Annotated in this window: 61 protein-coding genes, 1 tRNA gene and 1 riboswitch (2 of these 63 cut by a window edge); of the genes, 46 read left to right on the top strand and 16 right to left on the bottom strand. The window is 69.2% G+C overall.

Annotated elements, in window-relative coordinates:
* On the top strand, positions 1-468 hold the 3' portion of the coding sequence (locus tag QFZ21_RS20045) for a Ku protein (RefSeq protein ID WP_307381027.1). It extends 375 nt beyond the left edge of the window; 468 of the gene's 843 nt are visible here — the last part of the coding sequence; the start codon falls outside the window, past its left edge; the stop codon is at positions 466-468.
* A 21-nt stretch (positions 469-489) separates the two neighbouring features.
* On the opposite strand, the gene QFZ21_RS20050 is transcribed toward QFZ21_RS20045, so the two are convergent.
* The 6 genes from QFZ21_RS20050 to QFZ21_RS20075 all read right to left on the bottom strand — a co-directional run bounded on the left by QFZ21_RS20050 (position 490) and on the right by QFZ21_RS20075 (position 4,031).
* Complete coding sequence (locus tag QFZ21_RS20050; RefSeq protein WP_307381029.1) at positions 490-1,269, bottom strand: DedA family protein; 780 nt, start codon at positions 1,267-1,269, stop codon at positions 490-492.
* 77 nt (positions 1,270-1,346) lie between these two features.
* Positions 1,347-1,428, bottom strand: a tRNA-Leu gene (locus QFZ21_RS20055).
* A gap of 153 nt (positions 1,429-1,581) precedes the next feature.
* The gene (locus tag QFZ21_RS20060; RefSeq protein WP_307381031.1) at positions 1,582-1,713 is read right to left on the bottom strand and encodes a hypothetical protein; all 132 of its coding nucleotides are present in this window, start codon (positions 1,711-1,713) and stop codon (positions 1,582-1,584) included.
* Between the two features lie 109 nt (positions 1,714-1,822).
* On the bottom strand, positions 1,823-2,404 hold the full coding sequence (locus QFZ21_RS20065; protein WP_307381033.1) for a hypothetical protein: 582 nt from the start codon (positions 2,402-2,404) through the stop codon (positions 1,823-1,825).
* Positions 2,401-3,234 carry an endonuclease/exonuclease/phosphatase family protein gene (locus tag QFZ21_RS20070; RefSeq protein WP_307381036.1) on the bottom strand — a complete coding sequence of 278 codons (834 nt, stop codon included), beginning with the start codon at positions 3,232-3,234 and terminating at the stop codon, positions 2,401-2,403. Before QFZ21_RS20070 ends, QFZ21_RS20065 begins: the two co-directional genes overlap by 4 nt.
* Positions 3,231-4,031 carry a glycosyltransferase family A protein gene (locus QFZ21_RS20075; protein WP_307381039.1) on the bottom strand — a complete coding sequence of 267 codons (801 nt, stop codon included), beginning with the start codon at positions 4,029-4,031 and terminating at the stop codon, positions 3,231-3,233. Before QFZ21_RS20075 ends, QFZ21_RS20070 begins: the two co-directional genes overlap by 4 nt.
* 152 nt (positions 4,032-4,183) lie before the next feature.
* On the opposite strand from QFZ21_RS20075, the gene QFZ21_RS20080 reads away from it, so the two are divergent.
* The 7 genes from QFZ21_RS20080 to QFZ21_RS20110 are packed head-to-tail and all read left to right on the top strand — an operon-like array spanning position 4,184 to position 8,667.
* Positions 4,184-5,383: a CpaF family protein gene (locus QFZ21_RS20080; protein ID WP_307381042.1), complete on the top strand. Its 1,200-nt coding sequence runs from the start codon at positions 4,184-4,186 to the stop codon at positions 5,381-5,383.
* Positions 5,380-6,237: a type II secretion system F family protein gene (locus QFZ21_RS20085; protein WP_307381044.1), complete on the top strand. Its 858-nt coding sequence runs from the start codon at positions 5,380-5,382 to the stop codon at positions 6,235-6,237. Before QFZ21_RS20080 ends, QFZ21_RS20085 begins: the two co-directional genes overlap by 4 nt.
* The gene (locus QFZ21_RS20090; protein ID WP_307381046.1) at positions 6,234-7,172 is read left to right on the top strand and encodes a type II secretion system F family protein; all 939 of its coding nucleotides are present in this window, start codon (positions 6,234-6,236) and stop codon (positions 7,170-7,172) included. Before QFZ21_RS20085 ends, QFZ21_RS20090 begins: the two co-directional genes overlap by 4 nt.
* A 21-nt stretch (positions 7,173-7,193) precedes the next feature.
* Positions 7,194-7,400 (top strand): hypothetical protein, encoded by a 207-nt coding sequence (locus QFZ21_RS20095; protein WP_307381049.1) that lies wholly within the window; start codon positions 7,194-7,196, stop codon positions 7,398-7,400.
* 1 nt (position 7,401) lies between these two features.
* Positions 7,402-7,803 carry a TadE/TadG family type IV pilus assembly protein gene (locus QFZ21_RS20100; RefSeq protein WP_307381053.1) on the top strand — a complete coding sequence of 134 codons (402 nt, stop codon included), beginning with the start codon at positions 7,402-7,404 and terminating at the stop codon, positions 7,801-7,803.
* Positions 7,772-8,227, top strand: coding sequence for a TadE family protein (locus tag QFZ21_RS20105; protein ID WP_307381056.1), 456 nt, complete (start codon positions 7,772-7,774; stop codon positions 8,225-8,227). The genes QFZ21_RS20100 and QFZ21_RS20105 overlap by 32 nt, the downstream gene beginning before the upstream one ends.
* 56 nt (positions 8,228-8,283) lie before the next feature.
* The gene (locus tag QFZ21_RS20110; RefSeq protein ID WP_307381378.1) at positions 8,284-8,667 is read left to right on the top strand and encodes a hypothetical protein; all 384 of its coding nucleotides are present in this window, start codon (positions 8,284-8,286) and stop codon (positions 8,665-8,667) included.
* A gap of 13 nt (positions 8,668-8,680) precedes the next feature.
* Here the strand turns inward: QFZ21_RS20110 and QFZ21_RS20115 are convergent, their stop codons facing one another.
* Together QFZ21_RS20115 and QFZ21_RS20120 are read right to left on the bottom strand one after the other, a co-directional pair.
* A complete protein-coding gene (locus QFZ21_RS20115) occupies positions 8,681-9,241 on the bottom strand; it encodes an NUDIX hydrolase (protein ID WP_307381057.1) in 561 nt (186 codons plus the stop codon).
* Entirely contained in the window at positions 9,238-10,470 is a 1,233-nt protein-coding gene (locus tag QFZ21_RS20120) for an MFS transporter (RefSeq protein WP_307381381.1), read from the bottom strand. The genes QFZ21_RS20115 and QFZ21_RS20120 overlap by 4 nt, the downstream gene beginning before the upstream one ends.
* Before the next feature lie 120 nt (positions 10,471-10,590).
* Between QFZ21_RS20120 and prfB the strand changes: the two genes are divergently transcribed.
* A protein-coding gene (gene prfB, locus QFZ21_RS20125; RefSeq protein ID WP_307381058.1) for a peptide chain release factor 2 occupies positions 10,591-11,701 on the top strand; the annotation gives its coding sequence in 2 pieces (ribosomal slippage) (positions 10,591-11,331 and positions 11,333-11,701; 1,110 coding nt in all).
* 73 nt (positions 11,702-11,774) lie between these two features.
* Here prfB and QFZ21_RS20130 read toward each other — a convergent pair.
* Positions 11,775-13,205 carry a DUF2510 domain-containing protein gene (locus QFZ21_RS20130; RefSeq protein ID WP_307381060.1) on the bottom strand — a complete coding sequence of 477 codons (1,431 nt, stop codon included), beginning with the start codon at positions 13,203-13,205 and terminating at the stop codon, positions 11,775-11,777.
* 179 nt (positions 13,206-13,384) lie between these two features.
* Here QFZ21_RS20130 and ftsE point away from each other — a divergent pair, with 179 nt between their 5' ends.
* The 3 genes from ftsE (at position 13,385) to smpB (ending at position 15,977) form a co-directional block, all read left to right on the top strand.
* Positions 13,385-14,518, top strand: coding sequence for a cell division ATP-binding protein FtsE (gene ftsE / locus QFZ21_RS20135; protein ID WP_307381063.1), 1,134 nt, complete (start codon positions 13,385-13,387; stop codon positions 14,516-14,518).
* The gene (gene ftsX, locus QFZ21_RS20140) at positions 14,515-15,429 is read left to right on the top strand and encodes a permease-like cell division protein FtsX (protein WP_307381066.1); all 915 of its coding nucleotides are present in this window, start codon (positions 14,515-14,517) and stop codon (positions 15,427-15,429) included. Before ftsE ends, ftsX begins: the two co-directional genes overlap by 4 nt.
* A 71-nt stretch (positions 15,430-15,500) precedes the next feature.
* Complete coding sequence (gene smpB, locus QFZ21_RS20145) at positions 15,501-15,977, top strand: SsrA-binding protein SmpB (protein ID WP_307381069.1); 477 nt, start codon at positions 15,501-15,503, stop codon at positions 15,975-15,977.
* A gap of 7 nt (positions 15,978-15,984) precedes the next feature.
* Here the strand turns inward: smpB and QFZ21_RS20150 are convergent, their stop codons facing one another.
* Complete coding sequence (locus QFZ21_RS20150) at positions 15,985-17,850, bottom strand: prolyl oligopeptidase family serine peptidase (RefSeq protein ID WP_307381072.1); 1,866 nt, start codon at positions 17,848-17,850, stop codon at positions 15,985-15,987.
* A 61-nt stretch (positions 17,851-17,911) separates the two neighbouring features.
* Positions 17,912-18,598: a transcriptional repressor LexA gene (gene lexA / locus QFZ21_RS20155; protein ID WP_307381073.1), complete on the bottom strand. Its 687-nt coding sequence runs from the start codon at positions 18,596-18,598 to the stop codon at positions 17,912-17,914.
* A 289-nt stretch (positions 18,599-18,887) separates the two neighbouring features.
* Here lexA and QFZ21_RS20160 point away from each other — a divergent pair, with 289 nt between their 5' ends.
* From QFZ21_RS20160 to hisH, 4 genes are read left to right on the top strand one after another with little or no spacing between them, the layout of a single operon-like run.
* Positions 18,888-19,256 carry a LysM peptidoglycan-binding domain-containing protein gene (locus QFZ21_RS20160; RefSeq protein ID WP_307381076.1) on the top strand — a complete coding sequence of 123 codons (369 nt, stop codon included), beginning with the start codon at positions 18,888-18,890 and terminating at the stop codon, positions 19,254-19,256.
* 35 nt (positions 19,257-19,291) lie between these two features.
* Positions 19,292-20,377: a histidinol-phosphate transaminase gene (locus tag QFZ21_RS20165; protein ID WP_307381078.1), complete on the top strand. Its 1,086-nt coding sequence runs from the start codon at positions 19,292-19,294 to the stop codon at positions 20,375-20,377.
* A complete protein-coding gene (gene hisB / locus QFZ21_RS20170; RefSeq protein ID WP_307381080.1) occupies positions 20,374-20,991 on the top strand; it encodes an imidazoleglycerol-phosphate dehydratase HisB in 618 nt (205 codons plus the stop codon). Before QFZ21_RS20165 ends, hisB begins: the two co-directional genes overlap by 4 nt.
* Complete coding sequence (gene hisH / locus QFZ21_RS20175; RefSeq protein ID WP_307381083.1) at positions 20,988-21,626, top strand: imidazole glycerol phosphate synthase subunit HisH; 639 nt, start codon at positions 20,988-20,990, stop codon at positions 21,624-21,626. Before hisB ends, hisH begins: the two co-directional genes overlap by 4 nt.
* Before the next feature lie 34 nt (positions 21,627-21,660).
* Here hisH and QFZ21_RS20180 read toward each other — a convergent pair whose 3' ends face one another.
* Positions 21,661-23,271 (bottom strand): AAA family ATPase, encoded by a 1,611-nt coding sequence (locus QFZ21_RS20180; RefSeq protein WP_307381086.1) that lies wholly within the window; start codon positions 23,269-23,271, stop codon positions 21,661-21,663.
* Positions 23,272-23,422: 151 nt separating this feature from the next.
* Between QFZ21_RS20180 and priA the strand changes: the two genes are divergently transcribed.
* Together priA and QFZ21_RS20190 are read left to right on the top strand one after the other, a co-directional pair.
* A complete protein-coding gene (gene priA / locus QFZ21_RS20185; protein WP_307381089.1) occupies positions 23,423-24,169 on the top strand; it encodes a bifunctional 1-(5-phosphoribosyl)-5-((5-phosphoribosylamino)methylideneamino)imidazole-4-carboxamide isomerase/phosphoribosylanthranilate isomerase PriA in 747 nt (248 codons plus the stop codon).
* The gene (locus tag QFZ21_RS20190) at positions 24,153-24,995 is read left to right on the top strand and encodes an SseB family protein (protein ID WP_307381091.1); all 843 of its coding nucleotides are present in this window, start codon (positions 24,153-24,155) and stop codon (positions 24,993-24,995) included. The genes priA and QFZ21_RS20190 overlap by 17 nt, the downstream gene beginning before the upstream one ends.
* On the opposite strand, the gene QFZ21_RS20195 is transcribed toward QFZ21_RS20190, so the two are convergent.
* A complete protein-coding gene (locus QFZ21_RS20195) occupies positions 24,996-25,394 on the bottom strand; it encodes a DUF1844 domain-containing protein (protein WP_307381092.1) in 399 nt (132 codons plus the stop codon).
* Between the two features lie 254 nt (positions 25,395-25,648).
* Here QFZ21_RS20195 and infC point away from each other — a divergent pair, with 254 nt between their 5' ends.
* The 11 genes from infC (at position 25,649) to QFZ21_RS20250 (ending at position 34,506) form a co-directional block, all read left to right on the top strand.
* Positions 25,649-26,275 carry a translation initiation factor IF-3 gene (gene infC, locus QFZ21_RS20200; RefSeq protein ID WP_307381383.1) on the top strand — a complete coding sequence of 209 codons (627 nt, stop codon included), beginning with the start codon at positions 25,649-25,651 and terminating at the stop codon, positions 26,273-26,275.
* Positions 26,276-26,346: 71 nt separating this feature from the next.
* On the top strand, positions 26,347-26,541 hold the full coding sequence (rpmI, locus tag QFZ21_RS20205; RefSeq protein WP_017828564.1) for a 50S ribosomal protein L35: 195 nt from the start codon (positions 26,347-26,349) through the stop codon (positions 26,539-26,541).
* 34 nt (positions 26,542-26,575) lie between these two features.
* Positions 26,576-26,962, top strand: coding sequence for a 50S ribosomal protein L20 (gene rplT / locus QFZ21_RS20210; protein ID WP_307381095.1), 387 nt, complete (start codon positions 26,576-26,578; stop codon positions 26,960-26,962).
* Positions 26,963-27,046: 84 nt separating this feature from the next.
* A complete protein-coding gene (locus QFZ21_RS20215) occupies positions 27,047-27,859 on the top strand; it encodes an RNA methyltransferase (RefSeq protein WP_307381097.1) in 813 nt (270 codons plus the stop codon).
* 38 nt (positions 27,860-27,897) lie between these two features.
* Positions 27,898-28,569 carry a response regulator transcription factor gene (locus QFZ21_RS20220; RefSeq protein WP_307381099.1) on the top strand — a complete coding sequence of 224 codons (672 nt, stop codon included), beginning with the start codon at positions 27,898-27,900 and terminating at the stop codon, positions 28,567-28,569.
* Positions 28,570-28,572: 3 nt separating this feature from the next.
* Entirely contained in the window at positions 28,573-29,949 is a 1,377-nt protein-coding gene (locus QFZ21_RS20225; RefSeq protein ID WP_307381102.1) for a HAMP domain-containing sensor histidine kinase, read from the top strand.
* A complete protein-coding gene (locus QFZ21_RS20230) occupies positions 29,946-30,908 on the top strand; it encodes a TAXI family TRAP transporter solute-binding subunit (protein WP_307381103.1) in 963 nt (320 codons plus the stop codon). The genes QFZ21_RS20225 and QFZ21_RS20230 overlap by 4 nt, the downstream gene beginning before the upstream one ends.
* Before the next feature lie 269 nt (positions 30,909-31,177).
* On the top strand, positions 31,178-31,927 hold the full coding sequence (locus QFZ21_RS20235) for an amino acid ABC transporter ATP-binding protein (RefSeq protein WP_373426033.1): 750 nt from the start codon (positions 31,178-31,180) through the stop codon (positions 31,925-31,927).
* 58 nt (positions 31,928-31,985) lie between these two features.
* On the top strand, positions 31,986-32,888 hold the full coding sequence (locus QFZ21_RS20240; RefSeq protein ID WP_307381104.1) for a glutamate ABC transporter substrate-binding protein: 903 nt from the start codon (positions 31,986-31,988) through the stop codon (positions 32,886-32,888).
* A 73-nt stretch (positions 32,889-32,961) separates the two neighbouring features.
* Entirely contained in the window at positions 32,962-33,609 is a 648-nt protein-coding gene (locus QFZ21_RS20245) for an amino acid ABC transporter permease (protein WP_307381107.1), read from the top strand.
* Between the two features lie 291 nt (positions 33,610-33,900).
* Positions 33,901-34,506, top strand: a complete 606-nt coding sequence (locus QFZ21_RS20250) for an amino acid ABC transporter permease (RefSeq protein WP_307381110.1) — start codon at positions 33,901-33,903, stop codon at positions 34,504-34,506.
* A 64-nt stretch (positions 34,507-34,570) separates the two neighbouring features.
* Here the strand turns inward: QFZ21_RS20250 and QFZ21_RS20255 are convergent, their stop codons facing one another.
* Positions 34,571-34,951 (bottom strand): hypothetical protein, encoded by a 381-nt coding sequence (locus QFZ21_RS20255; RefSeq protein WP_307381113.1) that lies wholly within the window; start codon positions 34,949-34,951, stop codon positions 34,571-34,573.
* 313 nt (positions 34,952-35,264) lie between these two features.
* Between QFZ21_RS20255 and pheS the strand changes: the two genes are divergently transcribed.
* From pheS to argH, 15 genes are all read left to right on the top strand, one after another.
* Positions 35,265-36,305, top strand: a complete 1,041-nt coding sequence (pheS, locus tag QFZ21_RS20260; protein ID WP_307381115.1) for a phenylalanine--tRNA ligase subunit alpha — start codon at positions 35,265-35,267, stop codon at positions 36,303-36,305.
* Positions 36,305-38,809 (top strand): phenylalanine--tRNA ligase subunit beta, encoded by a 2,505-nt coding sequence (gene pheT, locus QFZ21_RS20265; protein ID WP_307381117.1) that lies wholly within the window; start codon positions 36,305-36,307, stop codon positions 38,807-38,809. Before pheS ends, pheT begins: the two co-directional genes overlap by 1 nt.
* A 64-nt stretch (positions 38,810-38,873) precedes the next feature.
* The gene (locus QFZ21_RS20270) at positions 38,874-39,590 is read left to right on the top strand and encodes a DUF402 domain-containing protein (RefSeq protein ID WP_307381119.1); all 717 of its coding nucleotides are present in this window, start codon (positions 38,874-38,876) and stop codon (positions 39,588-39,590) included.
* A gap of 44 nt (positions 39,591-39,634) precedes the next feature.
* Positions 39,635-39,868, top strand: a complete 234-nt coding sequence (locus QFZ21_RS20275) for a hypothetical protein (protein WP_307381122.1) — start codon at positions 39,635-39,637, stop codon at positions 39,866-39,868.
* Positions 39,869-39,870: 2 nt separating this feature from the next.
* The gene (locus tag QFZ21_RS20280) at positions 39,871-40,191 is read left to right on the top strand and encodes a type II toxin-antitoxin system PemK/MazF family toxin (RefSeq protein WP_307381124.1); all 321 of its coding nucleotides are present in this window, start codon (positions 39,871-39,873) and stop codon (positions 40,189-40,191) included.
* 59 nt (positions 40,192-40,250) lie between these two features.
* Positions 40,251-41,228, top strand: a complete 978-nt coding sequence (locus QFZ21_RS20285; protein WP_307381126.1) for an NAD-dependent epimerase/dehydratase family protein — start codon at positions 40,251-40,253, stop codon at positions 41,226-41,228.
* 7 nt (positions 41,229-41,235) lie between these two features.
* Positions 41,236-41,329: riboswitch (TPP riboswitch) on the top strand.
* Entirely contained in the window at positions 41,321-42,169 is an 849-nt protein-coding gene (thiM, locus tag QFZ21_RS20290; protein WP_307381128.1) for a hydroxyethylthiazole kinase, read from the top strand. It overlaps the preceding riboswitch by 9 nt.
* Positions 42,166-43,206 (top strand): thiamine phosphate synthase, encoded by a 1,041-nt coding sequence (thiE, locus tag QFZ21_RS20295; RefSeq protein WP_307381131.1) that lies wholly within the window; start codon positions 42,166-42,168, stop codon positions 43,204-43,206. The genes thiM and thiE overlap by 4 nt, the downstream gene beginning before the upstream one ends.
* A 4-nt stretch (positions 43,207-43,210) precedes the next feature.
* On the top strand, positions 43,211-44,317 hold the full coding sequence (locus tag QFZ21_RS20300; protein ID WP_307381133.1) for a bifunctional hydroxymethylpyrimidine kinase/phosphomethylpyrimidine kinase: 1,107 nt from the start codon (positions 43,211-43,213) through the stop codon (positions 44,315-44,317).
* Positions 44,318-44,556: 239 nt separating this feature from the next.
* Positions 44,557-45,600: an N-acetyl-gamma-glutamyl-phosphate reductase gene (argC, locus tag QFZ21_RS20305; RefSeq protein WP_307381135.1), complete on the top strand. Its 1,044-nt coding sequence runs from the start codon at positions 44,557-44,559 to the stop codon at positions 45,598-45,600.
* A complete protein-coding gene (gene argJ, locus QFZ21_RS20310) occupies positions 45,597-46,754 on the top strand; it encodes a bifunctional glutamate N-acetyltransferase/amino-acid acetyltransferase ArgJ (RefSeq protein WP_307381137.1) in 1,158 nt (385 codons plus the stop codon). The genes argC and argJ overlap by 4 nt, the downstream gene beginning before the upstream one ends.
* Complete coding sequence (gene argB, locus QFZ21_RS20315) at positions 46,751-47,668, top strand: acetylglutamate kinase (RefSeq protein WP_307381139.1); 918 nt, start codon at positions 46,751-46,753, stop codon at positions 47,666-47,668. The genes argJ and argB overlap by 4 nt, the downstream gene beginning before the upstream one ends.
* Positions 47,665-48,870 (top strand): acetylornithine transaminase, encoded by a 1,206-nt coding sequence (locus QFZ21_RS20320; RefSeq protein ID WP_307381141.1) that lies wholly within the window; start codon positions 47,665-47,667, stop codon positions 48,868-48,870. The genes argB and QFZ21_RS20320 overlap by 4 nt, the downstream gene beginning before the upstream one ends.
* Positions 48,867-49,796, top strand: a complete 930-nt coding sequence (gene argF / locus QFZ21_RS20325; RefSeq protein ID WP_307381143.1) for an ornithine carbamoyltransferase — start codon at positions 48,867-48,869, stop codon at positions 49,794-49,796. The genes QFZ21_RS20320 and argF overlap by 4 nt, the downstream gene beginning before the upstream one ends.
* The gene (argH, locus tag QFZ21_RS20330) at positions 49,796-51,226 is read left to right on the top strand and encodes an argininosuccinate lyase (RefSeq protein WP_307381145.1); all 1,431 of its coding nucleotides are present in this window, start codon (positions 49,796-49,798) and stop codon (positions 51,224-51,226) included. The genes argF and argH overlap by 1 nt, the downstream gene beginning before the upstream one ends.
* 135 nt (positions 51,227-51,361) lie before the next feature.
* Here argH and QFZ21_RS20335 read toward each other — a convergent pair whose 3' ends face one another.
* The gene (locus tag QFZ21_RS20335; protein ID WP_307381146.1) at positions 51,362-52,198 is read right to left on the bottom strand and encodes an endonuclease domain-containing protein; all 837 of its coding nucleotides are present in this window, start codon (positions 52,196-52,198) and stop codon (positions 51,362-51,364) included.
* Positions 52,199-52,414: 216 nt separating this feature from the next.
* On the bottom strand, positions 52,415-52,999 hold the full coding sequence (locus tag QFZ21_RS20340; RefSeq protein WP_307381148.1) for a DUF1349 domain-containing protein: 585 nt from the start codon (positions 52,997-52,999) through the stop codon (positions 52,415-52,417).
* Positions 53,000-53,058: 59 nt separating this feature from the next.
* On the opposite strand from QFZ21_RS20340, the gene QFZ21_RS20345 reads away from it, so the two are divergent.
* Together QFZ21_RS20345 and QFZ21_RS20350 are read left to right on the top strand one after the other, a co-directional pair.
* Positions 53,059-53,703 carry a SatD family protein gene (locus QFZ21_RS20345; protein ID WP_307381150.1) on the top strand — a complete coding sequence of 215 codons (645 nt, stop codon included), beginning with the start codon at positions 53,059-53,061 and terminating at the stop codon, positions 53,701-53,703.
* Positions 53,700-54,268 carry the 5' portion of a hypothetical protein gene (locus QFZ21_RS20350; RefSeq protein ID WP_307381152.1) on the top strand. The gene runs 265 nt beyond the window's last position, so the window shows 569 of its 834 coding nt (coding positions 1-569); its start codon is at positions 53,700-53,702; its stop codon lies off the right edge, out of view. The genes QFZ21_RS20345 and QFZ21_RS20350 overlap by 4 nt, the downstream gene beginning before the upstream one ends.

The raw sequence follows: 54,268 nt of genomic DNA on the forward strand, positions 1-54,268 counted from the left end.
AAGACGCTCGAGCAGACGGATCGGACCGCGATCGTCCGGTTCACGCTGCGCCAGAAGACCCGGCTCGCGGCGCTCCGCGTGCGCGGGAAGGTGCTCGTGCTGCAGACATTGCTCTGGGCCGACGAGGTGCGCGAGGCGGAGTTCCCCGCGCTCGACGAGGACGTGCGGATCTCGAAGAAGGAGCTCGAGATGTCGGCATCCCTCGTCGACAGCTACTCCACCGACTTCGATCCCGAGGCCTTCGTCGACGAGTACCAGAAGGAGCTGCGCACGCTCATCGACGCGAAGATCGAGGCCGGCGAGGGCTTCGAGATCTCGGATGCCTTCGGGGAAGCGGATGCCGACACCAAGGGTGGCGAGGTCATCGACCTCATGGAGGCCCTGCGCGAGAGCGTCGCCCGGTCGAAGGAGAAGCGCGCGAGCGAGAAGCCGGCCAAGGCCAAGAAGCCGGCGAAGAAGACCGGCTGACCCGGCGGGACCGGCCGGCGGTCAGTGCTTGCCGTCGCCGTCCAGGTCGGGGGCGCGGTCGAACACCTCGGTGTCGAGGACGAGCTCGTCGGCCTCGGTGGGATCCGTGGTGACGTCTGCGCCGGCAGCCCGGGCTTTCTTCGCCTTGTGGCGCTCCGAGAAGTAATGGTAGATCGTGACCAGGGCCGTGCCGCCGACCGCTGCCAGCAGGATCAGGTCGATGTAGTTCTCGACGAACACGGCAACCGGGGGGATGAACCCGATCAGGTAGCCGAACATGGTCAGACCGAAGCCCCAGAGGACCGCGCCGATCAGGTTGTAGAGCGTGTACTTGCGCCACGGCATGTGACCGACGCCGGCGGCGACCGGTGCGAACGTGCGCACGATCGGCACGAAGCGCGCGAGGATCACCGTGATGCCGCCGAATCGCTCGAAGAACGCGTTGGTCCGTTCGACGTTCTTCTTGCTGAAGAGTCCTGATTCCTTGCGTTCGAAGATCGCAGGTCCCCCCTTATGGCCGATGACGTACCCGACCTCCCCGCCGACGAATGCCGAGAGCCCGATTAGCAGGGCGACGAACCAGACGTTGATGCCGAAGACACCATGCTCCGAACCGGCGACCGGGTGCGAGAGCAGGCCCGCGATGACCAGCAGCGTGTCACCGGGAAGCAGGAAGCCGACGAGGAGACCGGTCTCGGCGAAGACGATGAAGCAGACCACGAGGAGCGCCCAGACACCGGCCTTGTCGATGATCATCGCTGGATCGAGCCAGGGGATGAGGGCGTTCGGTGCGTGCAGCATGGTTTCGAGCACAGGGTGTCCCGTCGGTCGTTATTGGTCGGCGGTAGAGCAATGAGGATGCCGGACAGCACCTCTCGTGCGGAAGGTGGGACTTGAACCCACACGCCCTAGAGCACAGGAACCTAAATCCTGCGTGTCTGCCAATTCCACCACTCCCGCGCGGTGCGATCAGTCTACCGATCGCACAAACCGAGAATCTGGGGATCAGCCCGCAGTTCCGGTCGTGTCGCCACGCCTTACGACCAGCGGCATCGGGGGGCACGCGAAGAGGTCGTCTCCCGCAGCTGCGGGAGACGACCTCGGGACGCGGTCTCAGGAGAGGGAGCCGGGGATGAGCGGCTCGGCCGGATTCGGCGCGAGCGGCTCCTCGGGGTTCGGCGCTGTCGGCTCCTGCGGGGTCGGAGCCAACGGCTCGTTGGGCGGGGTGGGGACAGGAAGGGTCATGACTGTTCCTTTCGCTGATGCGGTGGTCAGTTGCGGGCAGTCCATCACCCGGGCGCCGTGTGGTCTGCACTCTTGCGGATCTCCGACGGATGTGCGGTGGCCCCGGCGGTCAGTGCGCGTCGCTCCGCTCGAGGGGGAAGAACGCCAGGATGACGCCGGCGAACACAGCGCCCAGCCCGCCGATCGCCATGTCGCCGATGGTGTCCTCGTAGGTGACGAAGATCTCCGAGGTCACGAACGTGCGGCCGGCCCACTCGATCATCTCCCACAGTGCGCTGACGGCCAGGCCGACCGCCGCGGTGATCACGATCGGGGTGCGCTTGCGGAAGGCGGTATCGCGCTGCGCCGGCACCACGCCGGTGCGAGCGAGGATGAGGTAGCCCGTGGCGGCGATCACGCCCGTGCACACGAAGTGGACGACGAGGTCCCAGCCGGCGACGGAGCGGTAGAGGTCGAACACGTTGCTTCCCGCGGCCACGAGCACGGTCAGCCCGACCGTGATGTCCATCCATGCCCGCATGCCCAGGATTCGGGGGACCATGAGTGCGGGCAGCGCGAGAGCGAGGATGCCGGCATCCGTCGGAGTCGACCAGATCGCTGCGGCGATCACGCTGAGCACGCCGATCACGCGCAGAGCATCGGCGGCATACTCCGCGAATCCGTGGGGCGGGCGGAGGAAGTTCTCCTTCACGGCGTCTCCTTTGCGCGGGGGATGGTCACGAGCGCCTGCACCGGCAGATGATCCGAGGGCCACCCGCCGTGGAATCGATGCGCGTTGATCGCCGCACGACGCACCTGCACGCCCGGGGAGACCAGGATCGCGTCGATCCGCTTGCCTCGTCGCGGCCGTCGGTATCCACCGTAGGTGCCCCATTCGGGGGAGAGGTGCGCCTCGGCCGCGGGCCACGCATCGGTCAGGACGCCGTCGTCGAGCAGTGCACGCCAGGGGGCGGAGGTGGGTCCGGCGTTGAAGTCTCCGAGCAGCATCGTCGGTGTTTCCTGCCCTCCGATCCGGGCGCGCAGCTCGTGCGCTGCCCGCAGGCGGGCCCGCGCCGAGAACACGTCGAGGTGGGTGTTGACGACCGTGAACTCCCGCGATGTCATCCGGTCGCGGAAGCGGGCGAACACGGCGACTCGGGGGATCACGTTTCCCCACGAGATCGACCCGGGTTCGTTCGGGCGGTCGGAGAGCGCGACCTGCCGCCAATCGCGCAACTCGAGCCGCGCGTCGTCGTAGAACACCGGGCATGCCTCACCGCGAGGGCCGGGCTGACGGCCGTGGCCGATGAAGCGGTAGCTCGAGCCGAGAGCGTCACGGATGGCGGCTGCCTGGTCGGGGAGCGCCTCCTGGGCGCCGAGGACGGTCGGATGCTCCTGGCGCAGCAGCGCCTCGAGACGCGGGCGGCGGACACTCCAGCGATCGGACGGCGGCCAGGTGAGAGCGTTCATCCGACGCCGCACGTTGTACGTCATCACGTGCAGGTACGGCGGCGCGGCGGGCCCGAGGACGGCGGAGGTCATCGGGCGACCTGCGCGGGTGTGGGCACGCCGAGGCGGTGGAGGATGCGACGCAGGGCGAGCCGTACCCAGCGCACAGGGGGGAAGTCCTCGGGCCAGTGCGCGATCACGGTGCGGAATCCGCGGGCGATCCGCCGCGTGAAGGCGTGGCCGCTCCGGAAGGGGCGCATCGAGATCCCCATCTCCGTTCGCGGCAGGCGGCGGATGCGGTGGCGCTCGCCGAAATGGAAAGCGAGGTCGAGGTCGTCGTGCCGTTCGGGGTCGTCGCGCTCGACGTCGGCGCGGATGTCGAGCCAGGCGGATCGGCGGAAGGCGAGGTTCGAACCGAACAGCGGAAGGTGGCCGAGTGTCGGCGCGCAGAGCAGGGCGTACGCGCCGAGATACGCGGTCGCCAGTGGGGTGCGCAGAGCGCGGGGCCCGTCGGTGAAGTAGGCGCCGCCGGTGAAGACCGAGACCTGCGGATGCTGCTCGAAGGCCTCGACGACCCCGGCGATCCAGGTGTCGTCCGGCACGCCGTCGGCATCCAGGCGCAGGATCAGATCTCCGGATGCCGCGTCGTATCCGCGCGCGCTCGCGGCCGGGACCCCGGGCTGCGCGCAGGGCACGACCGTGGCGCCGGCGTCTTCGGCGACCTTCGCCGATGCGTCGGTGGAGCCGTTGTCGACCACGATGATCTCATCGGGGGCGTGTGTCTGCCGGGCCAGCGCACGCAGGCAGCGGCGCAGGTGCTCGGCGTCGTCCTTCACCGGGATCACGACCGAGACGATGCGGGATGGTCCTGGGGGTGTGGCGCGCGGCACGGGTTCTCCTCGACGGGTCGTCCTCGCAGGCTAAGCGATCGTGAGACGAGGATCGATGCGGTTGACAGCGGTCGTGAGGGTCGAGTACCGAGGGTCCGCCGCCTTGTGGATAACTTTCGAGGCGGTGGCGCGATTCTTGCGAGGATGCCGGGGTGAGTCATCCGTCTGTCCTCGTCGCCGAACGCGTGCGGTCACGTCTGCGGGCGGAGGGCATCGATCCGTCGGTCGATCCGGATGCGGCGCGACGCATCACGCAGGCCGAGGTCCGGCGCCACGATGACTACGCTCTCGCTCGCGGCGAGGCGCTCATCGACGACGAAGCCGCCTGCGTGCGGGACGTGCTCGCGGCGGTCAGCGGCTTGGGGGTGCTGCAGCCGTTCCTCGACGATGCGGAGATCGAGGAGGTCTGGGTCAACGGCGACGGCCGTGTGCACGTGGCGCGGGGCGGTGCATCGGAGCGCACCTCGCTGCAGTTGACCGACGCGACGGTGCGCGATCTGGTGGAGCGGATGCTGCAGCCCACCGGACGCCGGGTCGACATCAGTCAGCCGTTCGTCGATGCCTCCCTGCCGGACGGCTCTCGACTGCATGTGGCGATCGCCGACGTCGTCCGCGGATCATGGGCCGTGAACATCCGCAAGTTCCTGCCCCGCTTCCGCACGCTCGACGCTTTGACGGCGCAGGGAGCGATGCCGGCGCATGTCAGCGAGATGCTCAGCGACGCGATGCAGGACGGACGCAGCGTGATCGTCTCGGGCGCGACGCATGCCGGGAAGACCACGCTGCTGGGTGCCCTGCTCGCCGCCTGCGCGGACTCGCAGCGCGTCATCACGGTCGAGGAGACGTTCGAGCTCGCGGTCGAGGGGCCCGATATCGTCGCGCTGCAGGGACGCCAGGCGGGGCTCGAGGGGACGGGTGAGATCACGCTGCGGCGGCTGGTGAAGGAGGCCCTGCGGATGCGACCCGATCGACTCGTCGTCGGCGAGGTGCGCGACGCCGAGGCACTCGATCTGGTCCTGGCCCTCAACACCGGCGTCCCGGGTGCCGGGACCGTGCACGCCAACTCCGCCACCGAGGCGCTCGAGAAACTGAGCATCCTGCCCCTCCTCGCGGGCCGCAACATCGATCGGGCGTTCATCGCGCCGGCGCTCGCCGCGGCGATCGATCTCGTCGTGCACTGCACGCGGGACAGCAGTGGGCAGCGACACGTGCAGGAGATCATCGCGCCGACGGGAGAGGTGGTCGACGGTCGCGTCCTGGCGACCACGATCTACCAGGCTGCGCCGATGCGCCGCATGACGGCACGCTCTGCTTTCTCCGAAGGATCGCAGCCCGTCGGGGTCGCGTCGTGACGGTGCTGATCGGCGCCGTGCTCGCCGCCGGCTTCCTGCTGTGCCTGTCGCCCTGGATGTGGCCTCCTCGCGAGCAGGAGGCGTCGACGGCGAGGCCGGGGCGCCTCGCCCGACTGATCGAAGAGGCCGGGGTCAACTCTGTCTCGCCGCGGACGGTGACGGTCGTGATGCTCGCGGCCGGTCTCGTCGCTGCATCCGCCGTGTGGCTTGTGGCGGGTATCGCCGTGCTGGCTGCGCTGGCCGGTCTGGCGGCGTCGACGGCCCCGGTGATGTTCCTGCGCGGGCGGAGGATGCGCCTGCGGCGCTTGCGTCGACAGCTCTGGCCGGACGTGTGCGACCTGCTCATCGCGTCGATCAGAGTGGGCCTGTCGCTGCCCGATGCGGTGGCGAGCCTGGCGGAGTCGTCGCCGCCCATGCTGCGGCCAGCATTCGCCGTGTTCGCACGAGACCTTCGTGCCACGGGGCGGTTCGAAACCAGCCTCGACAGGTTGAAGGCGTCGCTGGCCGATCCGATCGGCGATCGGATCGCCGAAACCCTGCGCATGGCGCGTCAGGTGGGTGGCACCGAGCTGATCAGCGTCCTTCGGGCGCTGTCGTCCTCCGTGCGTGCGGATGCCGCGCTGCGCGGTGAGGTGGAGGCGCGGCAGTCCTGGATCCGCGGAGCGGCGGTTCTCGGTGCGGTCGCCCCGTGGGTGGTGCTCGGGTTGCTGGTGATGCGACCAGAGGGAGCCTCGGCGTACGGCACGCCCGAAGGCATCGCCGTGATCTGCATCGGCGCTGCGGTGTCGGTGATCGCCTTCCGCATCATGGTCAGGATCGGTCGACTCCCCGAGCCGCGGCGGTGGTTCGGATGAACGCGGTCTCGGCACTCGCGAGCTCCCTCTTGATCGGTGGCTCGTTCGCGGCGGGTCTCCTCAGCCTTCTGGCGACCCTTCCTCGGTGGCGGGCCGCATCGCTGACTGTGCGGATCGCACCATACGTGCGTGACGTGGTGCCCGATGAGAGGATGCCGCGCGGCCTGCTTCCTGCGGCCGGGATGCTTCCGGCGGGCGGTCGCAGCCTGTGGGACCGGGCGCGAAGCGCGTTCGAGCGGATGCTCGGCGGAGGCGAAGTGCTCAGGCAGCGTCTCGCGCAGGCGGGATCCATCACCGATCCGATCGCCTTTCGCGGACGCCGGTTGGGGTGGCTGCTCGGCGGGATCGGGGCGGGCGCGACGGCGGTCATCGCGCTGGCGATCGCCGGAAGGCTGTCGCTGCCGGTCGCGGTGATCCCGGTCCTCACCGGTGCGACTGCGGCCGTGGCGTACGACATGCAGCTCTCCGCGAGAGCCAAGGCGCGGCGGGCGCGGCTCACCGACGAACTCCCGACGACGCTGGAGTTCCTCGCGCTGTGCTTGTCGGCTGGGGAGGGGTTCCTCGACGCGCTGCGACGGGTCGCAGCCGTCGGCTCGGGCGAGCTGACGGCGGAACTACGTCGCGTGGTGCTCGCCGTGGGGACGGGTTCACCACTCGCGGATGCTCTCAGCGAGATGTCGGGCCGGCTGCAGCTCCCGGCGCTCTCGCGTGCCGTCGACCAGGTCATCGCCGCGCTCGAGCACGGCGCCCCGCTGGCCGGCGTGCTGCACGCGCAGGCGGGAGACGCCCGCGAGGACGAGAAGCGCACGCTCATCGAACAGGCAGGGCGCAAGGAGATCCTGATGCTCCTCCCGCTCGTGTTCCTCATCCTGCCGCTGTCCGTGCTGTTCGCGATCTACCCGGGCCTGTTCATCCTCCGGCTCGGCATCGGCTGACCACCTCACGAAAGGGACACCATGACCACAGACATACAGGATCGACGACTCTCACGACGCGCATCCGAGCGCGCTCGCTCCTTCCTCGAGGACGAGCGCGGCGATGTGCCGGGCTGGGTGCTCGTGACTTTGATGACGGCGGGTCTCGTGGTGCTCATCTGGGCTGTCGCCGGACCCGCCCTGACGGCGCTGTTCGAGCAGGCGATCCAGCGGGTGTCCGGTCTCTGAGATGCGCTCGCTCCGTGCGCTCGGCGACGAGAGGGGGTCGAGTCCGGTCGAGTTCGTGCTCGTGGGCACCCTGCTCACGGTGCTCACCCTCGCCGTGCTGCAGCTCGCGCTCGCCGTATACGTCCGAAACGTCGTGCACGACGCGGCGGTGGAAGGTGCCTATCACGCGGCTCTCGCCGACACGACGCTCGAAGAGGGCGCGGAGCGCACGCGCACCGTGATCACCCAAGCCATCGGCGCTGCGTACGCGGGAGACATCTCGGTGGGTGAGTCGGAGTCGCTCGGACACGAGACCGTCGACATGCGCATCCGGACGTCACTCCCGGTGGTGGGGCTGATCGGGATTCCCCACGCATTGGAGGTGGAGGCGCATGCGCCGGTGGAGAGCCTGGGGGAGGAATGACGACGGCTCTGCAGCACTCGAGTTCATCACGGTCGGCGTCATCCTGCTCGTGCCGTTGATCTACCTCGTAATCGCACTGGGCACGATCCAGGAGCAGACGCTCGGCGCAGAGGCGGCGGCCCGCCACACAGCTCGGGCGATCGCGATGGCGTCCGACGTGGACACCGCGGCCGCGCGCGGCGAGGCCGTGCTCGACGGCATCATCGACGAGTACGGTCTCGACCCCGATGCCGTCGACCTCTCCCTCTCGTGCACGCCCGCCGGCGTCGAATGCCCGTCTGCCGGTGCGACGCTCATCGTGACGGTCATCGCCCGTGTGCGGATGCCGCTGGTGCCGCCGGTGCTCGGCCTCGATCGGGCAGCCTCTGTCGAGGTGCAGGCCACCGCGGCGCAGAAGGTCTCCCGGACGTGGGGCAGCGAGTGAGCGGCGGGGGGACGATCGGCGACGACGGAGAGCTGACGGATGCGGAGGAGGGGAGCGTGCTGCTCCTCGCCCTCGGCTACGTTCTTCTCGCGCTCGCGTTGATCTTCGTCTGCGTCTGCGCCACAGATCTCTACATCGCGCAGAAGCGTCTCGATGCCCTCGCCGACTCGGCCGCGCTCGCCGGAGCCGATGGCTTCACCCTCCAGGTCGACGGCGACGAGGTGCGCGCCGAGCTGACGGATGCCGGCGTGCGAGAACAGGCTGCGGCCCTGGTCGCGGCTCTGCCCGGCGACGCGGAACTCATCGCCGCCAGCACGCCGGACGGCGTCTCGGCCCGAGTGACAGTCACGGCTTCGTGGCGCCCGCCGCTGTTCTCGCCCTTCGTTCCCGAGGGCGTCGAACTGGAGTCGACCGCGACCAGTCGCACGGCTCTCGAATAACCGAGCCGCCGACTCAGCGCTGCGCCCGCAACCGTTCCAGCAACCCCGCCAACCGCGGCTTCAACTGCTCCGGAACCTCCGCGGGTAGCGCATCGACCGGCCACCACCGCACGTCCTCGGACTCGTCGCTCACCGTCAGGGCGAGCTCGGGGTCGACGATCACGGCGATCCCGATGTCGTAGTGCGAGGCGCAGCGGCCGAACCGGGTCGAGAGCCCGTGGTGATCGAGGTCATAGGCGAGGGCGCCGACCGGGGGAGCAGCGTCGATCCCGGTCTCCTCGCGCAGCTCTCGGAGTGCCGCGGCGACGACGGACTCGTCGCCCTCCTCCGCATGCCCTCCTGGCTGCACCCAGAATCGGCCCTTGCCGTGGAAGACGAGCAGGGTCTGCGTGAGGGTCTCGTCGAACACGACGCACGACGCGGTGGCGTGATCGGGCCCGGAATCCCGCCAGACTGCGCCGGATTCATCCGGGAAGAACGACGCGAAGTCCTCCTGCGCCGCGCGGTCCCGCGCCGACAGGGGCGCGAACTCGGCGACGAGTCGATGGACGTCGGCGGCCAGCATCCGGCTCATTCCTCCTCCTGCGGTTCTGGACGTGTCCGCGGCACGAACCGCGGAATCCAGCGGAGGAACCCAGCCGCACCGACCAGGCCGATCACGCCCATCGCCGCGGCCGCGAACGACAGCGACGCGACGGCCGTGATCGCCGAGACCAGCAGCGGAGCCATGGCGCCACCGGCATCCGTCAGGGTTCGCCACGATCCGAGGAATGCGGCCGGCTCCCGCTTCGGAGCGACATCCGCTCCGAGGGTGAGCAGGATGCCGCTGGACAGGCCGTTCCCCACTCCCAGCACCGCGGCGAACATGCCGAACCAGAGCACCGACGCGTCGAGGTCGTGCGTGAACGACAGAGCGAGGAACGCCGCCCCCATCAGGAGCATGGCGGGCATGGCCGCCCACAACCGCCCGAACCGGTCCATCACCTGGCCGCTCGCGTAGAAGAGCGCGAAGTCGATGGCGCCCGAGACACCGACGACGAGGGCGATGGTCGAAGCATCCAACCCCAGGGACAGCCCCCACAGGGGAAGGACCACCTGACGCGCAGACCGCAGGGCCGACAACGAGGCCGCCGCCAGCCCGAGACGACCGAGCACCGCCCGCTGCCGCCACATCGTCTGGAAGATGCCGGCCCGCTCGATCGTCGGGATCGAGCCGCTGACCGCCTCGCCGGAATCCTCCGCGTAGCGCACGTGCGTGATCGCCGGGATCGTCTTCTCCGGGTCGGGGCCCAACAGCACCAGCAGCACCATGACGATCAGGCATCCGAGGAAGAACCAGATCGCCGCCTGCTCGCTGCCGAAGAGCTGCAGCAGGCCGGCGGCCACGAACGGACCGATGAAGATGCCCAGCCGGAAGCTCCCGCCCAGCAGCGACAGCGACCGCGCCCGGAACGCGACCGGCACGCGGGTCGTCATGAAGGAGTGCCGCGCGAGTCCGAAGGCCGCCGCGCACATGCCCAGCAGGAAGACGGATGCCGCGAGCACACCGAGTGACGGTGCGAGCACCATCCCCACGGCGGCGCCGATCGCGATCACGCCGGCGATCACCATCGTGTAGCGCTCACCGATGCGGCCGACGGCCCAGCCCGCGGGCAGGTTGCCGCACAGCTGTCCGACGACCAGCGCCGAGGCGACCAGCGCGGCGAAGGCGACATCCGCACCCATCGACGCGGCCAGGATCGGGATGAGCGGGATGACGGCGCCCTCGCCGAGCGAGAAGAGAATGGTCGGCAGGTACACCATCGGTCCGAACTGCCGGAGGACCGTCGACGCACTGCTCACGCTTTCACGCTACTCCCGTCCCAGAGTGACTGCAGACGAGCCGTCCCCGCGCGGGCAGGTGGCACGTTAGGCTGAGGTGTCATGCTCGAACTAGATCTCTCCGCCGAAATCCAGGCGCTCAGGCACACCTTCGGCGACATCAGCGAGGTCGTCGATGTCTCCTACCTCCGCGACGAGATCGCGAGGCTCAGCGAGGCGGCCGGCGCTCCCGATCTCTGGGACGACACCGAGAACGCCCAGAAGGTGACCAGCGCGCTCAGCCACCGCCAGTCGGAGCTCGCCCGCATCACCGGCATCGGCTCACGCCTCGACGACCTCGAGGTGCTGATCGGGCTCGCCAACGAGATGGGTGACGAGGAATCCGCGCAGGAGGCCCGCACCGAGCTCGCGGCACTCACCGACGTGATCAACCAGCTCGAGGTGCAGACGCTCCTCGACGGCGAATACGACGAGCGTTCGGCGATCATCACGATCCGCTCCGGCGCCGGCGGCGACGACGCCACCGACTTCGCCGAGATGCTCATGCGCATGTACCTGCGCTGGGCCGAGCGCCACAAGTACCCCGTCAAGGTGATGGACACGTCGTACGCGGAGGGCGCCGGCATCAAGTCGGCGACCTTCGAGATCGACGCCCCCTACGCCTTCGGCACGATCTCGGTCGAGGCCGGCACCCACCGCCTCGCCCGCATCAGCCCTTTCGGGTCGGCGGACAAGCGCCAGACGTCGTTCGCGGCCGTCGAGGTCATCCCGCTGATGGAAGAGGCCACCGAGGTCGACATCCCCGAGAACGACATCCGGGTCGACGTCTTCCGCTCCTCCGGCCCCGGGTGGGCAGTCCGTCAACACGACCGACTCCGCCGTGCGCCTGACGCACCTCCCGAGCGGCATCGTCGTGTCGATGCAGAACGAGAAGTCGCAGATCCAGAACCGCGCGGCCGCCATGCGCGTGCTGCAGACCCGTCTCCTGCTGCTGCAGAAGGAGCAGGAAGCGGCGAAGAAGAAAGAGCTCGCGGGCACCATCACCGCGAGCTGGGGCGACCAGATGCGCTCGTACTTCCTCTACGGACAGCAGCTGGTCAAGGACCTCCGCACCGGACACGAGTCGGGCAACCCGGCGAACGTGTTCGACGGCGATCTCGACGGATTCATCTCGGCCGGCATCCGCTGGCGCAAGCGCAAGGACGAGGACTGATCGCAGAGATCACCCGTCACGAACGAAGGCCCGGATGCTGACAGCATCCGGGCCTTCGTTCACGTCGCGGTGATCAGCCTGCGGAGGCTTCGACGGTCACGCGTGCGACCTCCTGCATGAGCTCGTTCGTGATGATGACCTGGTACGTGCCGCTCTGAGCCACGTCGAACGAGATGGTGCCCTGCGTGGTCTCCCCGGCGGGGAGCTCGCTGGCCTCGAGCGTCGCGTCGCCGAAGATGTCGTAGTCGCCCGTCGTTCCCTCTGCTGTCTCGATCGAGAAGTAGAGAGGGTTGACGTAGGTCATGCCGTCGAGCGTCGTCCACGTCAGGTCGACGAGCAGGTAACCGCCGTTGCTGGGGTCGAATCCGGAGTCGTTCGTCGCGCTCCACGACGCGGAGTTGATCGTGACCTCGCCGGAACCGGAGAGCTGCTTCACCGTGACGGGCTCGCCCATGCTGCCTTCGGCGACGTCTTCCGGAGCGGTGCCTTCTTCCGTTCCCTCGTCGGTGCCGCCATCGCTCTCCGACGTGACGATCGGGTCGGGGATGTCGATCTGGCTCGCCAGGGAGAAGAGGAAGACGAACCCCATGATGAACGCGATGATCGCACCGAGCACGGAGACGCCCATGCCGGTGATGCCCGGCCACTTCTTGCCCTTGAGGAACACCGAGATCAGGGAGACGACGAAGCCGGCACCCAACAGGATCCATGCGAACGGCAGGGTGACCGGGATGAAGGAGAGGATCACGCCGAGGGCCGCGAGTCCGAGACCGACGAGTCCGAGGACGGAGATCTTCTGCGGCCCCGCCGGAGCGGCCGCTGCATACGGTGCCGCCGCGGGATACCCACCGGCCGGGTATCCGCCGGGTGCGTTATAGCCGGGGGCTGACGCGTACGCGCCGGGAGCGGCTGGGTACGCGCCGGGAGCAGCCGGGGCGGTCTGACCGCCGGCGCCGGGGTATCCGGAACCAGCACCCTGCGGAAGAGGCGGAACCGGCGGGACGGCGGGAGCCGCGCCCGGGTAGCCCGCGGGGCCAGGAGCTGCAGCGGGTGCTGCGGCGCCGGGAGCGGTGAACGGCGTGGTCTGCGAAGCGTCGTACGAGGCTGTCTGCGCGGGCGCAGCCCAGTCGGGAGCGGCCTCGGGCGCCTCGGTGGCGGGGGTGACGTCGGAGGGGGTCTCGTCGCGGGCCGGAACCTGGTCGATGAGCGGGGCATCGTGCTGAGTGGGCGCCTCGTACTGTGCCGGAGCCTCGTACTGAGCGGGCGCCTCGTACTGTGCCGGAGCCTCGTGGTCGACCGCGGGCTCGGCTTCAGAAACAGGCTCGGCTTCCACGACAGGCTCAGCCTCCACGACAGGCTCAGCCTCGGCCACAGGCTCCGACTCGGCGGGCGCGGCGACCGCGGGCGCAGCGACTTCCGGCGCGAAGTGCTCGGTCCACTGCTGTCCGTCCCACCAGCGCTGTCGTCCGGATCCGTCGTCGTACCAACCAGCAGGTGTCGTCATGGTGCCCCCTTGAAGTCCTTGGCGCGCGCGGTACCGCGCGAGAACGCCACTCCATGTATAGCAGTGGACGGGGACGCCGCTCAGGTGGATGTGGTGGGGAGTGATACCCATCGCACCATTCGACGCGCGGGGGTGTCGCTGGCAGCCAGGGGAGAGGGCGCGCTTAGGCTCGTAGCGCCATGATTCGGTTCGAGAACGTCACGAAACGCTACCGCGGGACGTCGAAGCCCGCCCTGTCCGGAGTCGACTTCGAAGTGCAGCGCGGGGAGTTCGTCTTCCTCGTCGGTGCCTCCGGGTCCGGCAAGTCGTCCTGCCTGCGCCTGATCCTGCGCGAGGACGTGCCCACGACGGGCCGCGTCGCCGTGCTCGGACGAGACCTGCGGTCGCTCGCCAACCGGAAGGTGCCGTACTTCCGCCGCCACATCGGCTCGGTGTTCCAGGACTTCCGGTTGCTGCCGTCGAAGACCGTCTACCAGAACGTGGCCTTCACGCTGCAGGTCACCGGTTCCTCGCGCGGCTTCATCCAGCAGGCGGTCCCGGAGGCCTTGGCGCTCGTCGGACTCGACGGCAAACAGAAGCGGATGCCGCACGAGCTCTCCGGCGGTGAGCAGCAGCGCGTCGCGATCGCCCGCGCCCTCGTGAACCGCCCGCAGGTGCTGCTGGCCGACGAGCCGACCGGAAACCTCGACCCGGCCACCTCGGTCGACATCATGCAGCTGCTCGCCCGCATCAACGCCGGCGGCACCACGGTGCTGATGGCCACGCACGAAGCGGGCTTCGTCGACGCGATGCAGCGCCGCGTGATCGAGCTCAGCGACGGCGAGATGGTGCGCGACGAGGTGCACGGCGGTTACGGTGACACCTCGAACATCCCGCGCCTCGTGCCGGAGGAGGTCCGCGGCGCCGCTGCGGCCGCCGCGCTCACGGCCGTGCAGGAGGTGCAGCGGCAGACCGCCGACCTCTCCGTCGTGCGGGCTGCCCTCGCCGAGGAGCTCAGCGCGCAGCGCAAGGCCGCCGCATCCGCCGCGGCATCCGCTCCTGTCTCCGTGCGTCAGCCGGAGAAGCAGGAGTCCGCGCCCGAACCCTCGACCGTGCGGCCGGCCGCGACGGACGAACCGCAGAAGAGCGCGGAAGCCCCTCGCCCGGTCCCCGCACCCGAGGCTCCCCGCGAACCGGCCGAAGACGTACCCGCCTCGGTCGGCCCCCGCACGCACCCGATCGTGCTGCCGCAGGTCGACGTGGCAGAGCTCGGCGTCGCCGATCGACTCGGTCTCTCGGACGACGATGCTGAGGAAGTGGGCCCGACCTCATGAGAATCGGCCTGATCCTGACCGAGGCCCTCGGCGGCCTGCGGCGCAACATCTCGATGGTGATCTCCGTCGTGCTCGTGACCTTCGTCTCGCTGACCTTCGTCGGTGCAGCGATCCTAATGCAGGGGCAGATCGGCGTCATGCGCGGGTACTGGGCCGAGCGCGCCCAGGTGGCGGTCTACATGTGCTCGGAGGTGTCCGAGGCCGACACGTGCCTCGACGGCGCGGCCAGCGAGGAGCAGGTCGCGGCGGTGCGTGCGCAGCTCGAGGGCGACGCGCTCTCGCCCCTCATCAGCTCGATGACCTTCGACACGAAGGAAGACACCTACGCCAAGCTGGTGGAGCAGCTCGGTGAGGACCAGGCGAGCGTTCTCACACCCGACCAGGCGTTCGAGGTGTTCTTCGTGACCATGAAGGACCCCGGCCAATCCCAGGTGCTGTCCGAGGCCTTCAGCGGGCAAGCCGGGGTGGAGCAGGTGCAGGACCAGCTCCAATACCTGGAACCGCTGTTCTCCGCGTTGACGGTGGCGACCTACATCGCCGTCGGCATCGCCGCGCTGATGCTGATCGCGGCCACCCTGCTGATCGCCACGACGATCCGATTGTCGGCGTACGCGCGGCGCAAGGAGATCGGCATCATGCGGCTGGTCGGCGCCTCGAACCGGTTCATCCAGACACCCTTCGTGCTGGAGGGCGTCTTCGCCGCGTTCCTGGGATCGGCGCTGGCCAGCGCTGCCGTGGTGGCGGGCGTGCACTTCGGCGTCAACGGGTACCTGCGCGGTCGCGTGCCCTTCATCACCACCTGGGTGACGATGGGGGATGCTGCGCTCGTCGTGCCGGTGCTGATCGGGATCGGCGTGATCCTGGCCGCGCTCTCGGCCGGCTTCGCGATCCGACGCTGGCTGCGCACCTGACGCGCGTCTGCGGCTGATGTAGGCTGGTGGGCTGGCCGCTACGGAAAGGCCGCCACAGAAAGCAGGAGATCATGCCCAGGGAACGCGGGGAGAAGGTCATCGCGACCAATCGTCGCGCACGTCACGACTACAACATCGAGAAGTCGTACGAGGCGGGGATGGTGCTCACGGGCACCGAGGTGAAGTCGCTGCGTCAAGGGCGGGCCAACCTCAGCGACGGCTACGCGTTCGTCAAGGGCAACGAGGTCTTCCTCGACTCCGTGCACATCCCGGAGTACTCGCAGGGCCACTGGACGAACCACGCGGCCAAGCGCATCCGCAAGCTGCTGCTGCACCGCGCCGAGATCGACAAGATCGCGCACGCCGTCTCGGCGGGCGGATACACCCTGATCCCGCTCAAGCTCTACTTCGCCGACGGCAAGGCCAAGGTCGAGATCGCACTCGCCAAGGGAAAGCGCGAGTTCGACAAGCGTCAGACCCTGCGCGAGCGGCAGGACACCCGCGAGGCCGACCGGGCGATGCGCCTGCGCAACCGCGTGGGCGAGTAGCGAGAACTCACAGCCGGGGTTCGAAGCCGAACACGCGGCCGAGGAACGTCAGCTCGCGCTCCAGCGCATCGACGATCGTCTCGGCGCTGCGGAAGCCGTGCCCCTCGCCGGGGTAGAGGACGTACTCGTGGTCGACGCCGCGCTTCTCCAGGGCGTCGCGGATGGCCTCGGACTGTGCGGGCGGCACGACCCGGTCTTCGCCTCCCTGCATCAGGAGGACGGGCACGTCGATGCGGTCGGCGTGAGTGAGTGGCGACCGCTCGATGTAGAGCGCCTCGGATGCCGGGAGCGGACCGACGAGGCCCGTGATGTAGTGCGCCTCGAAGTCGTGCGAGTGCTGCGCCAGCATCCGCAGATCCGCGACGCCGTAGCGGCTGATGCCGGCGGCGAAGGTCCCGCCTCGCACGAGTGCCGACAGGACGGTCCAGCCGCCCGCTGACCCTCCGCGGATGGCGATGCGCGCGGGGTCCGCGAGCCCGGCATCGGCGAGGCCGCGCGCGGCGGCGATGACGTCGTCGACATCGACCACGCCCCACTGCCCGTGCAGCCGCTGCCGATAGTCGCGCCCGTAGCCGGTCGAGCCGCCGTAGTTGACGTCGAGCACGCCGATGCCGCGGCTCGTGTAGAACGCGATCGCCGAAGAGGCGGCGCCCGTGACGTGGGCCGTGGGGCCGCCGTGCACGAACACGACGTAGGGCGGAAGTTCTCCGGCGGGTGCGGTGGCCTCCGGGTGGGCCGGCGCGTAGGCGAAGGCGTGCACAGCGCCATGCGTTCCGTCGACCACGATCGGCGCGGCGGGCGGCATCCAGTCGGCATCCGTCGGGGTGCCTCCGGTGACGGTGACGACCTCGCCCGAGTCGAGGTCCACGCACCATACGCCCGGTGTCGTGGTCGCACTGTTGCCCGAGAGCAGCACGCGTGAGCCCGAGACGTCGTCGACGCTGACGTGGCCGTCGCAGGGCACCTCGAGTCGACGGGTGCTGCCGTCGGTCGCGATCACGACGACCTCGTCGCGCCCGTTCGTGCGGACGGCGACGATCCTCCCGTCGGCGACCGGCTGGTACCAGCGGTTGCCGAGCACCCACAGGCCGTAGCCGGTGTCCGCGTCGGTGGCGGTGAGCGCCTCCGGCGCGCCTCGGGGTGTCAGGCCGTCGAGCGACAGCCGCTGCAGCTGCCAGCGGCCGGACGGGTCGTCGGCGAACACGATCTCGGCGCCGCTCACCCACTCCGGCTGCAGGGCCGCTGTCGTGGCGACCGGGGCGAACGTCTGGCCGTCGACCGACGCGATCGACAGGAGTGCGCTCTCCCACGGCATCCGCACGCCGCTCCATTCGACCCACGCGATGCGAGTCGCGTCCGGGGAGAGCGCGGGGTGCGCGAAGAAGGCACTGCCCTGCACGAACACCCGGATGGCCGCAGCATCGTCGGAGGCCGAACCGTCGACAGGGATCTCGACGATCGCGCGGCGGTGCGGCTCGGCCTGGAGATCCTCGCGCACAGCGAGCAGACGCCCCTGTTGCACCCGGAGTCCGCCGTGCGCGGGGCCTGGGGGAGTGAGCGGCACGGGGACTCCGCCGCGTTTCAGGCGGTACACCCGCTGATCCCCGCCGTCGACGAAGAAGAGGGTTCCGTCGGCATCCGCCGTCCACGCGCCGCCGCCGTACTCATGGACGCGGGATCGCGCGCTCCACGGCGCAGCGAGGACCTCGGTGCCCGCGGAACTGCGCACCGTCACCCGGCCGCCCTCGGCGGGAACCGATTCGCCCCACCAGATCTCGGAGCCGACGAACCGCGAGCCGTCGATCCGAGGAGCGGATGCCGCCACCGACGCGGCGGAGAACGGAGAGGGCCAGGAACCGAACGGCATCGACATGGTTCGAGCCTAGGCGCGGGTCGACGTCCCTTCGAGCCTGGGCGGATGCCGGAGGAGCCGCTCAGACGGCGCGGAGCACCGCCACGACCTTGCCGAGCACGGTGGCCTCGTCGCCGAGGATCGGCTCGAACGCGGAGTTGCGCGGCAGCAGCCAGGTGTGACCGTCCCGCCGGCGGAAGGTCTTGACGGTGGCCTCGTCGTCGAGCATCGCCGCGACGATCTCGCCGTTCTCGGCGCTGTTCTGCGAGCGGATGACGACCCAGTCGCCGTCGCAGATGGCCGCGTCGATCATCGACTCGCCCTGGACCTTGAGCATGAAGAGGTCCCCCTTGCCGACGAGCTGGCGGGGGAGAGGGAAGATCTCCTCGACCTGCTGCTCGGCCGTGATGGGAACACCGGCGGCGATGCGACCGACGAGCGGCACGAGTGCGGCGTCGCCGACCGGGGTGGCGATGTCGGCGGGGTTCTCGCCGCTGGTGCCGGGAAGATCGATCAGCACCTCCATCGCGCGGGTCTTGCCCGGATCACGGCGCAGGTAGCCGCTGAGCTCGAGCTGTCCGAGCTGGTGGGTGACGCTGGAGAGAGACTTCAGCCCCACGGCGTCGCCGATCTCGCGCATGCTCGGCGGGTAGCCGTGATGCGCGATGGAGGTCTGGATTACCTCCAGGATCGCCATCTGCTTCGGGCTCAGGCTCTTCCGACGGCGCGTCCGAGGGGCCTCCTGCTCCGGGGCTGAGTTCTCGCTCATGGTGCTCCTTCAGTACGCGATCCGACGTTCCTCTTCGAATGTCGGAGGCCCGTGGTGGGGTGTTCTTATCGAAACCGTATCCGAGAATCGCGCCGATCTGGAAGATCTGTTCGAGCGTGTCGGCAGATTCTCTGATCCGATTTCGAAGAACGGTTGACAGATGTTCGAACTCGAAGATATCTTCGGAACGTAGCTTCGCATCCACGGCTCCCGGCCGAGACGTGAATGCGAACGCTACGCCAACTTCCCCGCCGGCTGACGTCGACGGGACAGGGGTAAGGAGCCCGACATGAGCAGCATCAGCTTCAGCACCGCAGTGGTCATCCCGGCACGCCCGGCGACGCGCTCACGGCTGCGACTGACGGCTCGTGGGCGCTCCGTGCTGCTGGGCCTCGCGGCTGTCCCTCTGGCCGTCGGCATCGCGTTCGCCGCGATCGGTGGCGGCAACGCCATCGCCTCGGGCGACGACGTCGCAATCGCCAGCTTCGAGACGGTCACGGTTCTGCCGGGTGACACGCTGTGGTCGATCGCCACCTCCATCGCTCCCGCCGCCGATCCTCGTGAGGTCATCGGCGAGATCAGCCGCCTCAACATGCTCCGCGGCGGAGAACTGCAGATCGGTCAAGAACTCGCCATCCCCGCGCAGTTCGCCGACTGACGTCACGCGGGCGGCTCGCGGCCTAGCATTGAACGGTGACCTCTTCACTCGACGACCTTCCGCTCCGCGACGATCTGCGCGGTCTCACTCCGTATGGCGCGCCGCAGGCGCCGCTGCCGATCGCGCTCAACGTGAATGAGAACACGCATCCGGTGCCGGATGCCGTGGCGAGCGACATCCTCGATGACATCGCCGTCGCTCTCCGCGACGTGAATCGCTACCCCGACCGCGAGTTCACCACCCTGCGCGAGGGGTTCGCCGAGTATCTCGGCCACGGCCTTTCAGCGGACCAGATCTGGGCCGGGAACGGTTCCAACGAGGTGCTCCAGCACATCCTGCAGGCGTTCGGCGGACCAGGACGCACGGCGTTCAGCTTCGCGCCGACCTATTCGATGTACCCGCTGATCGCCCAGGGGACCGGAGCTCGCTGGGTCGCCGGCACCCGGCAGCCCGACTACACGATCACCCCGGAGGAGGCGGCTGCCCAGGTGCGTGCCGTCGACCCCGATGTGATCCTGCTGTGCTCGCCGAACAACCCGACCGGTACACCGCTCGGGCTCGACGTCGTCGAGGCGGTGTACGACGCGGCGCGCGGCATCGTCGTCGTGGACGAGGCGTATCAGGAGTTCGCACCGCGAGAGGCGGCATCCGCACTGACCCTCCTCGACGGACGCCCCCGCCTGGCGGTCTCGCGCACCATGAGCAAGGCCTTCGCCTTCGCGGGAGCGCGTGTCGGGTATCTGGCGGCAGATCCTGCCTTCATCGACGCGCTCCGCCTCGTCCGCCTGCCCTACCACCTGAGCGCACTCACGCAGGCGGCCGCCGTCGCGGCCCTGCGCAATTCCGACGTGATGCTCGGCATGGTGGAGGAGATCGTCGAGCAGCGCGATCGACTCTCCGCGACACTCGAGGCCCTCGGGTACGCGCCGCACGAGTCCTGGTCGAATTTCGTGCTCTTCGGCGGGGTGTCCGACCCTCGCGACACCTGGCAGCGCCTCTACGATCAGGGCGTGCTGATCCGCGACGTCGGCATCCCCGGCCACCTCCGCGTCACTGCCGGCACCGAGGCGGAGACCACCGCATTCCTCGACGCCCTCGCCTCGATAGGATCGGCTTCATGAGCACCCTCGCACAGACCCCGCGTACGGCGAGCCGGGTGCGCAGCACCTCGGAGTCCTCCGTCGAACTCGAACTGAACCTCGACGGTACCGGCGTCGCCCGCATCGACACCTCGGTGCCGTTCTTCGACCACATGCTCACCGCGTTCGCCAAGCACTCCCTCACCGACCTGACGGTCCGGGCGTCGGGCGACACCGACATCGACGCGCACCACACGGTCGAAGACGTGTCGATCGTGCTGGGGCAGGCGATCCTGCAGGCTCTCGGCGACAAGTCCGGCATCTCCCGCTATGGCGACGCGCTCGTGCCGCTCGATGAAGCCCTCGCGCAGGCGGTCGTCGACATCTCCGGTCGCCCGTACCTCGTGCACGAGGGCGAGCCCGCGGGGTTCGAGCACCACCTCATCGGCGGGCACTTCACGGGCTCGCTCGTGCGTCACGCCTTCGAGGCGATCGCGTTCAACGCCGCTCTGACCGTGCACGTGCGCGTTCTCGGCGGACGCGACCCTCACCACATCGCCGAGGCGGAGTTCAAGGCGTTCGCCCGGGCATTCCGGCAGGCGAAGGCTCTCGATCCGCTCGTCGACGGCATCCCCTCCACCAAGGGCGCACTGTGAGCCGAGCGCCCAAGGTCGCCGTCTTCGACTACGAGTCCGGAAACGTCCACTCCGCCGTCAAGGCGCTCGTCGCCGCCGGCGCGGATGCTGTGCTCACGCGCGACCGCAAGGAAGCCCAGGAGGCCGACGGGCTGCTGGTACCCGGAGTGGGAGCGTTCCAAGCGGTGCGCGACGCGCTGCACGCGCACGGTGGCGACGAGATCATCGATCGCCGGCTCGCCGGCGGTCGCCCCGTACTCGGCATCTGCGTCGGGATGCAGGTGCTGTTCTCCCACGGAGTGGAGCGCGGCCACGACACCGAGGGTCTTGGGGAGTGGCCGGGTGCGGTGACCGAGCTCAACGCCCCGGTGCTGCCCCACATGGGATGGAACACCGTCGAGTCCGGGGCGGACAGCGTTCTGTTCCGCGGGATCGAGGAGGAGCGGTTCTACTTCGTGCACTCCTACGCCGCGCAGAAGTGGGAACTCGACGTCATCCCGCCGTTCCCGCAGCCGGTGCTCACATGGACGACCTACGGCGAGCCGTTCCTGGCCGCTGTCGAGAACGGTCCGCTCTCGGCAACGCAGTTCCACCCGGAGAAGTCGGGGGAGGCCGGCATCCAGCTGCTGCGCAACTGGGTCGGCAGCCTGCGCTGACGCATCGCCCTTCGACGCGCGGAGTCGCCGGGCTTCAGAAGCCCCGGGCGACGGATGCCGCGGCCGACAGCCACGCGCGCTGAGTGCGCTTCGCGAGAGCGCCGTAGCGCAGGTGCCCGTCGACCATCTCGTGATCGAACGGCACGCTGACGACGTCGCGAGCCAGGGCGCGGTAGCCGCTCACGACGTGCTCGACCTCGGAGGGCGTGGCCTTCGGGTCCGCCTGGGAGACGACGACGACCGCCTCCTGGGCGAGTCGAGCCGACCGCTCATCGCGATCCTCGAGGGCCTCGATCAACAGAGCACCCGCTTCCGCGTGATCGGCGCGGGTCGTGGTGGCCACGACGAGTTGGTCGGCGTGATCGATCATCCGCAACCACATCGGGTCGGACTCGTCGTTGCCGGAGTCGATGATGATGAGCCGGTAGAACTTGGCCGCCACCGCATGGATCGCGTCGACGTCCGCCGGGCTCAGCCGATTCTCGTGCGCGAGCTTGATCGGCTTCGAGCGCAGCACGTCGTACTTCTCGCGCGGCTGGTGATGCATGAAGTGGGCCAGGTCAGCCGACTGGGCACCCGTGCCGAGAAGGCGACCGACCTCGGGGAGCATCTCCAACAGGGTGCGGTCGTGTGCGCCGGTGTCGGTGCGCCAGCCCAGGGTGCCTCGCGTCTGGTTGTTGTCCCAGGCGAGCACGCCGGCCCCGCCGTAGCGCGCGAAGACGGCGGAGAGCAGGATCGTCGTGGGCGTCTTGCCCGCCCCGCCCTTGCCGTTGACGACCGCGATCGTTCGCGGGCCCGGCCAGTGCTGGCTCACCGCGAGCTCATCGTCGCGGGCGGACTGCTCCTCGGCCGATGGACGGATGCGGAGCCCGAGTCGGTTGAGCGCGCCACGGGCGCCCTCACGTGCGGGCTCCTCCGGGCGCTCGGTCTGCAGGAAGGAGCTGCGGTCGCGGAGCACCCGCTGTTCGCGACGCGATGCCGGCTCGATCACGGGAGGAGCGCCGGCCGCGAAGATGGCCGATACGGACTGAGCGGGGCCGGATGGGGCGGAGGGGGCCGGTGCGGACGGAGTCGCGGGGAAGACGGCGGCGTTCCGGTCTGCCGCGTTCTGCGGTGGCGCGCTCGGCGGTGCCGCAGGAGGCGCAGCGAGCGGAGGCGCAGCGAGCGGAGCCGCAGCGGGCGGAGCCGCAGCGGGGGGAGGCGTCGAGACGATGCGCTGGGGCGCCGTGTCGGAGGTTGCGGACGACGCGGGTGCGGCGGACGCTGGCGCGGCGGATGCGGGCGCGGAGGACACAGGCGCGGCGGGGCTGGGCGGTGCAGCGACGTGCGGCGGAACGGTGATCGTGGGCGCTGCCGGCGCAGGCACAGCCGTCGGAGGGGCGATGGGGGTGGGAGCCGTCGAAGGCGCCTCCGCTGGGGAGGTCACGACTTCCTGCTCGCGCTGCTCACGTGCGGCGGCCCGTGTCCGTCGGTAGGGAGGCTGCGACAGGGGAGAGGCGTCCGGAGGCGAGGACTCCGTCGCCGGGAGCGGAGGTACGGGGGGAACCGCCCCGGGAAAGAGCGGAACGGACTCGACGAGCTCCGGCTGGTCGCGGTGGGCGGGCGTCGCCGAGCCCGGCGTGGCTTCTTCGTGCGGTCCGGACATGATGCCTCAGCCTACCCGTGTGCTTCACCGGCATTTCATCTGCATTTCTTCTGCATTTGGAGGCCGCCCCGGTGCGCGGTACCCTCGGTTCTCGTGCGTCCGCGACGGGTGTACCCCGGACCACGGATCTGAATCCTCACCTTAGGAACCCATGAACGACTTCGCGCAGTCTCCCTCGCTCACGCTTCTTCCCGCGGTCGATGTCGCCGGAGGCAAGGCGGTCCGCCTGACTCAGGGCGAGGCGGGAACCGAGACGAACTACGGCGACCCGCTGGACGCTGCAGGGGAGTGGGTCGCGCAGGGCGCGAAGTGGATCCACCTCGTCGACCTCGACGCGGCGTTCGGACGCGGCAGCAATGCTCCGATCCTCCGCAAGGTCATCAAGCAGTTCAAGCACGTCAACGTGGAGCTCTCGGGCGGCATCCGAGACGACGCGACGCTCGAGGCGGCGCTGGAGAGCGGCGCCGCCCGCATCAACCTCGGTACCGCCGCGCTGGAGAACCCCGAATGGGCAGCCGACGTGATCGGTCGCTACGGCGAGGCGATCGCGGTCGGCCTGGACGTGCGCGGCACCACGCTCGCGGCGCGCGGCTGGACCAAGGAGGGCGGGGACCTCTGGGAGGTCCTCGACCGCCTGGAGGATGCCGGATGCAGCCGCTATGTCGTCACCGACGTGACCAAGGACGGCACCCTCCGCGGCCCGAACCTCGAGCTGCTGCGCGAGGTCGCCTCCCGCACCCCGAAGCCGGTCGTGGCTTCGGGTGGCATCTCGAACCTCGACGACATCGCCGCGCTCCGCGAGCTGGTGCCGCTGGGCGTCGAGGGCGCGATCGTCGGCAAGGCGCTCTACGCCGGAGCGTTCACGCTGGCTGAGGCGCTGGATGTCGCAGGGGACTGACGACTCCTGCGGGCACGGCGACCACGGTCACGACGACCACGGTCGCTCGTCCGCGAACCCCGGAGACTCGGCCGGCGTTCCCTGGGAGGGGCGCAGCTTCGAGGCCAATCCACACACCGGCGACGACGGATCGGCCGACCCCGCGCTGCTCGGCGCACTGCTGCGCTTCCGTGCCGGCGAGGGCTCGCAGGTCGAGGTGGTCGATGCGTTCCGGTCTGCCCGTGTCCTGATCCCGCTCGTCGCAGAGAAGGGGGCCCTTCGTCAGGCTCAGGAACCGGACCTGGGACCCAGCGGTCTCGCCGTCGACAAGACGCAAGAGCTCTCCATCGTCACGGTCGCCGCTCCCGACGGCCGCCGCGTGCAGCCGGTCTTCTCCTCGGTCGAAGCGATGCAGCGGTGGGATGCGACGGCGCGCCCGATCCCGGTCGAGGCGGTTCGCGCGGCCCTGGCCGCATCCGCCGATGACACCGACCTCATCGTGCTCGACCCGACGTCGGAGACGGAGTTCGTCGTCCGTCGGCCCGCCGTGTGGGCGATCGCGCAGGGGCACGCCTGGGAGCCGAGTTTCCTGTCGCCCGAGGTCTTCGGCGCCCTCGAAGAGAGCGTGGCCCACGAGCTCGCGGTGATCGACGTCGCCGTCGCGGCGGGTGATCCGGATGCGCGCCTCCGCGGTCCCGAACTCATCGTGATCCTGGAGCTCGTCGACGGCCTCGAACGCGAGGTTCTGGACGCCGTCCTCCAGCGCTTGGCCCAGCGCTGGGCCTCCGACGACCGCATCGCCGTGCTCGCGGACTCCCTCACCGTGAAGCTCCGCCGCAGCGCCTGACTAGTTGACCGGCCCGGTCCACTTCTCGCCGGGCCCCTTGCCGATCGGATCGGGGATGCTGGAGGCCTCGCGGAACGCGAGCTGCAGGGAGCGCAGGCCGTCGCGCAGCGAGCGGGCGTGCATGTCGCTGATCTCGGGTGCGCCCGCGGTGATGAGTCCGGCGAGGGCGTTGATGAGCTTGCGTGCTTCGTCGAGGTCGAGCTGCGCCGCAGCATCCGGGTCGTCGGCGAGCCCGAGCTTCACGGCGCCGGCGCTCATCAGGTGCACGGCAGCGGTGGTGATCACCTCGACAGCGGGCACATCGGCGATGTCGCGGGTGGCGGAGGACGCCGCTTCTTCCTGTCGTGCCCAGCGCTCTTCGCGCTCGTGTGCAGTCTCGTCCGATGCCTGGTTCGTCACTTCGCCTTGCCTTCTGTTAGACTTCAGCGGGCTCCGGAGCATTATGCTCCGGAACGAAAGAGGATTCACTTCCCACCCGCGCTTGCCGTTCCAGGCTACCGGGTCCAGCACTCCGTCAGCTCCGATCGTGAGGTCGAGCGGGCAGCAGGGTGCCGAGCCGGCGTCTGAATGCCGGTGGGTGGGGGACGATTCCGAATTCGCCCGTGATGCAGAGAGTGTCGCGGTGGCTGAATCACATCGTCTAAGGAGCACCTATCAGCGATCCCCGCACCAATGAGCGCATCCGCGTCCCCGAGGTTCGCCTCGTCGGTCCCGCGGGTGAGCAGATCGGCGTCGTCCGCATCGAGGCCGCGTTGCGCCTTGCGCAGGAAGCCGATCTCGACCTCGTCGAGGTCGCCCCCAACTCGAAGCCGCCCGTGGTCAAGATCATGGACTACGGCAAGTTCAAGTACGAGGCCGCCCAGAAGGAAAAGGAAGCTCGCCGCAACCAGGCGAACACGATCCTGAAGGAAGTCCGCTTCCGTCTGAAGATCGAGGCGCACGACTACACGACCAAGCTGAAGCGCGCCGAGGGCTTCCTCAAGGCCGGCGACAAGGTCAAGGCCATGATCCTGTTCCGCGGTCGCGAGCAGTCGCGCCCCGAGCAGGGTGTGCGTCTTCTCCGCAAGTTCGCGGAAGACGTGGCCGAGCTCGGAACGGTCGAGTCCAACCCGACCATCGACGGTCGGAACATGGTCATGATCGTGGCTCCGCTCAAGAGCAAGTCCGAGGCCAAGCAGGAGCAGAATGCCGTCCGCGATGCACAGCGTGCCGCGAACAAGCAGGCTGCCCGCGAGGGCAAGACCGAGTCGGATGCTCCGGCCGAGGTCGCCGCGGAGTAACTCCCGCCCAGAACTCCCGCACCGCGGGTTGACACCGTCGCCTGAGAAGGCGCCATACGAAGGAAGAGAAGATGCCGAAGCAGAAGACCCACTCGGGTGCTAAGAAGCGCTTCAAGATCACCGGCAGCGGCAAGCTGAAGAAGCAGCAGGCCGGTATGCGCCACAACCTCGAGCACAAGTCGAGCCGGCGTACCCGTCGTCTGAACCAGGACCAGGTGCTCTCGAAGGCTGACACCAAGGTCGCGAAGAAGCTTCTCGGCCGCTGATCGCGCCCGAACGCACGAATAGGAACACAGGAAAATGGCAAGAGTCAAGCGGGCAGTAAACGCCCACAAGAAGCGCCGGGTCATCCTCGAGCGCGCAAAGGGTTACCGCGGTCAGCGTTCGCGCCTCTACCGCAAGGCCAAAGAGCAGGTCATCCACTCCCTGGTCTACTCGTACCGTGACCGTCGCAAGCGCAAGGGCGACTTCCGTCGTCTGTGGATCCAGCGCATCAACGCTGCGGCCCGTCAGAACGGCATGACCTACAACCGCTTCATCCAGGGCCTCGGCCTCGCGGGTGTCACGGTCGACCGTCGTATGCTCGCCGACCTCGCGATCAACGACGCAGCGACGTTCACGTCGCTGATCGAGACGGCGAAGAAGGCTCTGCCCTCCGACGTCAACGCACCGAAGTCGGCTGCGTAAGCATCTCGCTCTGAACGGGCGTCTTCCTTCGGGAAGACGCCCGTTTCGCGTTTCCGGCGGCTGCGCTCGCCCTAGACTGTGGATGTGCTGGAGAACCCCCGCTCCCCCCGAGTCCGTGCCGTGGCGAAGCTGACCAAACGCAGTGCGCGAACCGAGACGGGTCTGTTCCTTCTCGAAGGTCCGCAGGCAGTCCGCGAGGCGCTGACCTACCGCCCTGAGGCGATCGTCGAGCTGTTCGCGACGCCGAACGGATGGGAGAAGCATCCGGACATCCGCTCGAAGGCGGGCGAGGCCGAGATCGACGTCGAGTTCGTCACCGAGTACGTGCTCAATGCGATGGCCGACACGGTGACTCCTCAGGGGCTCGTCGCGGTGGTGCAGCAGACGCCAACGTCGGTGCGCGACATCTTCGCCTCATCGCCGCGGCTGGTCGCGATCTGCGAGGAGGTGCGTGATCCGGGGAACCTCGGCACCATCATCCGCGCCGCGGATGCCGCCGGTGCGGATGCCGTCGTGCTGACCGGACGCACCGTCGACCCGTACAACCCGAAGGTCGTCCGCGCGACGACGGGCTCGCTCTTCCACCTGCCGGTCTCGGTCGCGGGCGACCTCGCCGACGTCGTGAAGCGCGCCCACGCGGCAGGCCTGCGTATCCTCGCGGCCGACGTCAAGGGTGACGACCTGCTGGAGGCCCGTGCAGCGGGCGTCCTGGCCGAGCCCACCGGGTGGCTCTTCGGCAATGAGGCCCGGGGCCTCGAGGACGAGGCGCTCGCCTTGGCCGATCAGGTGCTCAAGCTGCCGATCTTCGGCCGCGCCGAATCGCTGAACCTCGCCACCGCAGCCAGCGTCTGCCTCTACGAGAGCGCCTTCGCGCAGCGCGCCTCGGCATCGGGCTGACACGGCGGTCTGATGCGAACGAGCCGGAAGCAGGATCGATGAGGATTCTGATCGTGGAGGACGATGACCGCGTCGCCGCTGCCCTCGACGCCTTCCTCGTCCGTTCGGGGTACGCGACCGTGCGTGCCGCCGACGGCGCTGCCGCGCTGGATCTGCTCGGCGCCGACACGGAGGTGGTGCTGCTCGACCTCGGTCTCCCCGACGTCGACGGGATCGACCTCTGTCGTCGCATCCGGGGGCGCTCCGACGTCCCGATCGTGATCGTCACCGCGCGCAACCAGGTCACCGAGCGCATCAAGGGCCTCCGCGCCGGCGCCGACGACTTCGTCGTGAAGCCCTACGACGTGCACGAGCTGCTGGCCCGGATCGAGGCGGTCACCCGGCGCACCCGTCCGATGCGGGCGGAGTCCGAGAGCCGCGTGGTGCTCGACGGGGGAGAGGTGCAGATCGACCTGGTCGCCCGTCAGGTGCTCGTCGAGGGCGCGCCCGTCGATCTCACGCGCAAGGAGTTCGACATCGTCGCCGTGCTCGCGCGGTACCCCGGGGTCGCCGTGCCGAAGGATCGGTTGATCCGCGAGGTGTGGAATACCGATTGGCGCGGGTTCGGTCACTCGCTCGAGGTCCACGTCGGCGCGATCCGCCGCAAGACCGGGGAACGTCGGCTCATCGAGACGGTGCGTGGCGTCGGCTATCGGCTCGCGGGGTCGTGAGCGATGCGCCGCCGCCTGATCATCGTCTTCCTCGTGCCGCTCGTGGCGATCCTGCTCACCCTGGGCGGAGCTGCGGGCTGGGGTGCCGCCCGCAGCATCCAGCAGACGTTCTACGCCGAGCAGCTGGGCGATCTCGGGTACTTCGTCACGAGCGCCCGGCAGGCCCTGCGGTCCGGCAGCGCCGCCGTGGTCGATGACGAGGCCGCGAGGTTCCGCGAGGTCTACGGCATCCACGTGATGGTGTTCGACCTCGCAGGCAGCGTGTGGGCGGCGGGAGACGAGGCCAACGCGGTGCTCTCGGAGGACGATGCCGAGCGGGTGCGGTTGGCGCTGTCGGGACGCCGCGCCGAGCCGCCGACACAGGTCTTCCCCTGGACTATCGCCGATTCGGCCGTCGTGGAGCCGGTGTTCGACGACGGGGACGTCATCGGGGCGGTCCTCGTCTCCGCCGATGTCGAGGCGCCGCGCGCGGCGATCCTGCAGCAGGTGCTCGTCCTCTCCGCCGTCGCCGTGGCGCTGATAGCGCTCGGGGTGCTGCTGGTCTTCCGCCTCGCGCGCTGGGTTCTGTCACCTGTGCGTCGGCTCGACGAGGCGATGGTCGCGATCGAACGCGGCGCGATGGACACACGCGTCGCGGAGGACACCGGACCGCCGGAGCTTCGGCGCATGACCCTCGTCTTCAACGGCATGGCCGATGAGATCGAGCGGGTGATGACGCGGCAGCAGGAGTTCGCGCTCAATGCGTCGCACGAGCTGCGGAATCCGCTCAACGCCCTGCTGCTGCGCGTCGAGCACCTCGCCACGGGCCTCGGCAGCGAGTGGAAGGAAGACGTGGAGGAGACCCGCGAGGAGGGGCGGCGGATGGCGCGGATCCTCGAGACCCTCCTGGGACTCGCGCGGGGTGGCAGAGGCGATTCCACGATCTCCGCGGTGGACCTGGCGACGGTCGCCGCCCGGCGCGTCGATGCCTGGCGCGATGTCGCCGGGCAGCGCGGGGTTGCGTTCCGGCTCGCCGGGGACCGGTCGGTGATGAGCGTGACCGATCGGACGATCGTGGAGAGCGCGCTGGATGCCGTCATCGACAACGCCGTGAAGTTCTCGCCCGTCGACGCCGAGATCGAGGTCGCGGCGCGGCGAGAGGGAGAGGTCTGCCGGATCACGGTGCGGGATCAGGGCCCCGGTCTGACGCATGAGCAGGCGACGGCGGCGGCCGACCGGTTTTGGCGCAGCGAGGAGAGCCGCGACGTGCCGGGCTCGGGACTGGGACTCGCGATCGCCACTGATCTGCTCGCATCGGTCGGCGGCGAGCTCGAGGTGGAATCCGCGAGCGGCGGAGGCCTCGCGGTCTCGTTGATGCTGCGAGACGGAGCATCCGCATGAAGCCGGTACGGCGGGGGATCGCCGCCGGTCTCGTCTTCGCGCTGGTGATGTGCGGCTTGGCGGCGTGCAGTTCCCGTGCGAGCGAGTGGACCGATGACGAGTATGTGATCGCGGGAGGCGGGTCGACGGGTGTGTACTTCGACTACGGAACCCACCTGGCGGAGGAACTCTCCGGGTCGCTCGGCATCCACATGGTCACCGAGGAGACCGCGGGCTCGGTCGACAATCTGCTGCGGGTGGGCTCCGGAGACGCGCTGATCGGTTTCGCGCAGGGCGACGCCGCGGCCGATGCGGTGGCCGGCGCCGGAGCCTTCGCGGAACCGTTGCCGGTGCAGGCCGTCGCCCGGCTCTACGACGAGTACGTGCATGTGGTGGTGCGCGGCGAGTCCGAGATCGACGACATCTCCGACCTCGCCGGCAGAGCGGTCTCGCTCGGCGCGGAGAACTCCGGCGTCAACGTCATCGCCGGCCGGGTGTTGGATGCGGCCGGCGTCGACGTCGCATCCGTGCGCAATCCGCAGTTCGACCTCAGCGCGTCGATCCTGGCGATGGAGAGCGGAGAGATCGACGGCTTCTTCTGGGTGGGCGGACTCCCGACACCCGGTATCGCCGCGCTCGCCGAGCGGATGCCGGTGCGGCTGCTGCCGATCGAGCAGGACTGGGTCATCGAGGTGAACGACCGCTACTCGCACGCCTATCGACCAGCTGATGTCCCTGCGGGCATGTACGGCCTCGAGGCGCCGACCCCTACGATGGCGGTTCCGAACTACCTGATCACGGCGGAGTCGACGCCGCCGGCCGTCGTCCGCGACATCCTCGCCGGCCTGTTCGACGCGCGGTCGCGCATCGCTCAGGACGTGCCGGCCGCGGCCCTGCTCGATCGTCGGCAGGCCATCTTCACGGGACCCGTGGCACTGCATCCGGGTGCGGTGGAGTTCTACCGCGGCCTGCGCGGCTGAGCCCGCGACGAGTCCTCAAGAAACCCTCAAGAACTCTGACAGCCCGTGCGAGCTCTGCCAATCTGAGTGCGATCGCACACGATCGACGGGCCTGCTGCTCGCAGTATTCGGGGGATGGCGCAGCGGCAGGAACCGATCCACGGCCCTGCGGGGGCGGGCCGTGGATCACCCGTGCAAAGCAGCACAGGTGAGTGCGATCCCGTGTCACGAACGTGTAAATCCTGCGCCGGTGCGTAGTCCCCAGGGTTCGACCTGGCTAGTTTGGAGAAATGATGACCTCTGATACACCCCTCGTCGTGGTCGAGAACGTCCAGAAGCACTACGGCGACTTCCAGGCTCTGACCGACATCGATCTCACGGTCAACGCGGGTGAGGTCGTCGTGGTGATCGGCCCGTCGGGTTCGGGCAAGTCGACGCTCTGCCGCACGATCAACCGGCTCGAGACGATCACCAGCGGCAACATCAGCATCGACGGCAAGGCGCTTCCCGCCGAGGGCAAGGGGCTCGCAACGCTCCGGGCCGACGTCGGCATGGTGTTCCAATCGTTCAACCTGTTCGCCCACCTCACGATCCTCGAGAACGTGACGCTCGGTCCGATCAAGGTCCGTGGGCTGAAGAAGGCGGATGCCGACAAGGAGGCGATGGCCCTGCTCGAGCGAGTCGGGGTGGCGCAGCAGGCATCGAAGCTTCCGGCGCAGCTCTCGGGCGGCCAGCAGCAGCGTGTGGCGATCGCGCGCGCTCTCGCGATGCGCCCGAAGGTCATGCTCTTCGACGAGCCGACCAGCGCGCTCGACCCCGAGATGATCAACGAGGTGCTCGACGTGATGGTCGGGCTCGCCCAGGAGGGCATGACGATGATCGTCGTGACCCACGAGATGGGCTTCGCACGCAAGGCGGCCGATCGGGTCGTCTTCATGGCCGACGGCCGGATCGTGGAGGAGGCGACTCCTGAGGAGTTCTTCACGAATCCGAAGAGCGACCGTGCCAAGGACTTCCTCTCGAAGCTCCTCACCCACTGAGCTTCTGCACCAGAAGCCACCATAGACCCTGCACACACAGCAACTGAAGGAGACGCACATGCGACGCACACGGACACTGGCAGGCATCGGAATCGCGGCGGTAGCGCTGCTCGCGCTCACCGCCTGCAACAGCGGCACGCCGGGAGACACGACGGGCGACGGCGCAGATCCTGGCACGAGCGAGGAAGGCCCGCTCTGGGAGGTCGCGACCGACGTCTCTCTCGAAGGCAGCCCGACGTTCGACGCCATGACCGAACGCGGCAAGGTCGTCATCGGTGTGAAGAGCGACCAGCCCGGACTGGGCTACGAGGACCCCGCGACCGGTGACCGCACGGGATTCGACGTCGACACCGCCCGTTGGATCGCAGCCTCGCTGGGATTCGACGACGACGACATCGAGTGGAAGACGATCCCGTCGGCGAACCGCGAGCAGGAGCTCATCAACGGCGGCGTCGACTTCTACGTCGGCACGTACTCGATGACCGATGCGCGCGACGAGGTCATCGACTTTGCAGGTCCGTACCTCATCACGGGTCAGGGCCTGCTTGTCGCGGCCGACGACGACTCCATCAAGGGACCGGACGACCTCGCCGGCAAGGTGACGTGCTCGGTCACGGGTTCGACGCCGCTCCAGCGCATCCGCGAAGAGTACAGCGGTGAGGTCACTGAGCGTCAGACGTACTCCGAGTGCGTCGAGCAGCTCCTGTCGGGCCAGGTGGACGCCATCACGACCGATGAGGCGATCCTCGCCGGTTACCAGGCGCAGGACCCGGACAACCTGAAGCTCGCGGGTGACCCGTTCAGCGAGGAGCGCTACGGCGTCGGGCTCGTCGACGGAGACACGGCGCTGCAGGATCACATCAACACCCTCTTCACCGACGGTGGTGACGTGTGGACCGCGCTGTACGAGGAGTACCTCGAGCCGGCCGGCGTCGTCGCCGAGCAGCCTGCCGTCGACTGATCATCACTGACCGGGGCGCCCTCACCGGGTGCCCCGGTCAGACCCTCCTTCTGAAGCGCACGAGAGGAACCGAATGGGCGTCATCACGAACAACCTCGACCTGTGGGTCGAGGCGCTGCTCGGAACGCTGAAGCTTTTCCTGGGCGGGGCCGCACTCGCCCTCGTGCTGGGAATCATCGTGGGAGCGATGCGCGTCTCGCCGGTGCCGATCGCCCGCGCAGTCGGCACGCTGTACGTGAACACCATCCGGAACACCCCGCTCACCCTGGTCTTCTTCGGGTTCTCCTTCGCGCTTCCTCCTCTGCTCGGAATGCGGATCGATTCGCTCCTACTCGCGACCTGTGCGCTGGGCATCTACACCGCGACGTATGTCGCGGAGACGATCCGGTCGGGCATCAACACCGTTCCGGTGGGGCAGGCCGAGGCGGCTCGCGCGATCGGTCTGGGCTTCGGCCAGGTGATGACGCTGATCGTGCTCCCGCAGGCGTTCCGCTCGGTGATTCCGCCGATGATGAGCGTGTTCATCGCTCTGCTGAAGAACACCACGGTCGCCGCCGGCTTCTCGGTCATGAACCTGGGGTCGATGCGCGACTGGCTCAGCGAACGCGGTGAGAACCAGCTGTTGGTGATCGTATGGGTCATGATCGCGTTCGTGGCACTCGTGCTGCTGCTCTCCTGGGCACAGCGATCACTGGAGAACCGATGGAGGGTGGCGCGATGAGCGGCAGTGTCCTTTACGACGTCCCGGGTCCTCGGGCGATCGCTCGCAACCGCATCATCGGCGTGATCACGATCCTCGTCGTGGCGGCTGTGATCGCGTTCTTCATCTGGCGGCTCATCGCTACGGGGCAGTTCTCGGCGCAGAAGTGGATCGGATTCACGTACACGCGCATCTGGGAGCAGATCGCGATGGCCACACTGCGCACGGTGGCCGCGTTCGCGGCAGCGGGCCGTCGGCGCTCTGGCGCTCGGATTCATCCTGGCCATCGGTCGTCTGTCGGACCACGCCTGGGTGCGCTGGCCGGTCACGGTCGTGACGGAGTTCATGCGGGCCGTCCCCGTCCTGGTGATGATGTTCCTGCTTTACTACGGACTGCCCGTGCTGGGTGTCGAGATCGAGAGCTATTGGGCTGTCGTCATCGCCCTCGTCGCGTACAACGGTTCGGTTCTTGCCGAAGTCATCCGCGCCGGCGTCGAGTCGCTTCCTCGTGGACAGAGTGAAGCCGGCTACTCGATCGGTCTGCGCAAGGCGGGCGTGATGCAGCTGGTCCTGCTTCCGCAGGCGATCCGGGCCATGATGCCGGTGATCATCTCGCAGCTCGTCGTCACGCTCAAGGACACCGCGCTCGGATTCATCATCACTTACGAGGAGTTGCTCCTCCTCGCCAAGCAGCTCGGCGCAGCAAACACCATCGGCCGCCCCATCGTGCAGATGACGATGGTCGTCGCCGTGATCTACATCGGCATGTGCCTCTTGCTCTCGCTGGTTGCCAGGATGGCGGAGAAGCGGATGAGCCGTTCGCCGAAGGTGCAGGGCGCCGCGCGGCACCTCGATGTCAACCCGCGTACGCACGACGGCGGCACGGATACGGAGCTGATCGCTCAGCAGAGGTTGTAGCTGTAAGCAAGAAAAGAGCGTGGCCGAAGATTCCTCTCCGGTCACGCTCTTTCGTCTGTTGCGACTATCCAGACACTGTCCTGTCGGCAGTCGCGCCGACCCGGAAGTCGTCGTAAGAAGGACCTGCGGCTGTACCCCACGCGTGAATCTTGTACTGCGAGGTTCCGGACGTATCCCGCGCAGAGACGTAGATCACACAGGTGTTGGTTCCCGTGCAGTTCCGTGCCTGACCGAGCGGGGCAGGCAGGGTGTTGGCGCCGTTGCTCTGCAGAGCGACATTCGTGCCGCCCCTCATGATCGAGATGCCTGCCTGGGTCGAGTTGTACGAATAGTTCGCGACGTTCTTGCAGTAGACCTTCGCCTGAACCGACAAGAACCGGCCGTCTGAATTCGTGACGAAGCTCGCGGACTGAATCGACACCGTGCACCCGGGATCGGCAGCCATCGCTGGCGCCGCCGTGAGGACGGATGCCGCAACCGCGGCGAGGACTGCTCCGATTGCGATCCTCCGCCGAATCGGCCGCTCATGGTTGGGGCGTTTTGACTTCCACATCCTGTTCTCCTTCGATCAGACGCGCGTCGGCGTTCGAGGTTCGTCGTCGCCATGAACCATCGAGTCTCGTAGTACCTGAGATGAACATCAAGGCCTTGTCCGAACGCCTGTGCCCGCGTACGGTGCCCTGTGAAGAAGCGCGTTGCGAGGGCGTTTGACTCGGCGCGTAAGAGCACCGGCGTGCCCCCCGGTAGACTCACATCTCGTGTCTGAGTCTCCCGAAATCACCCCGGAAGCGGTCGAAGCGGCCGTCGCTGCCGCGCTGGCAGCGATCACCGCAGCGACCGATACCGCCGAGCTGAAGGCGGCTCGCGCCGCCCATGTCGCCGACGGTTCGCCCCTCGCGGTCCTGAACGCCTCGATGCGTCAGGTCGCCCCCGAGAACAAGGCCGCGTTCGGCAAGCTCGTGGGCCAGGGACGCGGGCAGGTGACGCAGGCTCTCGCCGCCAAGGAGACCGAGCTCGCCGCCGCGGAGGTCGCCGCTCGGCTGGAGAGCGAGCGCGTCGACATCACCGCCGTTCCTTCACGCACCCGCGTCGGGGCGCGGCATCCGCTCACGCTTCTGCAGGACCAGGTGTCCGACATCTTCGTCGGCATGGGCTGGGAGATCGCGGAGGGACCGGAGCTCGAGCACGAGTGGTTCAACTTCGACGCGCTGAACTTCGACGTCGACCACCCTGCTCGCCAGGAGCAGGACACGTTCTACGTCGACCCGACCTCGCGTCACCTCGTGATGCGCACGCACACGAGCCCGGTACAGGTGCGCTCGATGCTCGACCGGGAGCTGCCGATCTACGTGCTGTGCCCGGGTCGCGTCTACCGGACCGACGAGTTCGACGCCACGCACCTGCCCGTGTTCACGCAGTTCGAGGGCCTCGTCATCGACAAGGGCATTACGATGGCCCACCTCAAGGGCACGCTCGACCACTTCGCGAAGCAGCTCTTCGGCCCGGAGGCCAAGATGCGCTTCCGCACGAACTACTTCCCCTTCACCGAACCGTCCGCTGAGCTCGATCTGTGGCACCCGACCTTCAAGGGCGGCGCGCGCTGGATCGAGTGGGGCGGCTGCGGCATGGTCAACCCCAACGTGCTGCGCGCTGCCGGTATCGACCCTGAGGTGTACAGCGGCTTCGCGTTCGGCATGGGGATCGAGCGTGGTCTGATGTTCCGCAGCGATGTGCAGGACATGCGCGACATGGCCGAGGGCGATGTCCGTTTCAGCGAGCAGTACGGGATGGTGGTGTGATGCGCGTCCCGCTTTCGTGGTTGCGTGAGTACGTCGATCTGGCAGCGGATGCCACGCCCGAGGACGTCCTCGCAGCGCTGGTGACCGTCGGCTTCGAAGAGGAGGACGTGCACCGCTTCGAGATCACGGGCCCCGTCGTGGTCGGTCAGGTCGTCTCGCTCGAGGCTGAGCCGCAGTCGAACGGCAAGACCATCAACTGGTGCCAGGTCGACGTGGGCCCTTCGAACGGCGGTGTCCGCGGCATCGTCTGCGGTGCGCACAACTTCACAGCCGGCGACAAGGTCGTCGTGACGCTCCCCGGCGCCGTGCTCCCGGGTCCGTTCCCGATCGCCGCGCGCAAGACCTACGGCCATGTCTCCGACGGCATGATCGCCTCCGCGCGCGAGCTGGGTCTCGGTGACGAGCACGACGGCATCCTCGTGCTGTCGGACCTCGGCATCGACGCACCCGTCGGCACTGACGCGATCGCGCTGCTCGGGCTCGATGACGTCGCGGTGGAGATCAACGTCACGCCCGACCGCGGCTACGCGTTCTCGCTCCGCGGCGTGGCCCGCGAGTACTCGCACGCCACGGGCGCGACTTTCCGCGACCCGGCCGAGCGCGACTTCGCCGAGCTGCAGCCCGGCAGCGGTCACACCGCGATCGTCGACGACCGGGCCCCGGTGCGCGGCCGCGTCGGCGCGAGCGAATTCGTCACCCGTGTCGTGCGGGACGTGGACCCTGCCCGCCCGACGCCGCCGTGGATGATCGCGCGACTGTCGCTGGCCGGCATGCGCTCGTTGGGCGTGCTGATCGACATCACCAACTACGTGATGCTCGAACTCGGCCAGCCGCTGCACGGCTACGACCTGGACAAGCTCACCGGCGGCATCACCGTCCGACGCGCGAACCCGGGCGAGAAGATGACCACGCTCGACGGCGTCGAGCGCACCCTCCACGTCGAGGACCTGCTGATCACCGACGAGTCGGGTCCGATCGGAATGGCCGGTGTCATGGGCGGCGGCACCACTGAGATGAGTGGCACCACGCAGAACGTGCTCATCGAGGCGGCGCTCTTCGATCCGACGACCATCGCCCGTTCCGCTCGCCGGCACAAGCTGCCGAGCGAGGCGTCCAAACGCTTCGAGCGCGGTGTCGACCCGCTCATCCCGTTCGTCGCCGCGCGCCGCGCCGCCGACCTCATGGTCGAGCTCGCCGGTGGCACGCTGACCGAGGAGGGCGGGGCACTGTTCGCCGAGGTCTTCGTCGAGGAGATCGAGCTCCCCACCGGCTTCGTCGAGGGCCTCATCGGCGTCGATTACACGGATGCCGAGATCACGGGCGCCCTGACCACGATCGGTGCGGACGTGTCCCCTTCGGCGAACGGGTGGACGGTCATCCCGCCGACCTGGCGCCCCGACCTCACCGACAAGTGGACGCTCGCCGAGGAGGTCGCCCGCATCCACGGTCTCGACCGCATCCCCTCGGTGCTGCCGACGCCGCCGTCGGGTCGCGGACTCACCGCGCACCAGCAGGGCCGCCGTCGCGTGGCTGACGCGCTGGCCGCTGCCGGGTTCGTCGAGACGCCCGCGTTCCCCTTCACGACCGAGGCCCAGAACGACCTGCACGGGTCCGCATCGGGGGAGCACGTGCCCAGCATCCGTCTGGCGAACGCTCTCGACGGTCAGGCGCCGTTCCTGCGACGCTCGCTGATCCCCGGTCTGCTGCAGACCGCGCACCGCAACATCGCGCGCGGGCTCACCGATCTCGCGATCTTCGAGACCGGCGTCGTGTTCCTGCCCGAGCCGGGCGTCGAGTACGGCACCGAAGACGTCCCGCCGCTGGGCGAGCGCCCGTCCGACGAGAAGCTCGCGGAGTTGAACGCCGCGATCCCGCCCCAGCATCGCCACGTCGCGGTGCTCCTGACCGGAAACGTCTCGCCGCGCCAGCCCGGGCGACCTGCCGAACCCGCCGGGCTCACCGAGGCGCTGGACGCCGTCCAGATCATCGCGGCCGCTGCCGGCGTCGAGATCGACGTGGTCCAGTCTCAGCGGGCTGCGCTCCACCCCGGCCGTACCGGCGCTCTGCGCGTCGGTGAGGAGGAGATCGGATACGTCGGCGAGCTGCATCCCGCCGTCGCGGACGATGCCGACCTTCCCGGACGGGCGACGGTCCTCGAGCTCGACCTCGACCGGATCCTCTCGCTCGCGGGTGGGCGCATCGTCGCCGAGTCGCTGTCGACGTTCACCGCCGCGACGCAGGACGTCTCGCTCACCCTCCCCGCCGACGTTCCGGCCGGAGACGTGCGTGTCGCCCTGGCCGAGGGCGCCGGTGCACTGCTCGAGTCCGTGCGGCTCGTCGACGACTACCGCGGTGAAGGCGTGCCGGAGGGGTCGAAGAGTCTGACGTTCGCACTGCGCTTCCGCGCGGACGACCGCACCCTCACGGCAGCCGAGGCCACCGAGGCGAAGCTCGGCGGAGTCGCGGTGGCCGCGGAGCGCTTCGGCGCGGCAATCCGCGACTGACCCGCAGGTAGTCAACGCGGTGTCGAGCGACCGATCGGCGGCGGCGCCGGAGTAGCGTGGCGGGATGAGAATCCTCCCCCAGGGCACTCCGGCCGCCGTCCCCGACGGCGCACGACCACTCGGTGAAGGACCGTTCCTCGCACTGGCGGCGCAGATCGACTGGCACTACCGCAAGCCCGGCTGGCAGCCGGGGGAGCCGTCGACGATCTCGCCGATGCGGGTCGTACGCGACGACGAGCGGGGCCTCGTGGCGTGGCTCGCCGCGGGCACCCTGCAGGAAGCGCAGGGAGCGCCGGACGGCCAGCGGGTGCGCACCGTCCCGCTCGCGCGCCGCTGGCTCGAAGAGCGCACGCGCATCGTCGAGGAGTGGTGGGGGAACGGCGTGCTGCGCATCGCACCCGCGGGGATGCCGTGGTCGGTCTGGCTCTTCTGGACCGACACCAGCGGTCCTGACTGGGTCTTCGCCGGCTGGTATGTGAACCTCGAGAACGCGCACCTGCGCACCGACCGCGACACGTACTCGTCCGATCACATCCTCGACGTCGAGATCGACGCCGACGGAGGCATCCACCTCAAGGACGAGGACGAACTCGCGGCCGCGATCGAACAGGGGCGGCTCAGCCCTGAGCAGGCGGCACAGATCGAGCGTCATGCGGATGCCGCGATCGCGTCGTTCGAGGCGGGCGACTGGCCGTTCGACGCCGAATGGCGGCAGTGGCAGCCCGACCCGTCCTGGACGGTCCCCACCCTCGCCGGGTTGGACGAGCTCAGGCAGGGGTAAGTGTGTGCATCCCGAAATGGGATGCACGGATGTACTCTGGATGCATGAGCACACAGATCGCCCTCCGGCTTTCGGACGAGATGGTGGCGGAGCTCGACGCCCTGGTGTCCGCCGGCGCTGCTCCCAGCCGAACGGCGCTCGTCTCGGTGGCCATCTCTCGGGAGCTGCGCCGCAGGGCAGCGGAACACGACGCGGAGATCCTGCGCACGCGCGGTGCGCACGATGATCTCGACTCGCTGGTGGACTGGACGACCGGCCACATCGAGATCGAGCGCTGACCGTGCGCGAGATCTGCCTGGCGCGGCTCGACAAGACGCGTCCGGTGCTGATCCTCACTCGAGACGCCACCCGATCAGCGATGACGAAGGTGACAGTCGCACCGATCACCTCGACGGTGAAGGGCCTCAGCAGCGAAGTCCCCGTCGGCCCAGCGAACGGTCTCGATCACGCGTGTGCGATCTCGATCGACAACGTCCTCACGGTTCCCATCTCCGCTCTGGGGCGAACGATCGGCTACCTCTCGGAACGGCAGGAAGCCCAGTTGGCCACGGCGGTGATGCTCGCGTTCGATCTCGACCTTCCTCGACCCTCCGGAGATTGATCGCGCTGCTCTGAGCAGAGGGACTTCCGCCCGACACCGGATGCTGATGACATGGTGCCATGACGAACGTGCTGATCCTCGGCGGAACAGGCTGGCTGTCCGGACGGGTGGCCCACCGGTGGCTGGATGCCGGGGCAGCGGTGACCTGCCTCGCCCGGGGTGAACGCCCGGCACCCGACGGCGCCGAGCTCGTGCGCGCCGATCGCGATGATCCGGAGGCGTATGCCGCGGTGACTGCCCGCGACTGGGATCACGTCGTCGACATCTCGTCCCGCGCCGAGCACGTCGATGCCGCGGTCTCGGCACTCGGCGATCGCGCGGCGCAGTGGACCTACGTGTCGTCGGTGTCGGTGTACTCCGACGACGAGACGGTCGGCGCGGAGGAGTCGACGCCCCGGCATCCCGCCGCCCGACCGGGCGACGAGTACGAGTACGGTGCGCAGAAGGTCGCCGCAGAGGATGCTGTGGCGGCTCTGGGGGACCGGGCTCTGATCGTGCGCCCCGGGCTCATCGTCGGCGCGGGCGACCCGAGTGATCGGTTCGGCTACTGGGCGGCGGCCTTCCTGCGGGCCGGTGACGAAGTGGTGCTGCTTCCTCCCGTCGAGGGGCGTTCGACGCAGGTGATCGACGTCGACGACCTCGCCGCCCACCTCGTCACCGCCGCGATCAGCGGACAGTCGGGGGCCGTGAACGCCGTCGGGGACGTGCATCCGTTCGCCGAGGTGCTGGCCTCCATACGCGTGGCGTCGGGGCACTCCGGCGACACAGCGATCGCCGAGGAGGACTGGCTCGTGGCACAGGGCGTCGAGCACTGGGCGGGGGAGCGGTCGCTGCCCCTGTGGCTCCCGCCGGACATGCCCGGATTCATGACGCGCTCGAACGCCGCGTTCCGAGTGAGCGGCGGCACACTCCGGCCATTGACCGAGACCATCGCAGACGTCGTCGCCGATGAGAGAGCGCGCGGAGTCGACCGGGCGAGGCGAGCCGGTCTCACCCGGGCCGAGGAGCGGGCGCTGCTGGCCGAACTCGCTCGCTAGACTTCGAGGCAGTGACACGGGGTGCCGCATCCGCGGCTGAGAACAGACCCGTCGAACCTGATCTAGTTCGTACTAGCGAAGGGATGTCGCCCATGAGCGATCGTCTGCGTCCAGAATCCGTCTCCGACCTGCCCGTCTCGGCCGGCGCACTGCTGAAGGCGCTGCGCGACGCCCCACCTCTCACGCACTGCATCACGAACGCGGTGGTCACCGGCTTCACGGCCAACGTGCTGCTCGCGGTCGGTGCGGCGCCGGCCATGGTCGACATCGTCGGCGAGTCCGAGATGTTCGCCGGGATCGCCTCGGGGCTGCTGATCAACCTCGGCACGCCCACGCCGGAGCAGCGGGCGGCGAGCCTCGAGGCGGTCGCTGGAGCCGCAGCATCCGGCACTCCCTGGGTGCTCGACCCGGTGGCCGTCGGTGCCCTGCCGGTCCGCACGCCGCTCGCGCGGGGACTGGTCGAGCGGCGTCCCACCGCGATCCGCGGCAACGCCTCCGAGATCCTGGCCCTCGCCGGGCTCAGCACCGGCGGGCGCGGTGTGGATGCCACCGACAGCACGGATGCCGCGGCAGACGCAGCCGTCTCACTCGCGCAGCAGTTCGGCAGCGTCGTCGCCGTCTCGGGCCCGATCGACCTGATCACGGACGGGCATCGCGTGCTGCGACTCTCGAACGGACACGAACTGCTCACCCGCGTCACCGGAGGAGGCTGTGCGCTGGGCGCGGTGATGGCGGCCTTCCTCGGTGCCGCCCGGGCCACCGGTGCCGACGCGCTCACCGCCGTCGCCTCCGCCAGTCTCGTGTACACGGTCGCGGCCGAGCACGCCGCGGAGAAGGCGGCCGGCCCCGGCAGCTTCGCGGTCGCACTGCTGGATGCGTTGGCTTCGGTGTCGCCGGCCGATCTCGTCACCGCGGGCCGCGTCGAGAGCAGCGTCCGGTGAACCCCGACTACTCGCTCTACCTCGTCACGGATCCCGCACTCTGCGGCGAGCGAGGCGTCGTCGAGACCGTTCGGCAGGCGGTCGACGGGGGAGTGCGCGTCGTGCAGCTCCGCGACAAGTCCGCATCGGATGCCGAGACCGCCGACCAGCTCGTCGAACTGTCGCGCGTGATCGAGGGCCGAGCGCTGCTCGTCGTGAACGACCGGCTGGATGCCGCACTGGCCGCCAGGGCGCGAGGCGCCCGCGTCGACGGCGTGCATCTGGGGCAGGGCGACGCCTCCGTCCTCCGTGCCCGGGAGGCTCTCGGACCGGAGGCGATCATCGGCCTCACCGCGAACAGTTCCGCGCACCTGGCCGCGGCCCTTGCACTCCCGGCGGGAACCGTCGACTACCTCGGCGTCGGCGTGATCCGCCCCACCAGCACCAAGCCCGACCATCCGCCGGCTCTGGGAATCGAGGGCTTCCGTGTCTTCGCCGCGGAGAGCCCGCTCCCGTGCGTCGCGATCGGCGGGGTGGGTATCGACGACACCGACGCGCTGCGCGATGCGGGCGCCGCCGGGCTGGCCGTCGTCTCCGCTCTGTGCGCCGCCGAAGACCCGCGCGCGGTGGCGAGGGAGTTCCGTCGACGCTGGCATGCCGGTGCGGTGCCGCGCGTCCTCAGCATCGCCGGCAGTGACCCCTCAGGAGGCGCGGGCATCCAAGCCGACCTCAAGTCGATCGCGGCGAACGGCGGCTACGGGATGGCGGCGGTCACCGCGCTCACCGCGCAGAACACGCACGGGGTGCGCGGAGTGCACGTGCCGCCGGCGGAGTTCCTGCACGCACAGCTGACGGCCATCTCGGATGACATCGCGGTCGACGCGGTGAAGATCGGGATGCTGGCGAACGCCGAGGTGATCCGAACCGTGGCCGCCTGGCTCGACGTCGTGCGTCCGCCGATCGTCGTGCTCGACCCGGTCATGGTCGCGACATCCGGGGACAGACTGCTCGAAGCGGAGGCCGAACGCGAGCTGCGGGGGGCTGCTGGTCCGCGCTGACGTCGTGACTCCGAACCTCGCCGAGCTCGCAGTGCTCGCCGGACGAGACGTCGTCGGATGGGCCGATGCGCTGGCCGCCGCGGAGGAGCTCTCCGCCGAGATCGGCGCCGCGGTGCTCGTCAAGGGCGGACATCTCGAGGGGGAGGAGGCGCCCGACGCGTTGATCGACGCGCGTCGAGGACTCCGCGAAGAGTTCGCGGGCGCCCGGATCGCCACGGCCGGCACCCACGGCACCGGCTGCTCCCTTTCTTCCGCGCTCGCGACCCGTCTCGCGCTCGGCGAGGATCCGCGGCAGGCCGTGGCCTCCGCTCGCGCGTGGCTGCGGGAGTCGCTCCGGGACGGCGACGCCCTGCGCGTCGGCACCGGGCACGGTCCGGTCAGCCACTTCGCGGGGCTGTGGAGCCGGGGCGGCGTAGACACACGCCCGACTCCGGCACGGGTCGCGGCGGACTGGTGGCAGCACATCTCCGGCATCCGCGATGCGATCGACGACCTGCCTTTCATCCGCAGGCTCGCCGACGGCACGCTCGAGCGAGAGCCGTTCCTGTTCTACCTCGCTCAGGACGCGCTGTATCTGCGCGAATACGCCCGGGTGCTCGCCGAGGCCGCACGGCTCGCGCCGACCTCCGATGAGCAGGCGTTCTGGGCGCACTCGGCGCACGGATCCATCGTCGGCGAGCTCGAGCTCCACGCGTCGTGGCTGACGCCCGAGCAGGGGGTGGGCGCTCAGACCTCCTCCGCCGCTCCGTCATCGGCGACCACCGCGTACCTCGATCACCTGCGCTCGGTCGCGTTCGGCGGCGACTATGCCGAACTCGTCGCCGCGATCCTCCCGTGCTTCTGGCTGTACACGGACCTCGGACGACGCCTCCACGCGGGAGAATTCGGCGCCGCCGCGCGAGACCCGCAGCATCCGTACGCCTCCTGGTTGGCGACGTACGCGGATCCCGCCTTCGAGGAGGCCACCGCGCAGGCGATAGCTCACGTCTCCGGAGCCGCGTCGACGGCGGATGCCGAGACCAGAGCGCGCATGCTCCGGGCGTTCGAGGTATCGAGCGCGCACGAACTCGCCTTCTTCGCCGCACCGATGGACCGGCATCCGGTCGTGTGACGGCACGGATTTGCGGATGCTGCGCCGCCCGCGCTACTGTCGCGACATGCCTTCGGCCGTCTCCGCTTCGATCACGCTTCCGAGCGTCGTCGTCGTGCGCCGACGCCGCGGCGGCCGCCGACTGTAGGCGACCCCGTACTCCTGCCCGCGTGCGCGTGGCGGTCGAGTGCCGAGGTCGCCGCCTCCGGCCCCGCCCATGGCCCCGGATTCCTCGGGGGCCCGACCGTTAAGGTAGAAGCATGACGTATTCCGTCGCCGTCTCCGGCGCATCCGGCTATGCGGGCGGCGAGATCCTGCGCCTCCTCGCCGATCATCCCGACATCGAGATCCGCACCGTCACGGCGCATTCGAATGCCGGGCAGCCCCTCGTCGACCACCAGCCGCACCTGCGCTCGCTCGCGCATCTCACTCTGCAGGACACCACTCCCGAGACGCTCGCCGGGCACGACATCGTGGTGCTGGCACTCCCGCACGGGCAGTCGGGGCAGTACACCGACGCGCTGGGAGACACCCCGCTCGTGATCGACGCGGGAGCCGACCACCGACTCACCTCCCGCGCCGCCTGGGACGCCTTCTACGGCGGTGAGTTCCACGACGCGTGGACGTACGGGGTCCCCGAGCTCCTGGTCGCCGGCGGCAAGCAGCGCGAGCACCTGCGCGGAGCGACACGCATCGCGGCACCCGGGTGCAACGCCTCCACGGTGAGCCTCAGCCTCGCCCCCGGTATCGCTGCGGGGGTGATCGACCCGTCCGACATCGTCTCGGTGCTCGCGGTCGGACCGTCGGGTGCGGGCAAGAGCCTCAAGACCAACCTGCTCGCCAGCGAGATCCTGGGCAGCGCGAACCCCTACGCGGTCGGCGGCACCCACCGCCACATCCCGGAGATCCAGCAGGCGCTGGGCGCGGCGGGGGGCCAGGACGTCCGTATCTCGTTCACTCCGGTGCTGGTGCCGATGTCGCGCGGGATCCTCGCGACCTCGACGGCCCCGATCGTCGACGGCGTGAGCGACGCGCAGATCCGCGCGGCATGGGAGAGCGCCTACGGCGACGAGACCTTCGTGCAACTGCTCCCCGAGGGGCGCTTCCCGCGCACCGCCGACGTGCTCGGCGCCAACACCGCGCTGATCGGTCTCGCGATCGATCGCGCGGCGAACCGGGTGACGGTCGTCACCGCGGTCGACAACCTCGTCAAGGGCACCGCGGGAGCGGCCGTCCAGTCCATGAATCTCGCGCTCGGCCTTCCCGAAGGCCGCGCCCTCTCAGTCAACGGAGTCGCACCATGAGTGTCACCGCCCCCGCAGGATTCGAGGCGGCGGGTGTCGCCGCCGGCTTGAAGTCGACCGGAAAGCCGGACGTCGCGGTGGTCGTGAACCGCGGACCCCGCAAGGTCGGCGCTGCCGTCTTCACCAGCAACCGTGCCAAGGCGAACCCGATCATCTGGTCGCAGCAGGTCGTCGCCGACCGTGTGGTCGAGGCCGTGGTGCTCAACTCCGGCGGCGCGAACTGCTTCACCGGCAGCTTCGGATTCCAGACCGCGCATCAGACCGCCGAGAAGGCGGGCGAGCTGCTCGGAGTGAGCGCCGGCGACGTGCTGATCTGTTCGACCGGGCTGATCGGCGTGGGCGATGAGGTCTTCCGCGGCAAGGTGCTCGACGGCACCGCCCAGGCGATCGCGGCGCTCAGTGCCGACGGGGGCCAGGCCGCCGCGGAGGCGATCATGACCACCGATTCCGTGTCGAAGACGGCTGTCGTCTCGCGGAACGGCTGGACGATCGGCGGCATGGCGAAGGGCGCAGGGATGCTGGCGCCCGGGCTTGCGACGATGCTCGTGGTGATCACGACCGACGCGGTCCTCGAGCCGCTTCAGGCCGACGAGGCGCTGCGCCGGGCGACGGGGCAGACCTTCGACCGCCTCGACTCCGACGGCTGCATGTCGACCAACGACCAGGTCACGCTGCTCGCCAACGGCGCCTCCGAGATCGCTCCCGACCCGGACGACTTCGCGGACGCACTCACCGAGCTCTGTCTCGAACTCGCCGTGAAGCTGCAGGGCGACGCCGAGGGCGCCAGCCACGACATCACCATCGAGGTGCAGCACGCGGCATCCGAGAAGGACGCGGTCGAAGTCGGTCGCTCCGTCGCCCGCAACAACCTCTTCAAGGCGGCGATCTTCGGCAACGACCCCAACTGGGGGCGGGTGCTCGCCGCGATCGGCACCACCGGCGCACAGTTCGACCCGTACGACGTCGACGTCTGGATGAACGGCGTGCGCGTGTGCAGCGAGGGCGGTCCCGACCGGCCGCGCGAGGAGGTCGACCTCACCCCGCGCGCCACGCACCTGGTGATCGATCTGAAGTCGGGCGACGCGACGGCGACGATCCTCACCAACGATCTCACCCACGATTACGTGCACGAGAACAGCGCGTACGCCTCATGACCGACATCCAGGACACCCCCGCCGAGGTCGCTGCGCAGAAGGCGACCACGCTGATCGAGTCGCTGCCGTGGCTGAAGAAGTTCCGCGATCAGATCGTGGTGATCAAGTACGGCGGCAACGCCATGGTGTCCGAAGAGCTGCAGGACGCCTTCGCGCAGGACATCGCTTATCTCCGCAACGTCGGGGTGCAGCCGGTCGTCGTGCACGGCGGCGGGCCGCAGATCTCCGACATGCTGCAGCGGCTCGAGATCCCGAGCGAGTTCAAGGGCGGCTACCGTGTCACGAACACCGAAGCGATCAGCGTGGTGCGCATGGTGCTCACCGGACAGGTGAACCCGCAACTGGTGTCGAAGATCAACTCGCACGGCCCGATCGCCACCGGCCTCAGCGGCGAGGACGCCGGGCTCTTCGGCGGTCGCCGACGCGGCGTGGTCATCGACGGGCTCGAGGTCGACCTCGGCCGCGTCGGCGATGTCGTCGAAGTGGATCCGACGCCGGTGCTCGACCACCTCGCCGCCGGACGCGTGCCCGTGGTCTCGAGCATCGCGCCCGACCTCGATCACCCCGGCCAGTCTCTGAACGTGAACGCGGATGCCGCTGCGGCAGCGCTCGCCGTGGCTCTCGGAGCCCGCAAGCTCGTGGTCCTCACGGACGTCCCCGGCCTCTACGCCGACTGGCCCAACCGCGACTCGCTCGTGTCGCATCTGACGGCGGCGCAGCTCATCGAGATGCTGCCGACGCTCGAATCGGGGATGATCCCCAAGATGCGCGCCTGTCTCGACGCCGTCGAGGGCGGCGTGGACGCTGCGGCGATCATCGACGGACGGGTGCCGCACTCGGTGCTCGTCGAGCTCTTCACCAGCAAGGGAATCGGAACCGAAGTGGTACTCGGAAAGACGGAGGTGACGGCATGACCGTCTGGCAGGACGATGTGGACCGCGATCTCGTGCAGAACGCGGGGGACCGGCTGGCACTGCTCACCCGCGGTGAGGGCTCCTCCCTGTGGGATGCCGACGGCCGACGCTACCTCGACTTCCTCGCGGGCATCGCCGTGACCTCGCTCGGTCACTCGCATCCGGTCTTCGTCGAGGCGATCTCGAAGCAGGCCGCGACGCTGTCCCATGTCTCGAACTACTTCGCCACCCCACCGCAGCTCGCACTCGCGGCGCGGCTCAAGCGCCTCGCCGGCGCCGGCATCGACGGCCGCGTGTTCTTCTCCAACTCCGGCGCCGAGGCCAACGAGGCGGCCTTCAAGCTCGCCCGTCTGCACGGCGGCACCGAGCGCCCGCGCATCCTCGCCCTCGAGAACGGCTTCCACGGTCGCACCATGGGATCGCTCGCCATGACGGCGAAGGCCTCGATGCGCGCGCCGTTCGAGCCGATGCCCGGGGGAGTCGAGCACATCCCCGCGACGATCGAAGCTCTCCACGCGGCCATGGACGACCGGGTCGCGGCGATCATCGTCGAGCCGATCCAGGGCGAGGCCGGTGTGGTCGAACTGCCGGAGGGGTATCTGGCCGCGGCGCGTTCGCTCACCCTCACCCACGGTGCCCTGCTGATCGTGGACGAGATCCAGACCGGAGCCGGTCGCACCGGCCAGTGGTTCGGCTTCAACCACGAGGGCATCACGCCCGACGCCATCACGCTCGCGAAGGGCATCGGCGGCGGGTTCCCGATCGGGGCGCTCGTCACCTACGGGTCGGCCAGCGCGCTGTTCACCCCGGGCTCCCACGGCTCCACGTTCGGCGGCAACCCGCTGGCGACGGCCGTGGCCGATGCCGTGCTCGCCGAGATCGAGCGGGCCGGGCTCGTCGAGAACGCTGCTCGCCGCGGGGGGGAACTGCGCGAGTCGATCCTCGGCATCGGATCGCCCCTGATCTCCGCGGTCCGCGGTCGCGGTCTGCTGATCGGCGTCGCGCTCACCGAGCCGATGGCGGGCGCCGTGGTCGCTGCGGCCCAGGAGCGCGGCTTGATCGTGAACGCCGCCAACCCCGAGACCGTCCGCATCGCTCCCGCCCTCACCATCGGCGACGCCGAACTCGCCGAATTCCGCGAGCTGTTCACCGCTGCACTCTCCGACGTGTCAGCATCCGTTTCTGGAAAGGTTTCCGCATGACCCGCCACCTGCTGCGAGACGACGACCTCTCGCCCGCCGAGCAGGCGGAGATCCTCGATCTCGCCATCGAGCTGAAGAAGGACCGCTGGTCGGACAAGAGTCTCGCCGGTCCGCAGACCGTCGCGGTCATCTTCGACAAGTCCTCCACCCGCACCCGGGTGTCGTTCGCGGTGGGTATCGCCGATCTCGGCGGTTCGCCGCTGATCATCTCGACGGCGAACAGCCAGCTCGGCGGCAAGGAGACGCCCGCTGACACGGCGCGCGTGCTCGAGCGCCAGGTCGCCGCGATCGTCTGGCGCACCTATGCGCAGTCGGGGTTGGAGGAGATGGCAGAGGGCACGCGGGTTCCGGTCATCAACGCGCTGTCCGACGACTTCCACCCCTGCCAGCTGCTGGCCGACCTGCTCACGATCCGTGAGCACAAGGGCGACCTCAAGGGCCTCACGCTCACCTTCTACGGCGATGGGCAGAGCAACATGGCGCACTCCTACGCGCTGGCCTGCGTGACCGCGGGCATGCACGTGCGCATCGCCTCGCCGGCCGACTACGCGCCGCGTGCCGACGTGATCGAGGATGCCGATCGCCGCGCCGCCGAGACCGGTGGTTCGATCGCGCTCTACACCGACCCGGTCGAGGCCGCAGCGGGCGCCGACGTTGTCGTCACCGACACCTGGGTGTCGATGGGCAAGGAGGAGGAGAAGCTCGCGCGCATCCGCGACCTCGGCGGCTACAAGGTGACGCCCGAGACGATGACCCTCGCCGACCCCGAGGCGATCTTCATCCACTGCCTTCCCGCTGATCGCGGCTACGAGGTCGACTCCACGGTCATCGACGGCCCGCAGAGCGTCGTCTGGGACGAGGCGGAGAACCGCCTGCACGCCCAGAAGGCACTGCTTGTGTGGCTGCTCGGCAAGAAGGAGGCGTGATGAGCGACTCGACCCATGAGGGAACGAACGAGGGCGCGCTCTGGGGTGCCCGCTTCGCCACTGGCCCCTCGCCGGAGCTGGTGGAGCTGAGCCGTTCCACGCACTTCGACTGGATCCTCGCCCCCTACGACATCGCCGGCTCCCATGCGCACGCGACCGCGCTCGCCGCTGCCGGGTATCTCGAGCCGGATGAAGCCGAGCAGATGCACGCCGGACTGGATGCCGTGGCCCGCAAGGTCGCCGACGGCTCGCTGCTGCCGGTGCCCACCGATGAGGACGTGCACGGTGCGCTCGAGCAGGCGCTGATCGCGGAACTCGGACCGGAACTGGGCGGGCGCCTGCGCGCCGGCCGCAGCCGGAACGACCAGATCGCGACCCTGGTGCGCATGTATCTGATCGACCACGCCCGGGTGATCGCCCGCGACATCCTGCGGGTGATCGACGCCCTCGTGGCTCAGGCCGAGGCGCACCCCGAAGCGATCCTGCCGGGACGCACGCACCTGCAGCACGCGCAACCGGTCCTGCTCGCCCACCACCTGCAGGCGCACGGCTGGCCGCTGGTGCGCGAACTCGAACGGCTCGTGGACTGGCGTCGACGCGCTGGTGTCTCGCCGTACGGCGGGGGAGCGCTGGCCGGCTCGACGCTCGGGCTCGACCCGGCCCTCGTGGCGACGGAGCTCGGCCTCGACCGTCCGTCGGAGAACTCTCTCGACGGCACCGCCGCGCGTGACGTGGTGGCGGAGTTCGCCTTCATCACAGCCATGACCGGGGTCGACATCTCTCGGCTCGCGGAGGAGATCATCCTCTGGAACACGCGCGAGTTCGGTTTCGTCACCCTCGACGACGGGTACTCGACCGGCTCGAGCATCATGCCGCAGAAGAAGAACCCCGACATCGCCGAGCTGGCGCGCGGGAAGTCGGGTCGACTCATCGGCAACCTGTCCGGCCTCCTGGCGACGCTCAAGGGCCTGCCGCTCGCCTACAACCGCGACCTCCAGGAGGACAAGGAGCCCGTCTTCGACTCGGTGCAGACGCTCGAGGTCGTGCTGCCGGCGTTCGCGGGCATGATCGCGACGCTGCGCTTCGACACCGAGCGGATGGCGGCGCTCGCGCCGCAGGGCTTCTCGCTCGCGACGGACGTCGCCGAGTGGCTGGTGAAGCAGCGGGTGCCGTTCCGCGACGCGCACGAGATCTCGGGCGCGCTCGTGCGGGCCTGCGAGGAGCAGGGCATCGGGCTCGAGGATGCCTCGGACGAGCTGCTGCTGTCCGTTTCCCCGCACCTGGTGCCGGCCGTTCGCGAGGTGCTGACGATCGAGGGGTCTGTGGCCTCGCGCACCGGTGTCGGCGGAACGGCTCCGGTGCGGGTGACCGAGCAGCGGGCCGAACTCGTCGCCCGGGCTCAGGCCGCAGCGCACGCCCTCGGGTTGTAGTCGGCGCGGTGGCGCGGCGGGGCGCGGCGGGGCGGCCGCGGCGGGTCTGACGGCTGACGTTTCGCGGAGCATCCGACGTTTCGCGGATGGATCTACTTGAATCGCTCCGTGAGATGTCGTCGGGACCGTGAAACGTCAGCGTGGCATCCGCACCCTGCGGAGCGCGCCGATGACTGCCGCCTGCACGGTCGGCCAGTCGTGCACGATCTGGGCGTAGTCGAACCGCAAGGTTTCGTAGCCGAGGCGCGATGCCGCGGCATCCCGAACCCGATCGTGGTGTCGGAGGGTGTCGGAGCCATGGTTCTCCTGTCCATCGGCCTCGAGGATGAGCGCGCCGGCGACGACGAAATCGACTCGGCCGACCCCGGCGATGTCGATCTGGCAGTCGAGTCGAAGACCGAGGAGATGGAGTCTCAGGCGGAGGAGCGATTCCAGACCGCTGTCGGCATCCGGGCGCGCGAGATCGAGGAGCCACCTCGCGGTGATGGGCAATGACGCGCGAAGTCGCGCCCGCACCGACCTCGAGAGTCTCTGGAGCCGCCAAGCCGACTCGTACGCCGCGAAGAACGCTTCATCTCCGGCACAGCGGCGGAGATGCCGGAGTGCGATCTCGATGCTGGCGGACCCAAGCGGAGGGAGACCGTCGTAGTAATGAGACACGCAGGTGCAGTGCAGGTGCGAGAGCGGATGTTGCTTTGGTCTGAGCCAGACGTGCGGACCATCTTCTGCCGGGAGCACCCAGATACCTGCGTCGCGCAGCACACTCACGCACGTCAGAGCCCCGCCGTGGGCGGTCGCGGCGCTCTCATTCTTGCCGAGGGGGCGTGTGGCGAACACTCCGTTGCGCACGCGCTGGATGTTTCCGTGTCTGACCTGGTCGGCGAGATGCTGCCTCGTGAATCCGAAGGAGAGGAGTTGACGCCCTCGCGCCATACCCCCGAGGCGTTCGATCGTGTCCTTGGCTGAAAGCATGACCCCAAGATGGCTCCCGGGTCGTCGTTGACGGGCGCCATATTCGCCGTCGGGAACAAGTGCGGCGCGGCTCGAGGATGTGGAGGACAGTTGTGAGTCGACGTTTCACGGAGTGTCCGACGATTCTCGGGAAGTCCGCCGGGGATTCATCCGGGAATCGTCACCGGCTCCGCGAATCGTCCTCCGCTCCCGCCCCGACCCCCGGACCCCCGCGCCTCAGTGCAGCTCGCCGTCGGCCGCGGATGCCGCCCAGCGGGTGAATCCCACCGTGAAGCCGGCCCGGGTGGGGGCGGCGAGGAACGGACCGGCGGATGCCGCGGCTTCGCCGTCGAAGGGCGCGACGCGCACGAGTCGCCAGGGCCCGTCGTCTGCGCGGGCTCGCACGATCAGGGCATCCGCCCATCGGCTCACACGCACGGTGATCTCGCTCTCGAGCCACTCGTCCACATGGCCGACCGACCAGTCCGACCCGCCGGCTGTGACCACCGCGCCGAGTCCGAGGTGCCCGTCGGCGTACTCGACGCCGGCCTTCATCCAGTGTTCGGCGTCGATCTGCACGAAGACTCCGGCCTGATCGAACTGGCCCTCCCACGGTGCACGGAAGGACACGTCGACGGCTTCACCGACAGCCAGCGGGGCCACCAGCGCATGCTCGGTGTCATGCACGAAGCCGTAGGCGGTGTGGCGCCAGGCGTCGCTGCCCTCCGCGGCGGTGACCTCGAGGAGTTCGGTTGCGATGACGGATGCCGGGGCGTTGGTCCAGGTTCCGGCGTTCCAGGGGATGATGTGCGTTTCAGGCATGTTCTCAATATATAACCCATCAATGCATAAAACAAAGTTATGCGTGATATGGTTATGACATGGTCATCGCCGTACTCGCCGACATCGTGGGCTCACGCAAGCTCGACGACCGCACTGCTGCGCAGCGCGTACTGGATGAGACGATCGCCGGCGTGGAGGCAGATCTTCCGCTCGCCGCGCAGCCGCTCACGCCGACGGTGGGCGATGAGCAGCAGGGTGTCTATCGCGATCTCGGCGAAGCCCTGACCGCGTTGCTGATGCTGCAACTGCGGCTGCCGGATGGGATCGCCTTCCGCTTCGGCATCGGAGTCGGGGAGGTGTCGGCCGTCGCGTCGGTGCACGGCGAACTCGCCGACGGTCCCGGCTGGTATGCCGCCAGGGCCGCCATCGAGACCGTCCACGCCAGGGAAGGGCGCGCCATACCGCGCGCGCGGACCTGGATTGTCGGTGCCCCGGGGCAGGATGAGGTCATGGAGAGCACGATCGCCGCATCGAACGCCTACCTCCTCGTGCGAGACGAGCTGATCGGCGCCATGAGCGAGCGCGAGCGCCGACTCACCTACGGCCGTCTGATCGGCAGGTCACAGCACGAGCTCGCGGCGGCAGAGGGCATCTCTCAGCCGAGCGTCTCGAAGTCGCTGCGCAGCGCCGGTGCCGCGGCGCTCCTCGAGGGTGTCTCCGCCCTCCGAGGGGGAGACGCATGATCGTCGCCGGCTTCGTCCTTCTGGCCGTCGGCGCGGTCGACCTCGTCCGTCAGTTCGCGCCGCGTCGCTGGATCGGCTTCCTCACGGTGGCCGTGCTGCTGCTGGTGCTGGGGAGCGTCAGCGACGCTCTGCTCCCCATGATCGCTGCTCTCGCAGTGGGTGCGCTCTGGATCTGGTGCATGCCGGATGAACGCCGGGCTCCGCTGGGCTTCTGGCCGGCCGTCCTCCTCGGAGTGCTCAGCGTCGGCGCGGTCGTCTCGCTCGGAGCGCGGCCCGACGCCGGACTCATCGGCGATGTCTGGACGCTGCGCTCGCCGTTCGGCGAGGTCTCCTTCGATCTCGCGATGCTCGTGCTGGGGGCCGGGGTCTTCCTCCTCGAGTCCTCCAATCTCGTGGTGCGCGCCGCTCTCGACGGAGAGCACACCTGGCGACCGGCTGAGCCGGAGGCCGCGGCTGAGCCCACACAGACCGCTCCGGTCTCGCCTGCGCCGACGACCGCGGCGCCGACGAACCCTGAGCCGTCCCCCGGCGCCGAACCCGGGACCGCGATCGTTCCCTCCCCGAC

Origin of the sequence: Microbacterium sp. W4I20, from assembly GCF_030816505.1 — a bacterium.
In the GTDB taxonomy this organism is placed as follows: domain Bacteria; phylum Actinomycetota; class Actinomycetes; order Actinomycetales; family Microbacteriaceae; genus Microbacterium.

Coding starts and splice junctions, on each gene's coding strand:
- QFZ21_RS20115 (WP_307381057.1), bottom strand. CDS start 9,241: ATGAGCCGGATGCTGGCCGCCGACGTCCATCGACTCGTCGCCGAGTTC.
- QFZ21_RS20225 (WP_307381102.1), top strand. CDS start 28,573: ATGCGCCGCCGCCTGATCATCGTCTTCCTCGTGCCGCTCGTGGCGATC.
- QFZ21_RS20060 (WP_307381031.1), bottom strand. CDS start 1,713: ATGACCCTTCCTGTCCCCACCCCGCCCAACGAGCCGTTGGCTCCGACC.
- smpB (WP_307381069.1), top strand. CDS start 15,501: ATGCCCAGGGAACGCGGGGAGAAGGTCATCGCGACCAATCGTCGCGCA.
- QFZ21_RS20235 (WP_373426033.1), top strand. CDS start 31,178: ATGATGACCTCTGATACACCCCTCGTCGTGGTCGAGAACGTCCAGAAG.
- hisB (WP_307381080.1), top strand. CDS start 20,374: ATGAGCACCCTCGCACAGACCCCGCGTACGGCGAGCCGGGTGCGCAGC.
- QFZ21_RS20240 (WP_307381104.1), top strand. CDS start 31,986: ATGCGACGCACACGGACACTGGCAGGCATCGGAATCGCGGCGGTAGCG.
- ftsX (WP_307381066.1), top strand. CDS start 14,515: ATGAGAATCGGCCTGATCCTGACCGAGGCCCTCGGCGGCCTGCGGCGC.
- lexA (WP_307381073.1), bottom strand. CDS start 18,598: ATGAGCGAGAACTCAGCCCCGGAGCAGGAGGCCCCTCGGACGCGCCGT.
- rpmI (WP_017828564.1), top strand. CDS start 26,347: ATGCCGAAGCAGAAGACCCACTCGGGTGCTAAGAAGCGCTTCAAGATC.
- QFZ21_RS20345 (WP_307381150.1), top strand. CDS start 53,059: ATGGTCATCGCCGTACTCGCCGACATCGTGGGCTCACGCAAGCTCGAC.
- argH (WP_307381145.1), top strand. CDS start 49,796: ATGAGCGACTCGACCCATGAGGGAACGAACGAGGGCGCGCTCTGGGGT.
- QFZ21_RS20275 (WP_307381122.1), top strand. CDS start 39,635: ATGAGCACACAGATCGCCCTCCGGCTTTCGGACGAGATGGTGGCGGAG.
- QFZ21_RS20230 (WP_307381103.1), top strand. CDS start 29,946: ATGAAGCCGGTACGGCGGGGGATCGCCGCCGGTCTCGTCTTCGCGCTG.
- QFZ21_RS20285 (WP_307381126.1), top strand. CDS start 40,251: ATGACGAACGTGCTGATCCTCGGCGGAACAGGCTGGCTGTCCGGACGG.
- QFZ21_RS20160 (WP_307381076.1), top strand. CDS start 18,888: ATGAGCAGCATCAGCTTCAGCACCGCAGTGGTCATCCCGGCACGCCCG.
- QFZ21_RS20255 (WP_307381113.1), bottom strand. CDS start 34,951: ATGGCTGCCGATCCCGGGTGCACGGTGTCGATTCAGTCCGCGAGCTTC.
- ftsE (WP_307381063.1), top strand. CDS start 13,385: ATGATTCGGTTCGAGAACGTCACGAAACGCTACCGCGGGACGTCGAAG.
- QFZ21_RS20050 (WP_307381029.1), bottom strand. CDS start 1,269: ATGCTGCACGCACCGAACGCCCTCATCCCCTGGCTCGATCCAGCGATG.
- QFZ21_RS20190 (WP_307381091.1), top strand. CDS start 24,153: ATGTCGCAGGGGACTGACGACTCCTGCGGGCACGGCGACCACGGTCAC.
- QFZ21_RS20340 (WP_307381148.1), bottom strand. CDS start 52,999: ATGCCTGAAACGCACATCATCCCCTGGAACGCCGGAACCTGGACCAAC.
- QFZ21_RS20070 (WP_307381036.1), bottom strand. CDS start 3,234: ATGACCTCCGCCGTCCTCGGGCCCGCCGCGCCGCCGTACCTGCACGTG.
- QFZ21_RS20270 (WP_307381119.1), top strand. CDS start 38,874: ATGAGAATCCTCCCCCAGGGCACTCCGGCCGCCGTCCCCGACGGCGCA.
- argC (WP_307381135.1), top strand. CDS start 44,557: ATGACGTATTCCGTCGCCGTCTCCGGCGCATCCGGCTATGCGGGCGGC.
- pheT (WP_307381117.1), top strand. CDS start 36,305: ATGCGCGTCCCGCTTTCGTGGTTGCGTGAGTACGTCGATCTGGCAGCG.
- QFZ21_RS20320 (WP_307381141.1), top strand. CDS start 47,665: ATGACCGTCTGGCAGGACGATGTGGACCGCGATCTCGTGCAGAACGCG.
- QFZ21_RS20095 (WP_307381049.1), top strand. CDS start 7,194: ATGACCACAGACATACAGGATCGACGACTCTCACGACGCGCATCCGAG.
- argF (WP_307381143.1), top strand. CDS start 48,867: ATGACCCGCCACCTGCTGCGAGACGACGACCTCTCGCCCGCCGAGCAG.
- QFZ21_RS20100 (WP_307381053.1), top strand. CDS start 7,402: ATGCGCTCGCTCCGTGCGCTCGGCGACGAGAGGGGGTCGAGTCCGGTC.
- thiM (WP_307381128.1), top strand. CDS start 41,321: ATGAGCGATCGTCTGCGTCCAGAATCCGTCTCCGACCTGCCCGTCTCG.
- QFZ21_RS20220 (WP_307381099.1), top strand. CDS start 27,898: ATGAGGATTCTGATCGTGGAGGACGATGACCGCGTCGCCGCTGCCCTC.
- priA (WP_307381089.1), top strand. CDS start 23,423: ATGAACGACTTCGCGCAGTCTCCCTCGCTCACGCTTCTTCCCGCGGTC.
- argB (WP_307381139.1), top strand. CDS start 46,751: ATGACCGACATCCAGGACACCCCCGCCGAGGTCGCTGCGCAGAAGGCG.
- QFZ21_RS20150 (WP_307381072.1), bottom strand. CDS start 17,850: ATGTCGATGCCGTTCGGTTCCTGGCCCTCTCCGTTCTCCGCCGCGTCG.
- QFZ21_RS20335 (WP_307381146.1), bottom strand. CDS start 52,198: ATGCTTTCAGCCAAGGACACGATCGAACGCCTCGGGGGTATGGCGCGA.
- argJ (WP_307381137.1), top strand. CDS start 45,597: ATGAGTGTCACCGCCCCCGCAGGATTCGAGGCGGCGGGTGTCGCCGCC.
- rplT (WP_307381095.1), top strand. CDS start 26,576: ATGGCAAGAGTCAAGCGGGCAGTAAACGCCCACAAGAAGCGCCGGGTC.
- QFZ21_RS20105 (WP_307381056.1), top strand. CDS start 7,772: ATGCGCCGGTGGAGAGCCTGGGGGAGGAATGACGACGGCTCTGCAGCA.
- QFZ21_RS20245 (WP_307381107.1), top strand. CDS start 32,962: ATGGGCGTCATCACGAACAACCTCGACCTGTGGGTCGAGGCGCTGCTC.
- QFZ21_RS20120 (WP_307381381.1), bottom strand. CDS start 10,470: ATGGTGTACCTGCCGACCATTCTCTTCTCGCTCGGCGAGGGCGCCGTC.
- QFZ21_RS20180 (WP_307381086.1), bottom strand. CDS start 23,271: ATGTCCGGACCGCACGAAGAAGCCACGCCGGGCTCGGCGACGCCCGCC.
- QFZ21_RS20130 (WP_307381060.1), bottom strand. CDS start 13,205: ATGACGACACCTGCTGGTTGGTACGACGACGGATCCGGACGACAGCGC.
- QFZ21_RS20090 (WP_307381046.1), top strand. CDS start 6,234: ATGAACGCGGTCTCGGCACTCGCGAGCTCCCTCTTGATCGGTGGCTCG.